Annotated in this window: 47 protein-coding genes and 2 pseudogenes (1 of these 49 running past the window's edge); 25 read left to right on the top strand and 24 right to left on the bottom strand. The window is 70.0% G+C overall.

The genetic code is table 11. The features are described 5' to 3' along the window. From ACIBAF_RS25005 to ACIBAF_RS25060, 12 genes are all read right to left on the bottom strand, one after another. Positions 1-899, bottom strand: an 899-nt coding sequence (locus tag ACIBAF_RS25005) for an alcohol dehydrogenase catalytic domain-containing protein (protein WP_399465800.1), incomplete at its 3' end; no start/stop codon positions are given. Between the two features lie 19 nt (positions 900-918). Beyond that, entirely contained in the window at positions 919-2,325 is a 1,407-nt protein-coding gene (locus ACIBAF_RS25010) for an aldehyde dehydrogenase family protein (protein ID WP_399465802.1), read from the bottom strand. A gap of 71 nt (positions 2,326-2,396) precedes the next feature. Beyond that, positions 2,397-3,974 (bottom strand): long-chain fatty acid--CoA ligase, encoded by a 1,578-nt coding sequence (locus ACIBAF_RS25015; RefSeq protein WP_399465804.1) that lies wholly within the window; start codon positions 3,972-3,974, stop codon positions 2,397-2,399. A 113-nt stretch (positions 3,975-4,087) separates the two neighbouring features. After that, positions 4,088-5,293: a VWA domain-containing protein gene (locus ACIBAF_RS25020; protein WP_399465805.1), complete on the bottom strand. Its 1,206-nt coding sequence runs from the start codon at positions 5,291-5,293 to the stop codon at positions 4,088-4,090. Next, positions 5,290-6,141, bottom strand: a complete 852-nt coding sequence (locus ACIBAF_RS25025; RefSeq protein ID WP_399465806.1) for an AAA family ATPase — start codon at positions 6,139-6,141, stop codon at positions 5,290-5,292. The genes ACIBAF_RS25020 and ACIBAF_RS25025 overlap by 4 nt, the downstream gene beginning before the upstream one ends. 34 nt (positions 6,142-6,175) lie before the next feature. Then, positions 6,176-6,823, bottom strand: coding sequence for an SRPBCC family protein (locus ACIBAF_RS25030; protein WP_399465808.1), 648 nt, complete (start codon positions 6,821-6,823; stop codon positions 6,176-6,178). Positions 6,824-6,843: 20 nt separating this feature from the next. Then, positions 6,844-7,980: an XdhC family protein gene (locus ACIBAF_RS25035; protein WP_399465809.1), complete on the bottom strand. Its 1,137-nt coding sequence runs from the start codon at positions 7,978-7,980 to the stop codon at positions 6,844-6,846. Continuing rightward, complete coding sequence (locus tag ACIBAF_RS25040; protein ID WP_399465810.1) at positions 7,980-10,406, bottom strand: xanthine dehydrogenase family protein molybdopterin-binding subunit; 2,427 nt, start codon at positions 10,404-10,406, stop codon at positions 7,980-7,982. The genes ACIBAF_RS25035 and ACIBAF_RS25040 overlap by 1 nt, the downstream gene beginning before the upstream one ends. Before the next feature lie 5 nt (positions 10,407-10,411). Next, the gene (locus ACIBAF_RS25045) at positions 10,412-10,948 is read right to left on the bottom strand and encodes a (2Fe-2S)-binding protein (RefSeq protein WP_399465812.1); all 537 of its coding nucleotides are present in this window, start codon (positions 10,946-10,948) and stop codon (positions 10,412-10,414) included. Then, entirely contained in the window at positions 10,945-11,829 is an 885-nt protein-coding gene (locus ACIBAF_RS25050; protein WP_399465813.1) for an FAD binding domain-containing protein, read from the bottom strand. The genes ACIBAF_RS25045 and ACIBAF_RS25050 overlap by 4 nt, the downstream gene beginning before the upstream one ends. 254 nt (positions 11,830-12,083) lie before the next feature. Then, a complete protein-coding gene (locus ACIBAF_RS25055; RefSeq protein ID WP_399465815.1) occupies positions 12,084-13,544 on the bottom strand; it encodes an MFS transporter in 1,461 nt (486 codons plus the stop codon). Positions 13,545-13,752: 208 nt separating this feature from the next. Further along, on the bottom strand, positions 13,753-15,204 hold the full coding sequence (locus tag ACIBAF_RS25060; protein ID WP_399465817.1) for a carotenoid oxygenase family protein: 1,452 nt from the start codon (positions 15,202-15,204) through the stop codon (positions 13,753-13,755). A gap of 80 nt (positions 15,205-15,284) precedes the next feature. On the opposite strand from ACIBAF_RS25060, the gene ACIBAF_RS25065 reads away from it, so the two are divergent. From ACIBAF_RS25065 to ACIBAF_RS25115, 11 genes and pseudogenes are all read left to right on the top strand, one after another. After that, on the top strand, positions 15,285-15,830 hold the full coding sequence (locus ACIBAF_RS25065; RefSeq protein WP_399465818.1) for a PadR family transcriptional regulator: 546 nt from the start codon (positions 15,285-15,287) through the stop codon (positions 15,828-15,830). 268 nt (positions 15,831-16,098) lie between these two features. Further along, positions 16,099-18,561 carry an MMPL family transporter gene (locus ACIBAF_RS25070; protein WP_399465820.1) on the top strand — a complete coding sequence of 821 codons (2,463 nt, stop codon included), beginning with the start codon at positions 16,099-16,101 and terminating at the stop codon, positions 18,559-18,561. A 128-nt stretch (positions 18,562-18,689) separates the two neighbouring features. Further along, complete coding sequence (locus ACIBAF_RS25075; RefSeq protein ID WP_399465822.1) at positions 18,690-20,036, top strand: sensor histidine kinase; 1,347 nt, start codon at positions 18,690-18,692, stop codon at positions 20,034-20,036. Continuing rightward, positions 20,033-20,689 carry a response regulator gene (locus ACIBAF_RS25080; RefSeq protein WP_399465823.1) on the top strand — a complete coding sequence of 219 codons (657 nt, stop codon included), beginning with the start codon at positions 20,033-20,035 and terminating at the stop codon, positions 20,687-20,689. The genes ACIBAF_RS25075 and ACIBAF_RS25080 overlap by 4 nt, the downstream gene beginning before the upstream one ends. A gap of 175 nt (positions 20,690-20,864) precedes the next feature. Further along, entirely contained in the window at positions 20,865-21,791 is a 927-nt protein-coding gene (locus ACIBAF_RS25085; protein WP_399465825.1) for an SGNH/GDSL hydrolase family protein, read from the top strand. Between the two features lie 221 nt (positions 21,792-22,012). Further along, complete coding sequence (locus ACIBAF_RS25090) at positions 22,013-22,765, top strand: LuxR C-terminal-related transcriptional regulator (RefSeq protein ID WP_399465827.1); 753 nt, start codon at positions 22,013-22,015, stop codon at positions 22,763-22,765. A 262-nt stretch (positions 22,766-23,027) separates the two neighbouring features. Next, on the top strand, positions 23,028-24,101 hold the full coding sequence (locus ACIBAF_RS25095; protein ID WP_399465829.1) for a Rieske 2Fe-2S domain-containing protein: 1,074 nt from the start codon (positions 23,028-23,030) through the stop codon (positions 24,099-24,101). After that, a complete protein-coding gene (locus tag ACIBAF_RS25100) occupies positions 24,098-24,271 on the top strand; it encodes a hypothetical protein (RefSeq protein ID WP_319671217.1) in 174 nt (57 codons plus the stop codon). The genes ACIBAF_RS25095 and ACIBAF_RS25100 overlap by 4 nt, the downstream gene beginning before the upstream one ends. Then, a complete protein-coding gene (locus tag ACIBAF_RS25105; protein WP_399465830.1) occupies positions 24,268-25,206 on the top strand; it encodes a PDR/VanB family oxidoreductase in 939 nt (312 codons plus the stop codon). Before ACIBAF_RS25100 ends, ACIBAF_RS25105 begins: the two co-directional genes overlap by 4 nt. Positions 25,207-25,229: 23 nt before the next feature. After that, a pseudogene (locus ACIBAF_RS25110) lies at positions 25,230-25,466 on the top strand (ABC transporter permease); the annotation flags it as partial. A 15-nt stretch (positions 25,467-25,481) separates the two neighbouring features. Further along, a pseudogene (locus ACIBAF_RS25115) lies at positions 25,482-25,619 on the top strand (ABC transporter ATP-binding protein); the annotation flags it as partial. A gap of 139 nt (positions 25,620-25,758) precedes the next feature. Here the strand turns inward: ACIBAF_RS25115 and ACIBAF_RS25120 are convergent. Further along, a complete protein-coding gene (locus tag ACIBAF_RS25120; RefSeq protein ID WP_399465831.1) occupies positions 25,759-26,427 on the bottom strand; it encodes a hypothetical protein in 669 nt (222 codons plus the stop codon). Positions 26,428-26,655: 228 nt separating this feature from the next. Here ACIBAF_RS25120 and ACIBAF_RS25125 point away from each other — a divergent pair, with 228 nt between their 5' ends. Then, the gene (locus ACIBAF_RS25125) at positions 26,656-27,309 is read left to right on the top strand and encodes a helix-turn-helix domain-containing protein (RefSeq protein WP_399465833.1); all 654 of its coding nucleotides are present in this window, start codon (positions 26,656-26,658) and stop codon (positions 27,307-27,309) included. A 32-nt stretch (positions 27,310-27,341) separates the two neighbouring features. Further along, positions 27,342-27,872, top strand: coding sequence for a toxin-antitoxin system, toxin component (locus ACIBAF_RS25130; protein WP_399465998.1), 531 nt, complete (start codon positions 27,342-27,344; stop codon positions 27,870-27,872). A gap of 17 nt (positions 27,873-27,889) precedes the next feature. Here the strand turns inward: ACIBAF_RS25130 and ACIBAF_RS25135 are convergent, their stop codons facing one another. After that, the gene (locus ACIBAF_RS25135; protein WP_399465834.1) at positions 27,890-28,921 is read right to left on the bottom strand and encodes an alpha/beta fold hydrolase; all 1,032 of its coding nucleotides are present in this window, start codon (positions 28,919-28,921) and stop codon (positions 27,890-27,892) included. A 242-nt stretch (positions 28,922-29,163) separates the two neighbouring features. Between ACIBAF_RS25135 and ACIBAF_RS25140 the strand changes: the two genes are divergently transcribed. Further along, a complete protein-coding gene (locus ACIBAF_RS25140; RefSeq protein ID WP_399465836.1) occupies positions 29,164-29,424 on the top strand; it encodes a hypothetical protein in 261 nt (86 codons plus the stop codon). Positions 29,425-29,456: 32 nt separating this feature from the next. Here ACIBAF_RS25140 and ACIBAF_RS25145 read toward each other — a convergent pair whose 3' ends face one another. Continuing rightward, a complete protein-coding gene (locus ACIBAF_RS25145) occupies positions 29,457-30,149 on the bottom strand; it encodes a 4'-phosphopantetheinyl transferase (RefSeq protein WP_399465838.1) in 693 nt (230 codons plus the stop codon). Next, entirely contained in the window at positions 30,146-31,006 is an 861-nt protein-coding gene (locus ACIBAF_RS25150) for a metallophosphoesterase family protein (RefSeq protein WP_399465840.1), read from the bottom strand. The genes ACIBAF_RS25145 and ACIBAF_RS25150 overlap by 4 nt, the downstream gene beginning before the upstream one ends. Before the next feature lie 352 nt (positions 31,007-31,358). Between ACIBAF_RS25150 and ACIBAF_RS25155 the strand changes: the two genes are divergently transcribed. Both ACIBAF_RS25155 and ACIBAF_RS25160 read left to right on the top strand, forming a co-directional pair. Beyond that, entirely contained in the window at positions 31,359-32,495 is a 1,137-nt protein-coding gene (locus tag ACIBAF_RS25155; RefSeq protein ID WP_399465841.1) for an ATP-grasp domain-containing protein, read from the top strand. Between the two features lie 204 nt (positions 32,496-32,699). Then, entirely contained in the window at positions 32,700-34,391 is a 1,692-nt protein-coding gene (locus ACIBAF_RS25160; protein WP_399465842.1) for a carbohydrate binding domain-containing protein, read from the top strand. Positions 34,392-34,750: 359 nt separating this feature from the next. Here the strand turns inward: ACIBAF_RS25160 and ACIBAF_RS25165 are convergent, their stop codons facing one another. The 4 genes from ACIBAF_RS25165 to ACIBAF_RS25180 all read right to left on the bottom strand — a co-directional run bounded on the left by ACIBAF_RS25165 (position 34,751) and on the right by ACIBAF_RS25180 (position 41,360). Continuing rightward, positions 34,751-36,001 carry an alpha-L-fucosidase gene (locus ACIBAF_RS25165; RefSeq protein ID WP_399465844.1) on the bottom strand — a complete coding sequence of 417 codons (1,251 nt, stop codon included), beginning with the start codon at positions 35,999-36,001 and terminating at the stop codon, positions 34,751-34,753. A 91-nt stretch (positions 36,002-36,092) separates the two neighbouring features. Continuing rightward, positions 36,093-39,158, bottom strand: a complete 3,066-nt coding sequence (locus tag ACIBAF_RS25170; protein ID WP_399465846.1) for an alpha-mannosidase — start codon at positions 39,156-39,158, stop codon at positions 36,093-36,095. 103 nt (positions 39,159-39,261) lie between these two features. Next, on the bottom strand, positions 39,262-40,599 hold the full coding sequence (locus tag ACIBAF_RS25175; RefSeq protein WP_399465847.1) for a 6-phospho-beta-glucosidase: 1,338 nt from the start codon (positions 40,597-40,599) through the stop codon (positions 39,262-39,264). Further along, on the bottom strand, positions 40,596-41,360 hold the full coding sequence (locus ACIBAF_RS25180) for a DeoR/GlpR family DNA-binding transcription regulator (protein ID WP_399466000.1): 765 nt from the start codon (positions 41,358-41,360) through the stop codon (positions 40,596-40,598). The genes ACIBAF_RS25175 and ACIBAF_RS25180 overlap by 4 nt, the downstream gene beginning before the upstream one ends. Before the next feature lie 126 nt (positions 41,361-41,486). Here ACIBAF_RS25180 and ACIBAF_RS25185 point away from each other — a divergent pair, with 126 nt between their 5' ends. From ACIBAF_RS25185 to ACIBAF_RS25215, 7 genes are all read left to right on the top strand, one after another. Further along, positions 41,487-42,503 carry a carbohydrate kinase family protein gene (locus ACIBAF_RS25185; protein WP_399465849.1) on the top strand — a complete coding sequence of 339 codons (1,017 nt, stop codon included), beginning with the start codon at positions 41,487-41,489 and terminating at the stop codon, positions 42,501-42,503. 99 nt (positions 42,504-42,602) lie between these two features. Continuing rightward, positions 42,603-43,889, top strand: coding sequence for an ABC transporter substrate-binding protein (locus ACIBAF_RS25190; RefSeq protein WP_399465850.1), 1,287 nt, complete (start codon positions 42,603-42,605; stop codon positions 43,887-43,889). After that, the gene (locus ACIBAF_RS25195) at positions 43,889-44,851 is read left to right on the top strand and encodes a carbohydrate ABC transporter permease (protein WP_399465851.1); all 963 of its coding nucleotides are present in this window, start codon (positions 43,889-43,891) and stop codon (positions 44,849-44,851) included. The genes ACIBAF_RS25190 and ACIBAF_RS25195 overlap by 1 nt, the downstream gene beginning before the upstream one ends. Before the next feature lie 14 nt (positions 44,852-44,865). Further along, the gene (locus ACIBAF_RS25200; RefSeq protein ID WP_399465853.1) at positions 44,866-45,735 is read left to right on the top strand and encodes a carbohydrate ABC transporter permease; all 870 of its coding nucleotides are present in this window, start codon (positions 44,866-44,868) and stop codon (positions 45,733-45,735) included. A gap of 8 nt (positions 45,736-45,743) precedes the next feature. Continuing rightward, positions 45,744-48,665, top strand: a complete 2,922-nt coding sequence (locus ACIBAF_RS25205) for a glycoside hydrolase family 2 TIM barrel-domain containing protein (RefSeq protein WP_399466002.1) — start codon at positions 45,744-45,746, stop codon at positions 48,663-48,665. Positions 48,666-48,704: 39 nt separating this feature from the next. After that, entirely contained in the window at positions 48,705-50,561 is a 1,857-nt protein-coding gene (locus tag ACIBAF_RS25210; RefSeq protein ID WP_399465855.1) for a LamG-like jellyroll fold domain-containing protein, read from the top strand. A 27-nt stretch (positions 50,562-50,588) separates the two neighbouring features. Further along, positions 50,589-52,256 (top strand): histidinol-phosphatase, encoded by a 1,668-nt coding sequence (locus ACIBAF_RS25215; protein WP_399465857.1) that lies wholly within the window; start codon positions 50,589-50,591, stop codon positions 52,254-52,256. A gap of 128 nt (positions 52,257-52,384) precedes the next feature. Here ACIBAF_RS25215 and ACIBAF_RS25220 read toward each other — a convergent pair whose 3' ends face one another. The 4 genes from ACIBAF_RS25220 to ACIBAF_RS25235 are packed head-to-tail and all read right to left on the bottom strand — an operon-like array spanning position 52,385 to position 56,188. Beyond that, positions 52,385-52,840, bottom strand: a complete 456-nt coding sequence (locus tag ACIBAF_RS25220; protein ID WP_399465858.1) for a MaoC family dehydratase — start codon at positions 52,838-52,840, stop codon at positions 52,385-52,387. A 25-nt stretch (positions 52,841-52,865) separates the two neighbouring features. Next, positions 52,866-54,371 (bottom strand): long-chain fatty acid--CoA ligase, encoded by a 1,506-nt coding sequence (locus ACIBAF_RS25225; protein ID WP_399465859.1) that lies wholly within the window; start codon positions 54,369-54,371, stop codon positions 52,866-52,868. A 12-nt stretch (positions 54,372-54,383) separates the two neighbouring features. Further along, complete coding sequence (locus tag ACIBAF_RS25230) at positions 54,384-55,259, bottom strand: amidohydrolase family protein (RefSeq protein ID WP_399466004.1); 876 nt, start codon at positions 55,257-55,259, stop codon at positions 54,384-54,386. An 11-nt stretch (positions 55,260-55,270) separates the two neighbouring features. Further along, positions 55,271-56,188 carry an SDR family NAD(P)-dependent oxidoreductase gene (locus ACIBAF_RS25235; RefSeq protein ID WP_399465860.1) on the bottom strand — a complete coding sequence of 306 codons (918 nt, stop codon included), beginning with the start codon at positions 56,186-56,188 and terminating at the stop codon, positions 55,271-55,273. Positions 56,189-56,447: 259 nt separating this feature from the next. Here ACIBAF_RS25235 and ACIBAF_RS25240 point away from each other — a divergent pair, with 259 nt between their 5' ends. Next, the gene (locus ACIBAF_RS25240) at positions 56,448-56,909 is read left to right on the top strand and encodes a MarR family winged helix-turn-helix transcriptional regulator (RefSeq protein WP_399465862.1); all 462 of its coding nucleotides are present in this window, start codon (positions 56,448-56,450) and stop codon (positions 56,907-56,909) included. Between the two features lie 39 nt (positions 56,910-56,948). Continuing rightward, on the top strand, positions 56,949-57,671 hold the 5' portion of the coding sequence (locus tag ACIBAF_RS25245; protein ID WP_399466006.1) for an IclR family transcriptional regulator. Its footprint extends 36 nt past the window's final position; only the first 723 of its 759 coding nucleotides appear in the window; the start codon lies at positions 56,949-56,951; its stop codon lies off the right edge, out of view.

Genomic DNA, 57,671 nt, shown 5'->3' on the forward strand with positions numbered 1-57,671 from the left:
GTCAGACTGCGGGCGAAATGGAAGACCTCCAGCGCGGAGAACGACACCATGTCATCGCGGGCGCCCATGCCCACCACCACACAGTTGCCGCCGCGCCGAGCGCTCTGCCACGCCATGCGGATCGTGGCCGCTCGGCCCACACACTCAAAGACGTGATCGGCTCCCCGACCGCCGGTCAACGACCGGATCGCCTTCGGCAGACCCTTGTCAGAGACCAGGAACTCCGTGGCGCCGCAAGCCCGTGCCAGGCCCTCCTTCTCCGGGGAGACGTCCACCGCGATGATCGGGTCCGCACCGGCCAGCCGTGCACCGGCCACGGCGGACAGACCCACCCCGCCGAGCCCGAGCACCACCACCGACTCCCCCGGACGCACCCCCGCGGTGTTGCGCACCGCGCCGACACCGGTCAGCACCGCACACCCCAGCAAGGCCGCCTCCGGCAGCGGCAGCTGGCGGGGCAGGACGATCAGCGCCCGCTCCCCGACCACGACCTCCTCCGCCAAAGCCCCCACACCCAGGGTCACATGGGCCGGCGTGCCGTCGGCCAGCCTGCCCCGGGGCCGGGAGGACACCCCCTCCGCCGTCACACACAGCCACGGCTCGCCCCGCTCACAAAACCAGCACTTCCGGCAGGCCGGCGACCAGTTGATCGCCACGTGATCGCCTACGGCGACACGCGTCACCCCCGCCCCGGCCGCGATGACCACGCCCGCGGCCTCGTGCCCGAGAACCAGCGGGAACTCCGGAGACACCGTGCCGTTGATCATCGACAGGTCCGAGTGGCAGACCCCCGCCGCCCGCACCCTCACCCGCACCTCACCCGCCGCGGGCTCGGGAAGTTCGACGTCCTCCACGGACAGTTCGGCAGTCGCCCCACGGGCTACCAGCGCCTTCACCATGTTGTCGCCACCCCGGCACTCATCGTTGGATCGCCTTGGTCTGCAAGAACTCGTCCAGGCCATAGCGCCCGAGCTCGCGCCCGGTCCCGGACTGCTTGTAGCCTCCGAACGGCGCCACCGGGTTGAAGGCCGCACCGTTGATGTCCACCGAACCGCTCTGCAGCCGGCCGGCGACGGCAAGAGCACGGCTCTCGTCGCCGGACCACACCGCCCCCGACAGCCCGTAGCGCGAGTTGTTGGCGATCGTCACCGCCTCCTCGTCATCGGAGAAGGGGATGACCGCCAGCACGGGCCCGAAGATCTCCTCCTGCGCCACCACGTCATCGGGCTTGACGTCCGCCAGCACCGTCGCCGGAACATAGTGCCCGCGCGACGGCAGATCACCGCCGCCCGCCACGAGCCGCGCCCCCTGGGACAGTCCGGTGTCGATGTGCGCGAGCACCGAAGCGCGCTGGCGCGCCGAGGACACCGGGCCCAACCGGGTCCCCGCGCACATCGGATCGCCGACCGCGTACTTGCCGGCCGCCGCAGCGGCGAGCTCCACTGCCTCCTCGTACCGGCTGTGCGGCACCAGCATCCGCGTCCACGCCGTACACGTCTGCCCGGCGTTGAGGAACGCGTTGCCCACACCCACCTTCACCGCCGTGACCAGATCCGCGTCGTCGAGAATCACGTTGGCGGACTTTCCGCCCAACTCGAGCGCAACCTTCTTCACCGTGCTCGCCGCGAGCACCGAGATCTGCTTGCCGACCTCGGTCGAGCCGGTGAACGACACCATATCGACGCCCGGATGACCCGCAAGCGCGGTGCCGATCACCGCACCCGGACCGCAGACCATGTTGAACACCCCGGCCGGCAGCTCCGCTTCGTGCACCGCGTCGGCAAGCATGTAGGCCACGAGTGGGGTGAGCTCGGCCGGCTTGAGCACCACCGTGCACCCTGCCAGCAGTGCGGGTGCCACTTTGGCGATCATCTGGTGCAGCGGGTAGTTCCACGGCGTGATCGCGGCCACCACACCGACCGGCTCTTTCAGCACGAGAGAGTGGCCGATCTCCTCGGAGAACGCGTATGCGCCGACCAGATCGACGTAACTCCGCAGCACCGTCAGCGGCAGCCCGGCCTGAATCGCCGTCGCGGTCTTCAAGGGCGTCCCGAGCTCCAGAGTGACCGTGCGCGCGATCTCCTCTCGACGACGGTCCAGGATGTGCCACAGCCGTTCCAGGCGGCTCGCTCGTTCAGCCGGAGCGAGCCCGCTCCAAGCGGGGAAGGCGCCCCTCGCGGCCTGCACGGCGGGCTCCACATCGGCTGAGGTGGCCGCGGCCACCTCACCGATGATTTCTTCGGTGGCGGGGTTCTCCACAGCGCTGGTGCCGGCATCGACGGGCTGGACCCATTCGCCGCCTATATAGAGCTTCGTGCGCTTCACTGCATTGTTCTCCGTTCATGCCAAGGGGCTCCTGAGCGTGGTGCGAGGCCCTTTGTTTTTCAGCGGCACGGTCAGAAAGTGCACATGCCGTCCAGGCCTTGGGCGAGGTAGTGCGAGCGCAGGCGCTTCTTGTCGAATTTGCCTACTGAGGTCTTGGGAATGCGCCTGACGAAGACGATGTGATCCGGGACCCAGTACCTGGCGAATCTGGTGCGCAGGTGACTGCGCAGTTCCTCGGCGGTGACCGTGCCCTGCGCTTCGACGCAGGCGAGCGGACGCTCGAGCCAGGTGTCGTCCGGGATCGCGATCACCACGGCTTCACGCACCAACGGATGCGCCATCAGCGCGTTCTCCAGATCGACAGAGGATATCCACTCGCCCCCGCTCTTGATCAGGTCCTTCGAGCGGTCTTTGAGTCGCATGCAGCCGTCCGGTGCGAACACGCTCACGTCTCCGGTGCGCAGCCAGCCGTCCCGGAAGCTGTCCACCGAACGCGGGTCGTCGAAGTACTCGCGCGCAACCCAGGGAGACCGGACTTCGAGCTCACCGACCGTTTCGCCGTCCCACGGCAGCTCGTTGCCGCCCTCGTCCGTGATGCGCATTTCCACGAGTGGCAGGGGCTTTCCCTGGGTGCGTGTGTCCTGGGCGAACGTGGCTATCGGCGATGTCTCGGTCATTCCCCAGCCGTTGACGATCTCGGTGCCTTGGCGACGCCACCAGTCGCTCAGTGCGGCCGGCGTGGCCTGTCCGCCGAGCCATAGGCGGCGCATGGAGTCGAGGCGGTATCGTCGGCCGGTCCGTTCGTGCTCCGCCTTGAGCATCGTCCCGACGGTCACAGCCGCGACCACGGTCGTGGCCCGGCGGTCCTGGACGATGCGCAGCAGTGTCTCAGGGCTCGGGTGGGTTCCGGGCAGCACCAGTGTCGCGCCCTGCAGAGTACAGGCGTAGGGAGTGCCCCATGCGTTCACGTGTGACATCGGGGTGACCACGAGGCAGGTCTCCTCCTCCGCGATCTCCGCGGACCCCTTGGCACACAAGGCCAACGCATGGAGAACCATGCTGCGGTGGCTGTACAGGACGCCCTTCGGATCGCCGGTGGTACCTGAGGTGTAGCACAGCGAGGCGGCGGTGTTCTCGCTGAACTCGGGAAGGTGCAGCGGGTTGGCGTCGGCCATGAGCTCCTCGTACGCGATCACGGGGTTCAGCATCGTGTCCGTGGGCACGTCGCCGAAGACCACATAGCAGCGCACCGACGGAAGCCGATCGGCGATGCTCTCGAGCAGCGGAACCATGTCAGGGTCGACGAACACCACACGGTCTCCCGCGTGGTCGATGGTGTAGGCGAGCTGGTCCTCGGACAGGCGGTGGTTGGCCGTATGCAGGACCGCGCCGATGCCCGGAACGGCGAAGTAGCATTCGAGGTGCCGATGGCTGTTCCAGGCCAGGGTCGCCACGCGATCACCAGGTGCGATTCCGAGGTTGCGCAGGACACCGGCCAGACGCCGGACCCGGTGGCCGAGTTCGGCATACGTGTACTCGTGATAACCGGAGTCCGTCCGGGACACCACGAGCCTGTCTCCGAATATCCGTTCACCGCGCCACAGCAGTCGCGTGGTCAACAGCGGCCGGTCCATCATCAGGCCGTCCATCGCAGGTAACCGCCCTTCTCCCCTTTGTCAACGAAAGCCACGATGCCCATGAGCCGCGGGGCAGGAGCGTCCCAATACGAAACACGGTGTCGTCGAGGGAGGTGTTCGAGGTCTCAGCCCAGCGGCGCAGGAGTCTTGGCCTTCCGCTGCACGACCCGCCGGGCCGAGATCGTCCGGCACAGGTCTTCCAGACTCGCCAGGTTGTGACCCGGCAGGAAGACATCGATGTACGGCAGCGCGGCGGCCATGCCCCTGGCGAGCGGCCGATAACGCGGGTCACCCTTCAGCGGATTGAGCCAGACGACACGGTGAGCCCGCCGCGACAAGGCGCACATGGCCTCGCCCAGCGTCGCCGGATCGTCCCGGTCCAGGCCGTCGGAACACACCACGAGCAGCGCTCCACGCAGCGATGAGTGTCCGCCGTAACGGTCCACCAGCTCACGCATCGAGGTGCCGAGCAGGGTGCCGCCGTCCCAGTCGTCGACGACCTCGCCGATGTGCCGCAGTGCCGTGTCCACCGACACCTTGCGCAGGCTGTCGGTGACACGGGTCAGGTGCATTCCGCAGGTGAACACTTCCACACGATGTCCCGCGCGCTTCAGCGTGTGTCCGAAGCGCAGCAACGCCTTCGCGTACGGCGTCATGGACCCGGACACGTCGATCACCAGGGTCAGCGGACGCTCTCGGAAGCGCTGCCGACGCCAGGGCAGACGCATTGCTTCGCCGTCGGTCGGCAGTGACTCGCGCAGCACCCCCCGGACGTGCAGATACCGGCCGGCGACGGCCGGCCGGCGGCGACGGCTGCGTCGCCGGGGCAGTTCGGGGCGCAGCCGGCGGATCAGGGCGGCGGCCCGGCGCCGCTCCTGCGGTGTCATCGCGCCGAAGGACTTCTCCTTGAGCAGGTGCACCTCGCCGGGGACCAGCCGGGCGTCGTCCGCCTGTTCGTCCTCGGCGTCGGCGGCCCACGGCGTCGGTGTGCCGGACGCGGCGTCGTCGCGTTCGACGGCGCTCATCGGGACCGCCCTGGGCTGGGGCGGCACGTCGCGCTCATCGCCCGGCAACTCCCCGAAGAAGTCGGCGAACGCGCGGTCGTACACCGTGCCGTGCTGCCGCTGGCCGACGAGTACCGCCCGTCCCGCCCAGTAGATCTGCCGCAGGCCGAGCGAACTCCCGGGAGCCGCTGCCATCAGGTGCAGTGCCTCGTAGAACGCCACGGTCTGCTCAGGGCCGGGCGGCAGCCCGCGTACCCGGAGCAGCCCGACGAACTCCACACAGGTTCGTCCGGTGACGTCGGCGAGGTAAGGCGGGGGCGCGGTCATGGTGCGGTCGGTACGACGTCGGCGATCCGTTCCCGGACCGACTGCTGGTCGTCGACGTCCTTCACCAGGGCGCTCAGGGTGGCGACGGCCGTCTCCGGCGACAGGGTGGAGACACCCAGCATGTGCAGGGCGCCCGCCCAGTCGATGCTCTCGCCCACGCCCGGAGAATGGCCGAGGCCGAGCCCGCGCACCCGCCGTACGGCCGTGGCGACCTCACGGGCGAGCGGTTCCGGAATCTCGGGGGCACGCAACCGCAGGATGCGGTACTCACGGTCGATGTCCGGGTGATCCACCCAGTAGTAGAGGCAGCGGCGGCGCAGTGCGTTGTGCAGGTCCCTGGTGCGGTTCGAGGTGAGAACGACCAGGGGGCGGGAGGTCGCCTCGATCCGGCCCACCTCGGGGATGGTGACGGTGAAGTCCGACAGCAGCTCCAGCAGGAACGCCTCGAACTCGTCGTCGGCGCGGTCGAGTTCGTCGATCAGCAGTACGGCGCGGTCGCCCGTCTCCAGGGCGTCCAGGAGCGGGCGGGTGAGCAGGTAGTCCCGGGTGAAGACATCCTCCGCGCGGGTGCCGTCGGCGCCCCGGACGGCGAGCAGTTGGCGGCCGTAGTGCCAGTCGTAGAGTGCCTGGCTGGTGTCGATGCCCTCGTAGCACTGCAGGCGGATCAGCTCGCGGTCCAGTACCTCGGACAGCGCTCGGGCGACCTCGGTCTTGCCGACGCCGTTGGCGCCTTCCAGCAGGAGCGGCCGCCCCAGCCCGAGGGCGAGGTACACGGCCGTTGCGAGCCCTTCGTCGGCGAGGTAGCGGACCTGCTCAAGACGCTTGCTGACTTCGGCGACCGAAGCCACGTCGCCTTGCCCGCCGGGCGCCGGCGGCCGTACTTCAGCCGGCACGATGCGTCCCCGCGGGCCTGCGCAGTTTTCCGAACTGGCGGAGCAGGGCGCGCCAGAGCGTGCCCGCCAACAGCCGGAACCCAGCCACAGCCTCGCCGTCCTCCGGTCGGGGCTGCGACGCTGCGGGTGCGGCCGCCGACGAGGCCGGGGCGCCCGTCTCCGGCCCGGGTTCCGGGACTTGTCGGGCCTGTTGCAGATGGGCCTGGAGCGAGGCGGCGAACTTCTTGGTCATCTGCTCGGAGACGTCCTGGATCATGCCCCGGCCGAACTGGGCGATCTGGCCGCTCACTTTGAGGTCCGTGAGCACCGACACCGACGTGGTGTCCGGCTGTGGGCCGGGCTCGGCCGTCACTCGGATGTCCGCCGTCGCGCTGCCTCGACCACGCTGGTCCTTGCCGGCGCCGCGCAGCGTCATCCGGCGCCCGACGTCGTCGCGCTCCACCATTTCGACAGTGCCCTCGAAGGCCATGGCCACGGGGCCGAACTTGATCTTCAGCCGACCTCGCCAGTTCTTGTCGTCGATGGTTTCGACGAGTTCGGCGCCCGGCATGCAAGGCACGATGTTCTCGACGTCGAGGAGGAAGCCCCAGGCTTCCCCGACGGAGGAGGAGACCACGAATGAGTTCTGCAGTTGCACCGTGTGTTCCTATCGATCGTTCAGGGGACGGTCTGCGCGACGGGCTCCGCCGCGAGGTCGAGCGCGTACGGGCGGCTGACGGACTCCTTGCCCAGACTGCCGCGACTGGCGGCCAAGACCTCGGCAACGATCGAGAGGGCGATCTCGCCCGGCCCCTGCGCACCGAGGTCCAGTCCGGCGGGGCCGTGCAGGCGCAGCCCGTCCTGGCAGGTCGGGCGAACGCCGTCGCGGCCAAGGTCGTCGAGCAGACGCTGCAGCCGTCGCCGGGGGCCGAGGACGCCGATGTACGAGGCGTCCGTGCGCAGGGCCGCACCGAGGTAGTCGCGGTCCCGCAGGAAGTTGTGGCTCATCACGACGACGTAGGTGTCACGGTCCACGGGCAGTTCACGGACCGGGCCCGACGCACTGAGGACGAGCTTGGTCCCCGGCGGGAAGCGGTCGGGGTTCAGTACCAGGCGGCGGTCGTCCACGACGATCACGTCCCAGCCGAGCTCCGCGGCACGGCGGGCCACCGGCACGGCGTCGGCGCCCGCGCCGCACACCACGAGCCGCGGCGGCGGTTGCAGGACCTCGACGAACGCGTGTTCCTCGCGCTGCGCGGAGCACAGCGACACCAAGCCTGTACGGCCTGAGGCGAGCGCGGACCGCACCGCCCTCGGCACGGACTCGACGCCGTCGACTCCGCAGACCGGCCCCGCTGAGCCGATCCGCCACCAGTGCCGGCCGATATCCGGCCCGGAGGTGACCGTCAGCAGCATGGCCTGGCGGCGGGACGACAGCGCCTCATCGAGCACGCATGCCGCGGCCCGTACGGACTCGGCCGGTTGGACGAGGATGTCGAGGACGCCGTTGCACCCCAAGCCCCAGCCGAGGACGGCCTCATCGTCGGCGGTGAGGTCGAACGTCACCATCTGGGCGGTCCCGATCCGTTCGACCTCGTCGGCTGCCTCGACGATCTCGGCGTCGAGACAGCCGCCGGTGAGGTTGCCCTCCGTGCTGCCGTCCTCGCGCACCAGCAGCCGCGCGCCCGGCCGGCGGTAGGACGAGCCGCGAACGTCGACGAGCGTGGCGAGGGCGATCGGATGGGGCCGTCCCGCGCGGTCCTCGTGCCGGAACTCGCCGAGGACCGCGCGGAGTTCCGCGGCGGTGGCTGACATCAGCCGTCCTCCGCCGGTGTGGTGCCCGCCTGTACGGCGGCCACGATGTCCGAGGGCTTGACCGGCAGCTCCCGGATCCGCATCCCGTACTCCCGCAACGCGTCGTCGATGGCCGCCGACACCACCGACGGCGTCACCATGCGGCCGCCTTCGCCGCCGCCCTTGATGCCGTACTCGGTGAACGGCGAGGGCGTCTCGACGTGCCCGATGCGGAACGCCGGGACCTCGTTGGCCGTGGGCACGAGGTAGTCCATGAACGTCGACGACTTGAACTGACCGTCCTCGTCGTAGGCCAGCTCCTCGTACAGCGTGGATCCGAGGCCCTGCGCGGAACCGCCCGTGACATGACCGTCCAGGCTCTTCGGGTTGACGATGGTGCCCGCGTCGTGGACGGCGACGTAGTCCAGGAACGTCACCATGCCGGTGTCCGAGTCCACCTCGAGGACCGCGATGTGGCAGGCGTGGCCCATGATCGGGTAGAAGACTCCCAGATCAGAGCGGTCCGCGGAGGGAAGCGTCGTGTACGGGTGGTCGTAGGTGTACGACGCCTCCAGACCGCTCGTCATGCCCTCGGGGAGGTTGAGCGCGAAGAAGTAAGCCGTCCCCGCGAGCTCGGCCAGGGTCAGCCCCCGTTCGGGGGCGCCCTTGACCTGGACGCGGGCGTCCACGAGTTCGAGGTCCTCGGCCGCCACCTCGAGGGTGTGGGCGGCGATGTCGATCAGCTTCTTCCTCAGCTTGCGGGACGCGCCCCTGATCGCGCCGGCGACCATCACGGTGAACCGGCTGCCGCCGGGGCCGGTTCCGGGCAGCGCATGCGCGGAGTCGGCGTAGCGCACGTTGACGCTCTCCGGTTCGATGCCGAACTCCTCGGCGAGGATGGTGCAGCCGACGGTCTCGGGGCTGTTGCCCCACATCGCCTGGCTGTGCAGCAGCAACTGGAACCCGCCCGCAGGGTCGATCGTCACCGTCGCGCTCTCGGGACTCGACGTGATCGGGAACGGCGGATCGTCGAACCAGAACCAGAACTCGGTCGAGGAGAACACCGAGCGTTCCTGGGTGGTTGCGATCCCGATGCCGATGTGGCGGCCTTCCTCCTCCCGCAGCCGCCGCTGTTCGGCGCGCCACTTGTCCAGGTCGATCATCGACAGCGCCTTGTCCAGCACGGCGGGATAGTTGCCGCTGTCGTAGACGTTGCCGCCGGGGATCTTGTACGGGAACACGTCGGGCTGGATGAAGTTCCGCCGCCGGATCTCCTCCGGCGCGAGGCCGAGCCGCACGGCTCCCTGCTCGACCAGCCGTTCCAGCACCCAGTTGTGCACCTCGGAGCCGAAGCCGCGGTAGGCGCCCTGCTGACACTTGTTGGTGACCACGGCGCGTACCCGGTACCGCACGTTCCGGAAGGCGTAGGGGCCGACGATCTGGGAGAACGCGTTGCCGTGCGTGCCGACGCCGAACTGCATGTAGGCGCCGTAGTCGTCCACGACGTCGATGTCGAGACCGGTGATCGTGCCGTCCTGCCGGAAGCCCATCTTGACTTCGTAGTACCGGTCCGACGCGTGGTGGTCGGAGTTCATCAAGTGGTCGATGCGATCCTCGATGTACGAGACCGGACGCCCCGTCTGCAGGGCCAGGAAGCCGGCGAGGGTGGGCACCTTGTGCGCGGTGAACTTGCTGCCGAAGCTGCCGCCCGCCGGGACCGGGTGCATCGTCAGCTTGGTGGAGGGGAGCTTCAGCGCGGCGGCGATCAGGAAGGCGAAGTAGCTGAAGTTCAGCGAGTTGCAGTAGATCTCCATGACGCCGTTGAGACCGGGACGTGCGACCGCGCCCGTGGTCTCCATCGGCATGCCCGCGGACCGTCCCCAGTGGAGCGTGTCCTCGATGACGAAGTCGGCCTCGGCGAACGAGCCACCCGCGTCGCCGAACTCGAAGGTCCGCTCGTAGCCGATATTGCTGCCGTGCTCCTCGTGCAGAAGCGCGGACCCGGGCTCCATGGCAGCCATCGGGTCGGTGACAGGCGGGAGGTCCTCGTACTCGACCTCGATGAGTTCCACGGCGTCCTCGGCGATGTAGCGGCTCTCCGCGACGACCGCTGCCACGGCTTCGCCGACGTAGCGGACCTTGTCGGCCGCGAGGGGGTACTGCGCGATGGAGGCCGGGCCAAAGTTCATGCACGGGTTCATACTGGCCTTGCAGTCCTCGCCGGTGAGCACGGCGACGACTCCGGGCAGCTTCAGTGCCTCCGTGGCGTCGATCGAGACGATCCGCGCGTGCGGCACCGGGCTGCGCAGGATCGCAGCGTGAAGCAGGCCCGGGAACTTCATGTCGGCGATGTAGCCGCCACGTCCCACAAGCAGCCTCGGGTCCTCTACCCGCTTGCGGTCCGCGCCCAGGTACTTGTATTTGGGGGTTTCCTCGGTCGTCGTCATCGGGTTCACTCCCCACGCTCGTCGGTGCCCGGGCCACCGCAGCGCAGCTTCGCGCAGGCGGACTGGACCGCGTTGACGATGTTCTGGTATCCGGTGCAGCGGCACAGGATCCCGGAGATCTCGTGGCGCACCTCGGCGTCGGTCAGCTGCCGGCCGGTCTCGACGATCTCCTTGGTGCGCAGCACCATCGCGGGCGTGCAGAAACCGCACTGCAAACCGTGCTCCTCGGCGAAGGACTCCTGGATGGGGTGCAGCTCGGCCGGGTCGGCGGACAGGCTCTCGACGGTCTCGACCGTGTGCCCGTCCGACTGGACGGCCAGCATCAGGCAGGAACGCACGGACCGGCCGTCGAAGAGGACGGTGCAGCATCCGCACACGCCGTGTTCGCATCCCAGGTGGACGCTGACCAGGTCGAGGTCGTCGCGCAGAAAGTCGGCGAGCGTGGTGCGCGTGGACACCTCTCGGGCGACGTCCCGGCCGTTGACGCGCACGGTCACGGTCCGCCGGTCGGTGCCGTACTCGGCGGTGGTGGAGGTCGTCACTTCCCGTTGCTCCTGTCGTGGACGCGGGCCACGGCCGCGGTGATTGCCCGCCGTACCACGACGGTGGCGAGGTGCCGGCGATAGGCACGTGAGGCGTGCATGTCGTCGCCCGAGGTGACCTGGGGCACGATCTCGTTGGCGGCCCTGGCGATGTTCTCCTCGGTCGGGGCCTCGCCGATCAGCGCGTTCTCGACCGCGGACGCGCGTACCGGTGTGTCGGAGATGCTGGAGACGGCGACGGAGAGGGAGGCGAAGCGGCCGTCCCTGTCCAGGACCGCCACCGCTGCGGCACCGGCGAGCGCGAAGTCGCCCGCACGCCTGGCGACTTCGACGAAGCTGTGGCCTGCGGTCCGCGGCATGACGGGGTATCGGACCGCGACGAGGACTTCCTCAGGCTCCAGCGCGGTGGTCATCCAGCCCTGGAAGAATTCCCGGGCGGCGACGGTGCGGGACCCCGACGGGCCTCGTACGACGATCTCCGCGTCGAGCGCCACCGCCGTGCAGGGCAGTTCGGCGGCGGAGTCGGCGTGCGCGATGCTGCCGCCGACCGTGCCGCGATGCCGGTTCTCGACATGGCCGATGAATCCGACGGCTTCGGGGAGCAGCGGGACCAGTTCCCTGACATCGGGATGGTCCTCCAGTTCGTACTGCCGAACCCCGGCGCCGACTTCCAGCTTGTCCGGCTGGCGCTCGATGCGCTGCAGGTCACCGATCTTGTTGATGTCGATCAGTGCCTCTGGCCGGGCGAGCCGGATGTTCAGCATGGGCAGGAGGCTCTGGCCCCCCGCCAGGACGACCGAGTCCGTGCCGTACTCGCTCTTGAGCGCGACGGCCTCGTCAATGGTTTCGGGATCACAATAGGTGAACCTGGGCGGCTTCATTGCCTCTCCCTTCGGTGCGGCTCCCGGGCGAGCAGGTGACCGGAGTCCCGGCCGAGGTCGGCTGGGGCGCGGTTGTCGACCAGGTTATGGCGCAATCTCTTCATTCAGGCTGTGTGACTCCACATGCCCTTGCGTGGATCATGTGCCCCCAGCCATGGCGCTGCTGCCTGAAACTGTGCGGCTCCTGAGTCCGCCGACGGCGACGAAACAGGCCAGTCAACTGCTCGCCCGGACTCGCGCACGGGACCCCGCTGCTAAGTCGTCGTCTCGACGGGAACTTGGGGCGATGGGGCGGCGGCCGACCGGCCTCCCGGGATGAAGGTCGCGATGGCCAGGACTACTGCGGCTGCGCCGGCGCCGACGGCCAGGACCGTCCGCAGCCCGTTCTCGGAGGGCACCTGCGCATCGGCGAAGCTGATGGTCATGTGGGCGAGGATCACGCCGGCCGCAGCGCTGGAGGACGTGGTGCCGATGGAACGCATCAGGCTGTTGAGACCGTTGGCCGCCGCCGTCTCGGACACCGGCACGGCGCCCATGATGAGCGTCGGCAGGGCGCCGAGGCAGAAGCCGACCCCGGCCGCGATGACACACGAAGCCATGATGAGCTGCCACATCCCGGACATCATCACCATGGCGAGGAGGTAGCCGGCGCCGGTGATCGCGGCGCCGATGACAAGGGTCAGTTTCGGGCTCTTGGCCTTGGTGATGCGGGCGGCCAGCGGGGAGAAGGCCATCATCGCCAGGCCTTGAGGCGCCAGAGCCAGGCCGGTGACGACGAGAGACTTGCCCAGCCCGTATCCGGTGGCCCTCGGCAGCTGGAGTACCTGCGGTATGACCAGGTTCGTCGCGAACAGCGAGAGTCCAAGTGCCACTGCCGCGAGGTTGGTGAAGAGCACCAGGGGGCGTGCCGAGCTGCGCAGATCGACCACGGGTTGCGGGGTGCGCAGCTCGTACCAACCCCACAGCGGCAGGACGACAACGGTCGCGGTGAACAGCAGAAGCGTAGTGGCGCTGCGCCAGCCCCAGTCCTCGCCCTTGGACGCCGCCAGCAGCAGGCAGACCAGGCCGACGGTCAGCCCGAGCGCCCCTGGGAAGTCGAAACTTCCGCCGGTGCGCACCTTGGACTTCGGGACGAGCAGCAGAATAAGGACAAGGGAGACGACGCTGCAGCCGGCTGCGGTCCAGAACAGGACGTGCCAGTGAAAGTTGTCGGCGATGAGCGCCGCGGTCGGCAGGCCAACGGCCCCGCCGACGCCGAGTGAGCCCGCCATCACAGCCGCAGCCACGGGTAGCCGCTCCGCGGGCACCTCGTCTCGCATGATGCTGAGGCACAGGGGGATGACGCCGTGCGCCATGCCCTGCAAAGCGCGGCCGACGAGCAGCGGGGCCAGGGTGTCGCTGAGCGCGCAAACGACGGAACCCAGTGCCAGCAGGCCGATGCCGAGCAGCAGCATGCGGCGCTTGCCGTACATGTCGGCCAGGCGCCCCATCATCGGCGTGGTGACGGCGCCGCACAACAGTGTCACCGTGAGGGCCCAGGCAGTGTCGGACACTGGGGCGTTGAGGTAGCGGGGAAGGTGCGGGATGACCGGGATGATCAACGTGTTCAGCAGCGTGGCGACGATCCCGGTGAAGGTGAGCACCACCACCAGGATGTTCACCTGCCGGGCGCTGCGATCACGGGTCGAGGCGGCTTGGCCATGCTCGGGGGACATGTCTGGGGCCTCCGTGGGGGGAGCCGACTGGCAGCGGCGGCAGTCTGGGATGGGGCCAAAGCGGCGCACGTGCAGTTCAGGACCGGGTCCTGCCGACCGCGAGGACGGGCACCGCCCCGACGGTCTGCCGCTCCAACTCGCCCTGCATGAGGGCGGCTTCTTCAAGCCGCGCGTCGTTCTGGCTCTGCGCGCGATTGCCTGTCGCGTCTCACGCCCTCATGGCCTGCTCATACAGCGGGCTGTCGACGCTGTAATAGTTGCAATGGAATCCGCTCGGGATGCGGAAGGGGATCCGCACCCGGGCCAAGGGCCCGGAAGACAGATCACGGGCGTCGAACACCGCCAGTTCGGTTTCGGCGGCTCCCTCCTTGTGCACCAAGGTCAGGGCGTAGCCGTCGAGTTCGCTGGTGCCCCCGACGCGCGGTGCGAAGATGAGTTCACCGGCCGCCGCTCCGTCGCCGAAGTGGTAGAGGTCCTCAACACCGGTGCGGGTGTCGACCCGCAGCACCGAGTCCATGCCGTCGACCCGGCCGTCGACCGAGTTCAGGTTGCTGTTGGAGAAGGCGTAGCGGCTGGGGCGTGTCATGAGCCGATCGTCCGGGCGAGGGAACTGGATGTCCCGGTCATTGATGATCTCCTCACGGACCGCTCCGGTGTCAGCCGCCAGGTCGATCGTCCAGCGGCGCAGGCTCTGCTGGGTTTCCTGGTGCGACCGACGTCGGCCATGGAGGTCCGGGAACAGCGCTGTGCCCTCGGCCGCCGCCACGTCGGCGACGATGCGGTGTCCGTCCTCCCACACGTTCGCCTGATGGAGCATGTGCCGGGGTTCCACTTCGAACCAGCGAACGTCCGAGGCCGTACCGCGACGCGGCATCACGCCGAGTTTCGTCGGGCGGTCCGGCATCCATGCGACGATCGGGCCACCGGACAGCGCACGCTTGATGCTGACGTCCAGCGGTGTCACCGGGAACACGACATGGTTCTCGGTGACGAAAAAGGTGTGCATCAAGGATTGGTGCGGAACCGGGATGACTTCGGTCCTGATCGGCCGACCGGAGAAATCGATGACTTCATAGTGAATTTCCGGAGACCTGTCTCCGTCGCGAGCGATCGTTCCGATGTTGACCAGCTCACCGTTGGCGTGATCGACGGTGGGATGCGCGGAGAACGTCGTGGTGATCACGCCGCCGTAGGACTCCTCGCCGATCGTTTCGAGGCTGCGCGGATCGAGCTCGACCGGCGGTGCGCCTTCCATCAGCGCCAGGAGTTTCCCGCCGTGCAGAATGATGTTGGTGTTCGCGGTGTTGTAGCGGGTATGCCGGGCGATCGGGTCGGTGGTCACCGGGTTTCCATGCACACCGAACAGCCGCCGCCCCTCCTTCATCTCAAGCAGCAGTTTGTCGGTGCGGACCCACCGGTTGCGCATCGACGCCCGGCCGTCCTCGATGAAGAAGGCATAGACCATGCCGTCTCCGTCGAACCAGTGGTAGTCCTCGTCGGTCGGCGGGTACAACGGCTCAGCACCGTTGCGGTAGAAAACCCCTGCCAGGTCTGCAGGCAGCTCACCCTCGACGAACAGGTCGGGTGCGTCCACCTCCATCCGGGTGGGGCGATGGTGCCCGGTGAGGTACGGACTTTCGCGATAGTTCGTGGCGGCCATGGTCTCCTCGTCGAAGTGGTGTCGCACATGCAGGTGGACGGACCGCGTCATGGCGACCTAGGTCACGGTAACCTTGCCTCATGTGGATTGAGATCCTCCTTTTGGCGGAGCTTGCCCGTGGCCCACGGCACGGCTACGAACTTCGCAGGGAGATCGAGGCGGCGACAGGCCACACGCTGTCGAACAACTCCCTCTACCCCCGACTGCGCCAGTTCGTGGAAGCGGAGGCGGTGCTGCGACGTGCCGAGGAGCACGAGGGCACGCCGCCCCGCCACGTCTACTCGATCACCGGCCTCGGCCGTGAACTCCTGCACGACATGCTCGCGGAGCTACCAGAGGACACAGCCGACAACGGACGCGAGTTCATGGCACGGCTTGTGCATTTCGGCTGGCTCACTCCCGAGGAGCAACTCCGGGTTCTGGATGCCCAGGACCGCGTCTTGGCCCGGAAGCGGGAGAGAACCGCGGCACTGGCGACGGCGCGTGCAGAGCTGTGGAGCCGTCGAGCACTTGAGCACGGGATCAACCGGATCGACGCGGAGCGGGCTTGGCTGATGGATCTCCACACCGAGATCCAGAAGAAGGCCGCAGCCGGCGAAACCGGACGAGCCGAGGAGGGCCCATGAGGGAGCCGCTGTGGTTCACCGTCGCGGAGGAGAGCGATCCGGGAAGCACCCGAGGGCCGATGACGCCTGGTCACCATCCCTCACCGACCGCGGCAACGCCGGTTGGTGAAGCTCAGGGATGACAGGTCTTAGTACTGCGGTACTAACGACGCCTCCCGGATTGAGTCCCGTCGGACGCAGGTAGCGCGGCAAACCGCCTCTAGCTTGAGATCGCGGGCCAGTCGGGCCCAGTTCACGCAATGATCTCTTCTCCTGGTGGGAGTAATCCGTGGCCACCTTCCTCTATCGGCTCGGCCGGCTGGCGTTCCGCCGACGACGGCTCGTCGTCATGATATGGATCGCACTCCTCGCTGCCATCGGTATCGGCGCCATGAGTTCGTCCGGCACCACGACAGACGGCCTGACCCTGCCCGGCACGCAGTCGCAGAAGGCTATCGACTTGCTGCAGAAGGAGTTCCCGCAGGCATCCGCCGACGGCGCGACCGCGCGGGTGGTGTTCGAAGCCCCCGGTGGACAGAAACTGACCTCCGTCGCCAACAAGGCCGAGATCGAGTCGCTGGTGGCGAAGCTGGAGAAGTCGCCGCAGGTGTCGAGCGTCTCCGACCCCTTCACCAGCGGCCTGGTCAGCAAGTCCGGCGCCATCGCCTACACGCAGGTGTCCTACAAGGTCGCCCAGGCCGACGTCAGCAGCGCCGCGCACGACGTCCAGGCGGAGGTTGTCCAGCAGGGCGAGAAGGCCGGCCTGACGGTGAGCCTGGGCGGCAACGCCGTCAAGGACCAGGCGAAAAGCAAGATCGCCGAGCTGCTTGGCCTCGCGGTCGCCGCCGTCGCCCTGGTCATCACCTTCGGATCGCTGATCGCAGCAGGGCTGCCCCTGCTCACTGCGATCCTCGGCGTGGGGGCGGCTGTCCTGTCGATCACGATCGCCACCCAGTTCTTCGACATGGGCTCCCAGGCCTCAACGCTGGCGCTGATGCTCGGCCTGGCGGTGGCCATCGACTACGCCCTGTTCATCGTTTCCCGGTACCGCAACGAGCTCCGCCACGGTCACGAACCGGAGGAAGCCGCAGGACGTGCGCTCGGCACTGCCGGCTCGGCGGTCGTCTTCGCCGGCCTGACCGTCATCGTCGCCCTGAGCGGCCTGAGCGTCATCGGCATCGCCTCGCTCACCTCCATGGGTCTGGCCTCCGCATTCGCCGTCGCCGTCGCCGTCGTCATCGCGCTGACCCTGCTGCCCGCCCTCCTCGGCTTCGCCGGGATGCGGATCATGAAGGGCAAGCTGCTGACCCGCCGAATGAAGGCGCTGGAGCGCGGCGAGGGCGATGCGATGGGCGTGCGCTGGGCACGGTTCGTCACCCGCAACCCGGTCAAGGTCCTCGCCGTCTCGGTGCTCGGTCTGGCCCTGCTGGCCCTCCCCGCCATGTCGCTGCGTATGGCCCTGCCCGACGACTCCATGAAGCCCCCGCACAGCACCCAGCGTGTCGCCTACGACACTCTCAGCAAGGGCTTCGGGGCCGGCTTCAACGGGCCCCTGACCGTGGTCGTCGACGCCCGCGACAGCAAGGACCCCAAAGCCGCCGCCGCGGACGCCGGAACGCGGCTGGCGAAGCTGACCGACATCGCCTCTGTCCGTCCTGCCGCCTTCAACGAGGCCGGGGACGTCGCCCTGATCGGTGCAATCCCCAAGAGCGCACCGACCAGTCAGGCGACCAAGGATCTGGTCACCGCCATCCGCGACCAGAGCGCCGCCCTGCACAAAGACACCGGCGCCGATCTGATGGTCACCGGCCTGACCGCCGTCAACATCGACGTCTCCGCCAAGCTCTCGGCGGCCCTCATCCCCTACCTGGCCATCGTCGTCGGCCTGGCCCTGGTCCTGCTGATGCTCGTCTTCCGCTCGATCCTGATCCCGGTCAAGGCTGCCCTCGGCTTCCTCCTCAGCGTGGTCGCCACCCTGGGCCTGCTGGTCGCCGTCTTCCAGTGGGGCTGGCTCAAGGACCTCTTCGGCATCGACCAGACCGGCCCGCTCGTCAGCCTCCTGCCCATCCTGCTGATCGGCGTCGTCTTCGGACTCGCCATGGACTACGAGGTCTTCCTCGTCACCCGCATGCGCGAGGAGTACGTCCACGGAGCCGAACCCACCCACGCGATCGTGCAGGGCTTCAGGCACAGCGCCCGCGTGGTCACCGCCGCCGCGATCATCATGATCTCCGTGTTCGCCGGGTTCCTCCTCGACGACGCGGCACTGATCAAGTCCATCGGCCTCGGCCTCGCCTCCGCCGTGTTCTTCGACGCCTTCGTGGTCCGCATGACCATCGTCCCGGCGGTCATGGCCCTGCTCGGCCATCGTTCCTGGGCGCTGCCCGCGTGGCTCGACCGCATCATGCCGAACGTGGACGTCGAGGGTGAGAAGCTGCACCACGCACTCGCCGCCGAGCAGGCGAACACCGCGGCCGAACCCGTACTGGCCAACGTCGCCGCCGGCGCCCTGTCGGACTCGGAGAGCCACACCGTTGCGCCCGCCTTCATCAGCACCAACGGCTCCGGTTCAGCTGCGAGTGACACCGACACGGCCACGACCGCGTCGGCGCTCCCCCAGCATCACCGCGGCAGGACCAGGAGGCTGCCCGGACTCAAGCAGCGCCGCTCACGCGGCGGCGACACCGCCGCCACGGAGCCGAATTCATCGCCGGTGCGGAAGCCGCGTATGAAACTGCCCTGGAAGAAGTGAGACCACAGCCGCAGGACGCTCACCCGCACGGCGGCCGACTCCCGCCGGCCGCCGTACCCCAGCCCCGCCCGCCGGTCCAATTCCCCCGGGACCGGCGGGCGGTCCCGCCACCGTGAAGGACCCGCCCCGTGACCGAACCGAGCGCCGCTCCTGACCCTCGTCGAGACGAGCGGCGGACCCTGGAGACGCTGACCAGCGATCCCGAGCAGCGCGTGATCGTCTCGGTCATCTCCCGGCTGGCCTCGTGGCGACGGGCCGACCGGGCCCACCCCCGCGTCCGGCGCTGGGGCGTCCCGGCCCTCTGTGCCGCGGGCGGCATCGACGCCTTCCTCAACCCCTACAACGTCGGCGACCCCAAACTGCCGCTCATCCTCGCCTTCTGCGTCCCACTGCTGTGGCGCGAACGCCGCCCCCTGCTGGTCTTCGCCCTCACCACCGCCGCGTCCGTGGTCTCCCTCCCCATGGGCGTGCTGACCGGCTCCGAGTCCGCACGGCTCGTGGCCCTGTTCAACGTCGGCCGCTACTGCACCCCACGCCAGGTGGCCATCGCCGTCGGAGTCAGCCTCGTGCAGCTCGCTGCTTGGGCCTACTTCTTCTGGCGGGGCCGCCAGTTGGACTACGCCACCCGGCCTGAGATCATCACGCTGCTGGCGATGATCGCCACGGCGACGTTCGCCGTTCTGGGCCTGCTCGTCCGGCTGACCCACGCCTACACCGACGTCCTGAAGAAACAACGCGACCAGCAGGCCCACCTCGCCACCGCGCAGGAGCGCGCCCGGGTCTCCCGCGAGATGCACGACATCCTCGGCCACACGCTCGCCGTCATCGTCGGCCTCGCCGACGGCGCCGCCGCCCTCGCCGAGGCCAAACCCGAACGCGGCGCCCAGACGCTGCGCATCATCAGCGCCAGCGGCCGCGACGCCCTGTCCGAACTTCGCCGCCTGCTCGCCGTCATCGGTAACGACGGCAACGGCAACGGCCAGGACCATGCGCGTGACGCACCGCTCGCCCCGCAGCCGGGCCTCGCCGACCTCGACGCGTTGCTGGAGCGCATCCGCGCCGCCGGCCCCACCGTCACTCTGCACGCACACGGCAACCTGACCGGCCTGTCCCCAGGCATCCAGCTCTCCGTCTACCGCATCGTCCAGGAGGCTCTGACCAACACCGTCAAATACGCCGCTTCCGACACCTCGGTGCACGTCTCCGTCGCCGCGGACCCCGACGTCGTACGGCTCACCGTCGAGGACACCGGCCCACGGCGCGCTCCGAAGGCCGGCCGGCCGCCCACCAGTGGCGGTCGCGGCCTGGTGGGCATGCGCGAACGCGCCGCCCTCTATCAGGGCAACGTCACCGCCGGACCCAACGCTCAGGGCGGCTGGACCGTCCACGCCCTCCTCCCCACCCCGCCCTCCCCCACTCTCGACTCAGCTCGAGCGGGGGGACCTCCATCCTCCCCGGAGAAGAACCCCGCATGACCACCGTCCTCATCGTCGATGACCAGGCGCTCCAGCGCATGGGCTTCAGCATGCTCCTGGAAGCCCAGGCCGACATCACCGTCGTGGGCGAAGCCGCCAACGGCAGCGAGGCCGTCCGCATGACCGCGGAACTGCGCCCCGACGTCGTACTCATGGATGTCCGCATGCCCGGCATGGACGGCATCGAGGCCACCCGCCGCATCATCCAGTCCGGCGGCCGCTCCCACATCCTCGTCCTGACCACCTTCGACCTCGACGAGTACGCCTACGACGCTCTGCGCGCCGGAGCCAGCGGCTTCCTCCTGAAGGACGCCCAGCCCGAAGAACTCGTCGCCGGCGTTCGCGCGGTGGCCGCCGGCGACTCCGTCATCTCCCCTGGACTCACCCGCAAACTCATCGACGCCTTCAGCGACCGCTTCCCGGGCCACACCCCCGATCAGCAACATCGGCTGGCCGACCTCAGCCAACGGGAGCGCGAAGTCCTCACCGCCATCGCCACCGGCTGGACCAACGCCGAGATCGCCGAACGCCTCCACCTAGCCGAATCCACCGTCAAATCCCACATCAGCCGCATCCTCGCCAAGATCGACGCCCGCGACCGCGTCCAGGCCGTCATCTTCGCCTACGACACCGGACTCGTCCGGCCGGCATGACCCGGTCCGCTCCGGCCCGCTCGCCCCGCTCTTCAGGGCCGGGCCGTCTCCCCGCCTCCCGACCGTGTTCACCGCTACGTCCCCGACGCCGACCCGCCTCGGCACCGGCGCACCGACTCGCACATGGTGCCCGCACCGCAGTTGAGCATCCACGACGAAGGAAGAGGACACAGCAATGGGACCGTTGGCACGAACCGGCATAGGCGTAGCCCTGGCGTGTGGCGTACTGGTCACCGCCGTCACCGTCGGGAAGAACTCTGACGGCGGCAGCGACGCGGTATCCCTCAAGGGGCCGTACGTCGCCCTCGGCGACTCGTACACGTCAGGCCCCAAGATCCCTCCCCAGACCGGCAATCCCGTCGGCTGCGCCCGCTCCAGCCGCAACTACCCCTCTCTCGTGGCAAAGGAACTCGGCATCAAGGCAGCCGACTTCCGCGACGTCAGCTGCAGCGGCGCCACCACCGCCGACCTCACCGCACCCCAGTCGACCAACAACGGAACCAACCCCGCGCAGCTTTCGGCACTGTCCCGAAACACTCGACTCGTCACCCTCGGCATCGGCGGCAACGACATCGGCTTCAGCTCGATGATCACCACGTGTGTCACCACCGGAGTGCTCTTCAAGGTGGCAGACCACTTCTCCGACATATCCCAAAAGGCGCCCTGCAAGGAGAAGTACTCCTCCGGCAGCACCGACCAAGTAGCCCAGAAGATACGCACAGCGGGCAACCGGCTGGCCCGCACACTGGCCGAGATCAAGCGCGCTGCGCCGGAGGCCCAGGTCTACGTCGTCGGATACCCGAATCTCTTGCCCGCTCATGGCACGGACTGCGGCAGCGACATGCCGTTCGCACCCGACGACGTGCTGTTCCTTCGCCAGAAGGAACAGCAACTGAACACCATGCTCTACGAACAGGCAAAGGCCGCGGGAGCGACGTATGTAGACACCTTCACCCCGTCTCTCGGTCGCGACGCATGCTCCAAGGCAGCCACCCGCTGGATCGAACCCCTCCGCCCCAGCAGCCCGGCAGCCGCCGTCCACCCCAATGAACGCGGCGAACGCGGCATGGCCACCGCCGTTCTGCGTGCCTTGAATGACTGAGGAGTTCCGCGGCCCGGGACCGAGGAATCGTCAGCAGCCGTCCATCCGGTCCCGGCTCGCTCGCCGCAGCGCCGGGGCGCGCTTGAGCGACATCCATGCCCAGCGCGAGCCGTCGCTCAGCACCACGCTTCCCGTCCTGAAGCCCCTCCCCCCCCAACAGGTTCCGCGACACGGCGCCTTGCGAAGCATCGCCAGTCTCCGCCCCACTTGGAGAAGCCCGCATGATCACCGCGCTCATCGTCAGCGACCAAGCGCTGCAACGTCTCTGCCTCAGGCTGGTTCTGGAGGCCGAGCCCGACCTCGCCGCAGTCGGCGAGGCCACCGACAGCGCCGACGCGGCGCGAGCCGCCACCCGGTTCCACCCCGACGTCGTCCTCATGGATGTGGGCCTACTCGACGCGGACGATATTCAATCCATACGCCACATCGCCAGGCCGCCCGACTTCGATCACTCCCCAACGCCGAGCACCGGTCGAACAAGGGAGCACCCTCCTCGCGTACTGGTACTCACCCCCTCCGACACCGACGAGTACGCTTACGCCGCCCTGCATGCCGGCGCCCGCGGGTTCCTGCTCAAGGATTCCCTGCCGGATCAGTTGACAGCGGCCATCCGCATCCTGGCCCGTGGGGGTTCCGTCCTCTCCCCCCGCCTGACCCGCCAACTCATCGATGCGGTACGCGAACACGACACCGCTACCAGCCCCGAACGGAAACGCATACTCTCTCTCCTCACTGAGCGCGAAAGGGAAGTGCTCGGCGCGCTCGCCACCGGCTGGAGCAATACGGAGATCGCCGAACGCCTCACCATCGCCCCGACCACGGTCAAGACGCATGTCAGCAGCGTGCTCGCCAAGATCGGTGTCCGCACCCGCGCACAGGCCGTCGTGTTCGCCTACGAAACGGGCCTGGTGCGCCCTCCATGGCACCGACCACTCCCGCAGGCCACGTACATGCCCCACGTCTCCCGCTCCTAGTAGCGCCGGGGACTGGCACGGGGGTTTCCGCTCCGTTTCCAGTCCCCGCCGCTTCAAACCGTTCCCGCAGTTCTCCCGCACACGGCTTTCTCTGCAGGAATGCGCCCACGGCATGGCCGGCGGCCAGCGGCACGACGCCTTGCATATCCGCTCTCACCAGGGACTTTCCAAGCATTCTTCCGTGACACGGAAGCCGTATTGCGCCCCCGTGCGGCCCTTCCCGACGATGTCGCCACGACCCAAAGACGGGAGCCGAAACGCCATGCCTCACATGACCGCCTTCGCCAGGAACCAGTGGTACGTCGCCGCCTACAGCCACGAGGTCGGGCGCGAGGAGTTGCTCGGCCGGACGATCCTCGGTGAGCCGCTCGTCTTCTACCGGACCGAGGAGGAGGGCGCCCCGGTCGCGCTGGCCGACCGCTGTGTGCACCGCCGGTTCCCGCTGCACGAGAAGCCGAGCCGGCTGGACGGCGACCGCCTCGTGTGCGGCTATCACGGCTTCACGTACGACACGAGCGGTACCTGCGTGTACGTGCCCGGTCAGAAGCGCGTGCCGCGCACCGCCCGGGTCGCGTCCTACCCGGTCGTCGAGCAGGACTCCCTGGTGTGGGTCTGGATCGGCGACCCGGCGCTCGCCGACCCGCAGACCATCCCGCGCGCCCGCCACCTCGCCGCCCCCGGCTGGACGACCGTGCGCGGCATGGAGCCCATCGACGCGGACTACGGGCTCCTCGTCGACAACCTCCTCGACCTGTCCCACGAGACGTATCTGCACGGCGGCTACATCGGCACCCCCGAGGTCGCCGAGACGCCGATCACCACCGAGGTCGACGAGGGGGCGGGCATCGTACGGGTCAGCCGGCACATGGACGACGCCGAGTGCCCGCCGTTCTACGCCAAGTCGACCGGCATCGAGGGCCGCATCACCCGCTGGCAGGACATCGAGTACCACGCCCCCTGCCTGTACCTGCTGCACAGCCGCATCGCGCCGGTGGGCGTCCTGCCCGAGGCGGACGGCAGCGACCCGAACGGCTTCCACACCGAGATCACGTACGCGATCACGCCGTCCGCCGACGGCAAGGTGTACGACTTCTGGATGGTCTCGCGGGACTGGGCGACGGACGACGACGAGGTCACCGAGTTCCTGCGCGGCAACAACCACACGGTGGTCATGCAGGACGTCGACGCGCTCAACCTCCTGCAGCGGACGCTCGGTTCGGAGCGGGCCGGGTACCAGGAGCTGAGCATCAACATCGACACCGGCGGCCTCGCCGCCCGCCGTATCCTCGCCCGCTTGGTGGAGGAGGGCGACAAGCCCGTGGAGAAGGTCCTGTGAGCACCGGCGCCACCGGCGAGATCTACCGCATCGACTGGCTGCCGGGCACCGACGTCCTGCACGGCACCTGTCACTGCGGAGCGGAGCACGCCTCGCAGGACCCGATCGAGATGTGGGAGTGGATGCTCGCCCACCCCGAAGGACACGAGCCACAAGGAAAAGCGTCATGAGCGACGTGTACGAAGCCGAACTCGTCGTCGGCCACCGGGAGTTCGCGGCCGACGGCGTGCTCGCCCTCACCCTGCTCCACCCGCTGGGCGAGGCGCTCCCGGCCTGGGAGCCGGGCGCCCACGTCGACGTGGTGCTCGGGCCGGGGCTTGAGCGGCAGTACTCGCTGTGCGGCGATCCGGGCGACCGTCACGCCTGGCGGATCGCGGTGCTGCGGGAGCCGGACGGGCGGGGTGGATCCGCCTATGTGCACGAGCAGTTGGGGCCGGGCGACAAGGTGCGGGTGCGCGGCCCCCGCAACCACTTCGCCCTGCGCACGGCCGCGCGGTACCGCTTCATCGCGGGCGGGATCGGCATCACGCCGGTCCTGCCGATGCTGGCGGCGGCCGAGGCGGCGGGCGCCGAGTGGACGCTCCTGTACGGCGGACGCTCCCGCAACTCCATGGCGTTCACCGAGGAGTTGGCGCGGTACGGCGACCGGGTCACCGTCGCCCCGCAGGACGAGACCGGGCTGCTGGACCTCGGTTCGGTGCTGGACGCGCTGCCCGCGGACGCCCTGGTCTACTGCTGCGGCCCCGGTCCGCTGCTCGACGCGGTGGAGGAGCGCTGCCCGTCCGGCGCGCTGCACGTCGAGAGGTTCCAGGCGAAGGAGCAACCGGCGGGCCAGGACGGCGAGTTCGAGGTCGAGCTTGCGCAGAGCGGCCGCACGCTGACCGTCGCGCCGGGCGTCTCCGTCCTGGACACCGTGCGCGCCGCAGGCGTCGAGGTGCTCTTCTCCTGCACGGAGGGCACCTGTGGCACCTGCGAGACGGACGTGCTGGACGGCACGCCGGAGCACCGCGACTCCGTCCTCACGGCCGAGGAGCGGGAGGCCGGGGAGACGATGATGATCTGCGTGTCGCGGTGCAGGGGGAAGAGGCTCGTTCTCGATCTCTGACCGCGTCGGCCGCGAGAAGCAGCCCGCCCACGAGCCGCATCGCCGGCGCGCTCGGCGACGAACTGGCCGACCCTGCCTTCTGGACGGCGCTCGGCGACACCCTCACCGGCTGGGCCCTGGGCCTGGCGGTCGCGGTGGGCGCCGGCGTCGTCGCGGGCGTGCTCCTGTCGGTCGTCCGTCATCTCCGCCATCTCCGCGAGGCGACGGCGTCGAGGATCGAGTTCCTGCGCCCGATGCCGTCGTCGGTCGCTCTGATCCCTTCGCCGTGCTGTTGGGACCTCGTGCGGGGGTTGTGGCGGGAGCGCGGGATCACGATCCCGTTCGTCACCCATGACATCGACGAGGCCGTCTGCCTCGGCGAGCGGGTCGTCGTCCTGTCCGCGCCCCCCACGGTCGTCCAGGAGCAGCTGAAGGCACCAGCAGATCCAGGCGGCGAAGCGGGGGCGTGACGGTCGCCCGGCCGGCCCCGGCCGGGCCGACCAGGGCGCCGTCGGCGACCTGAACGCCGACGGTGCCCGGTCAGCCTCGGGGTCGCTCGGGCCTCGGAGGCGCTCAGGCCTCGGGGGGCGGGACCACGCTGAGATGGCTCGCGGTGCGGCGCGCGGGGCGCTTCCTGCGCGGCGCGAACGCCGGGCGGGTGTCGCGCAGCACCATCGTCAGCCGGGTGTACCCCATGTCCTGCAGGGTTCTGGGGGTGTCGCCGATGATGCGGCACTCCGTGGCGCCCCAGCGCGGGTCGGGGTGCAGGAGGGGGCGGACGGCCCCGTCGTGCTCGACGGCCTCCTCGCCGACCGCGCGGATCCAGTGCGGCAGGCCCTGCCGGTAGGCGGCCTCCATGATCGGGTCCGCGGCGATCTCGCGGCGGATCGCCTGCAGCACGTGGTCGTGGCCCTGCCGCTCCACCGCCGCCGCGAAGCGGGCGAGCATCGGCAGGCACCAGCGGGCCTCGTGGTCGCCGAGGACCGAGGGCGCGTCCGGATGGAAGAGGACGAACCGCATGAAGTTGTCGCCCGGCAGGGCCGTCGGATGCGGGCTCACGTCCCGGAAAAGTGACGCGAAAGCGGTGTTGGACAGCAGCACGTCCCAGCGGTGGTCGAGGACGACGGACGGGAAGGGGACGGCCTCCAGGTATGCGGCGTAGTCCTGCAGATACGCCCGGGCCTCGGGACTCTCGGGGACGGGCCGCGGCACGGACCGCTGCTCTCCTGCCTGATGTGCCATCGGGAGGTCACCCCTCTTGCCTATGCGGCCTTCACGCGGCGCCACGATCCTGCTGCCCCGACGCGAGGCATGTCAACTATCGTGGCATTCCATGCTCGTTGACGGCTGAAATAGGCCACAGTTGTGGCGAGACCTGGATGTGAGTTCGAAAGACCGGTTACTCTCCACGCAGTTCAGGCGACCGTCCATGCCTGTGTGAGGGACGTGAGAGACCTAGGAGACCTGTCGGTGTCGGAGGATGGCTTCGAGGTTCCGGGCGCCACGGCGACGGTGCTGCTGTCGGCCGTCGTCGCCCGTGTCGCCGCGCTCGCCGACCGGCTCGGCGTGCCGCACGCGGAGGTCTTCGGCACCGGGCGGCTGTCCGTCGCCTCCGGTGTCCCGGAGTCCGTGGTCAAGGCCCTGCTGAGCGGTTGGCCCGCCGGTGAGCCCGATGTGCAGGCCCGCTTCCTGCAGCGGCTGGACCTGCTGCGCCGTACGCGGCTCAAGCCGAACGGCCGCAAGTACACCCAGCAGGAGATCGCCGACGGCGCCGGCATGTCGCGCCAGCAGGCGGGCGCCCTCATCAACGGCGACCGGCGCCCCACGATGGAGCACTGCGACGCCCTCCAGCGCTTTTTCCGCGTGCACGCCGGCTTCCTCACCGCCGAGGACCCGGAGGCGCTCGCGGGGGCCCTGCAGCACACCGAGCAGGAGCTGCTGCAGAAGCTCGCCGCGCGGGAGGCGGCCGCGGCCGTCGCCGATCCGCTGGAGCGGCTGTTGCAGGACCACGGCGTGCGCGGGATCGCGTGGCGGGCCGCCCAGCTGCCCACCGACCAGCACCGCGACAAGGTCGCCGAGTGGCTGGACATGCTCCTGGAGAGCGTGAAGCGGCCCGAGTCGTGATCCGGGGGAGAACTGTGAGCATCGCCAAGGAAATGCGCCGCCTCAGCGGCGAACTGGTCGCGGAACTGACGCTCCCGGCTCCGGCCGCGCCGGCCGCGCTGTACACGGCCCTGTGCGACGGGATGAGCAGACGGCGTGGCCGTCCCGTCCACTTCCGCATGGCGGCCTTCCCCGCCGACACGGCCAGCGGGCTGTGGCTCGACATGGCCGACCAGGACCTCGTCGTCATCGAGGAACGCACCGCGCCCGAGCACCAGTTGGTGATCCTGGGCCACGAGCTGTGGCACATGAAGGCGGGCCACAGCAGTCACCACGTCGAGGGCGCCGCGGTCGCGGCCCGTTCACTCACGGACGGGGCGGACCTCCAGGCGACGGTCCGCAGTGTCGCCGCCCGCACCCGCTTCGACCTGGCGGACGAAAAGCAGGCGGAGAGCTTCGGCCTGCTGCTGGCGAGCAAGTGCCGTACGTGGCTGGCCGGTTCGTCGCCTCGCGGTCGCGGCCGGCGGGACCACCTCGCGGGTCGGATCGAGGCGTCGCTGGGGTATCGGGGCCCGCAGAGCTGAGACCCTGGCCGGCGCGCTCAGGTCGCGCTGCGCTCGCCGGCCTCCCGCACGGCGCGTGCCGTGCCGTCCGGCCGGCCCGTCGCCCCCGTCCCGGGGCGGCCCTCACGCAGGAGTGCCCGCCAGTGTTCGCGGCTCCAGTCGGCCGGGGCCGTGGTGCGGATGAACTCCTCGACGAGCGCCCGGAATCGGGCGGGGTCGCTGTGGAACGGGAAGTGACCGGCCCCTTCGAAGATCTCCAGTCGGCTGCCCGGCATCGCCTCGTGCGCGCGGTACGCGTGCCGCACCGGCACCACGCTGTCCCGGTCTCCCCACAGCAGCATCGTCGGCATCCCCGCCGTCAGATAGCAGCGGTCGAGCATGGTCACGACCTGACCGCGCCAGTCGACGACCGCGCGCAGGGTGCGGATGAAGGCGCTCCGCGAGGTCTCGTCCGGAAGCGCGTCGACGAGGTGAAGCAAGTCGGGTGCGTCCTGACCGAGATCGGTGTCCAGCAGCTTCATCAGCCGTATGACGAGGCCGACTTGGAGCGTCGCACCCGGCAACCGCAGTGCGGACAGCGCCAGCTGGGCGCCCGGCAGGGAGACCAGCCGCAGCGCGGGGTTGACCTCCCGGCCGACACCGCCCGCGCTGACGAGGACCAGCCGTTCGGTGCGCTCGGGGAACTGGTAGGCGAACTGCATCGCCACTCCCCCGCCGAACGAGTGCCCGACCAGGGTCGCCGACTCGACGCCGAGCGTGGTGAGCAGATCGCGCAGACCGTTGGCGTACGCGGCCACCGAGTAGTCGGCGCGCGGTTTGTCGGAGGCTCCGTGACCGAGGAGGTCGGGGGCGATGACGGTGTGACTGCGGGCGAGGTCGGGGATCAGCCCGGCCCAGGTCGCCGAGGAGTCGCCGATGCCGTGGATGAGGACCAGTGCCGGACCCTCGCCGGCCATCCGGAAGGCGCGCCGGTAGCCGTGCACGACCCGGTACTGCAGCTCCAGCTCTCGATCGCCCACGGGGCGCAGTCGGGCGGCGCGCGCCGGGCGCAGCTGGGGGACGTCGACCACCCGCTCGCCTCCCTCGGTCCCTGGCCGTCGGCGGTCCGCCGAAAGCCCTTCACCCCAGCGTACGACCGCTTTCCGTCAGGGGATTTCGAGGAGGTTTCGCCTCCGCTAAGCGGGCGAACCGTGGTCGGGCGAGGCCGGATTGTCAGTGGTGGGCGGCAAGCTGGAAGGTGCGCCGCCGCACGGGGGCGTACGCGCCGTCAGGGGCGCGGGGGAGACGACGCCGACACGGGGAGAGCCGACCGATGCCCACAGCTGTACTGACCGACCGCGAGCGCACCGCCGTACAGGCCTACCTGCGGCTGCTGCACACCGTCCGCGCCGCCTTCGGCGACGAGGGGAGCGGCGAGGGCGTCGGCGCCGTCGGCCCGGCCCACGACCGGCTGCCGCCGATGGTGCCGCCCGCCGTCCTGGCCGAGGCGGAGCAGGCCCTGGCAGACGCGGGTCTGGCGGGCAACGAGGAGGAGTTCTTCCGGCTGCTGCACAGCTGGTGCCCCGGCCCGTGACCGCCCGCGCGTGAGCTCGCGCGGGCGGCGCCTCAGGTGTGCCGGACCGTGATCGCCGTGGCCACCAGCCCCCGCTGCACGGTCCAGCGGCCGTCGAAGTGCCCGAGCCGGTGGCCGCCGACCAGCGGTCCCGGCACCAGCAGCCGGGCCCGGAAGGCCCCGTACGAGCGATTCGCGGGGCCGACGGGGGTGAGGTCGATGTCGGCCTCGCTGAAGTCCAGCCACTTACGGGTGAGGGGGAACCACGCCTTGTAGACGGACTCCTTGGCGCTGAACAGCAGCCGGTCCCAGTGCACCTCGGGCCGGTCCACGGCGAGCCGGCCGAGCCGCTCCGCCTCCGCGGGCAGGGCGACGGCGGACAGGACGCCCTCGGGAAGGGGCGCGTGGGGTTCGGCGTCGATGCCGACGGAGGCCAGGTCGCCGGCGCGGACCAGGGCGGCGGCGCAGTAGCCCTCGCAGTGGGTCATGCTGCCCCGCAGACCCTGCGGCCACTGCGGGGCGCCGCGCTCGCCCGGCAGCAGGGGCTGCGGGGGCACGCCGAGCTTCTCCATGGCACGCCGCGCACAGGAGCGTACGACGGTGAACTCGCGGCGGCGCTTGTCGACCGCCCGCGCCATCAGTGCCTCCTCCTGCGGGTACAGCGGCGCGTCCCCGAACTCGCGGACGCCCTCGTCGCCGAAGGCCTCCACCGCCACCGCCGACGCGGGCAACAGTTCGTCGATCATTCGGCCTCGGCCTCCCGGGGCAGGATGCGCCGCAGCCGGCCCGGGGGCTGCGACCGCTTGCGCCACTCGCGGGGGTAGCCCACCGACACCTCCTCGAAGCGGACGCCCTCGTGCCAGGTGGTCCGCGGGATGTGGAGGTGGCCGTAGACCATGGTCTCGATCCGGAACCGGCGGTGCCAGTCGGCGGTCAGCCCCGTGCCGCACCACATGGCGAACTCGGGGTACCACAGGACGTCCATCGGGTGCCTGTGCAGGGGGTAGTGGTTGACGGGGACGACGGGCAGGTCGTCGGGGATCTCGGCGAGCCGCCGTTCGGTCTCGGCGACGCGGGCCCGGCACCAGGCCTCACGGCTCGGGTAGGGGTCGGGGTGCAGCAGGTACTCGTCGTTGCAGACGATGCCGGTGCTGTGCGCGTAGGCCAGCCCCTCCTCCTTGGTCGTACAGCCGGCCGGGAGGAACGAGTAGTCGTACAGCAGGAACAACGGTGCGACGACCACCGGGCCGCCCGGGCCCTCCCACACCGGGTAGGGGTCCTCGGGCGTCGTCACCCCCAGGTCGCGGCAGACCTCGACGAGATGTTCGTAGCGGGCGACCCCGCGCAGGGTCACCGGGTCGCTGGGGTGGGTCCACAGTTCGTGGTTGCCGGGGACCCAGACGACCTTGCGGAAGCGGCTCGCGAGGGTCTTCAGCGTCCAGCGGATGTCGGCCACGTTCTCCGAGACGTCGCCGGCGACGAGTAACCAGTCCTTTTCCGACTCCGGGGCCATGGCCTCGACCAGGGCCCGGTTCTCCGGATATCCGATGTGCAGATCGCTGATGGCCAGCAGTTGTCCGGCGCCACCGGCCGTCGACGTCACCTTCCGCCCCCGCTCACAAGTCCACGCTCCGTATGCTCACGAACACACCAGTGCCACCACGAGAACACATTCACGCATGCCGTACAAGGTCGAATCGGGTCGCCCGCGGCGCCGGCACCCGGCTCCACCTGCGCCGGAGCGCGCCACTACACCGAACGAGCGCCACACGTGAACAAGATCGGAAAATCCGTAACACGCGTGTTGCACGCCGCACCCCTCGGAAGCCGTATGATCGCCCCAACACCACCGCCATGGACGTCCCTTCACGCAGGGCGGTTTGGTGACCCACCATTCCCCCTGCCCGGGCCGGGCTTGCTTCGCCCTGTCCGCGAACCGTGAAAGGCGGCCTCGCATGGTCTCTCGCGTACGCGTCTGGCTCAACCGCACGTACGCGGAGAACGTGTTCTTCACAGATCAGCTGCGACGAAATCCCAGCGACCGCGCCGTCGAGATCCACGCCACGCACGGTGACGCCGACTCCCCCGTCCTGGCCGCCGCCGACACCGCCGAGCTGGAGCCGGAGGGCCTCTCGCCCGCCGCGTACGTCGAGTACGCGCTCGCCCAGTGCAAGCGCCGGAGCATCGACGTGTTCGTGCCCCGGCTGCACCAGGAGGCGATCGTCGCACACCGCGTCGACTTCGAGGCGGCCGGCACCGCGCTGCTCGCGCCGCCGCCGGAGGCCGTCGCCGTCTTCCACGACAAGGTGATCGCCTACGAGGCCGTACAGGCCATCGGGGTGCCCGTGCCGCCGTGGTTCCGGGTCCGGACGGCCGACGAACTCGTCTCCGCCGTCGAGGAGTTGGAGGAGGCCGGACACAAGGCGTGCTTCAAGCCCGCGTCCGGCGCGGGCGGAGTGGGCTTCCGGGTGATCACGCACGCCCCCTTCTCGCTCACACACCTCAGCGGGTTCCCGAGCCCGTACGTCCAACTGGACATGGTGGTCGAGGCGTTGAAGCGGGCTGAGGAGCCGGTCGACTGGCTGGTCATGCCGCGCCTGGAGCAGCCGGAGGTGTCGGTGGACTGCCTCACGGGCCCCGACAACGTCCTGCGGATGGCCATCGGCCGGACGAAGAACGGCCGCCGCCGGGGCTTCACGCTGCACGAGCAGTGGCTGGAGCCGGCGCGGCTCATCGCCGAGGGCTTCGGGCTGCACTACCTGTCCAACATCCAGTTCCGGATGTTCGGCGACCGGCCGGTCCTGATGGACGTCAACACCCGTCCGGCCGGCGGGCTGCACCAGCTGTCCCTGTGCGGCGTCAACGCGCCTTGGGCGGCAGTGCAGTTGGCGCTCGGCGAGGACCCGGGCGAGATCGTGCCGCCGTTCCTGGGGCAGGACTACACGGTGGTGTCGGGTCCGCGGCAGCTGCGCGCGGTGTCGCTGCCGCATCAGCGGGTCGAGGACACCGAGCCGCTGCTGCCGGCCGCGCCGGCGCCCGCCGACTCCGTCGAGGTTGCGCCCGCGAGCGCAGCGCAGGTACTGCCGCTCTAGGCAGTCGACCGGGTGCGGCGCGGTCGTGATTGATCGCGCCGTTCCTCGCGCCCCTCACAAGCTGGACAGCTCACCGGTATGGACCAATCCTGCCCGTCACCTTGACAGGCTGATTGGTCCATACCAACTTTGTTGCGCACCGCCTTGCACTCCCCCTGCACTCCTCTGCACTCCCGAACACCCCCATTCCTTCAGGGAGATCGCGTGCGCACGACACCGCTCGGACGCCCATGGCGTCGATTCCTCGCCCTGCTCGGCACCGCCGGACTCGCCCTCGCCGGGGCCGTGGCCCTGCCGGGTACCGCCCAGGCGGCCAACGTCCTCACCAATCCCGGTTTCGAGTCGGGCGCCCTCTCGCCCTGGTCCTGTACCGGCAACCTCGGCTCGGTCGTCTCCTCTCCCGTGCACCAAGGCTCCAAGGCCCTTACGGGGGCGGTGAGTTCCAGCGACAACGCCCAGTGCAGCCAGACCGTCTCCGTCCAGCCGAACACCACGTACGCGCTGACCGGCTGGGTGCGCGGCTCCTACGTCTACCTCGGCGTCGACGGCGGAGCCTCCACCTGGACGTCGTCGCCGTCGGCGTACAGCCAGTTGTCGGTGTCCTTCACCACCGGGGCCTCGCAGACCAGCGCCACGATCTACGTCCACGGCTGGTACGCGCAGGGCGCCTACTACGCCGACGACATCAGCCTGGACGGGCCCGGCGGCGGAGGCGGCGGCTCGGACACCCAGGCCCCGACCGCGCCCGGCGGGCTGACCTCGACCGGCAAGACGTCCTCCAGCGTGTCCCTGTCGTGGAACGCCTCGACCGACAACGTCGGCGTCACGGCGTACGACGTCTACAGCGGGTCCGCGCGGGTGCTCACCGTCTCGGGGACGTCCGCGACGGTCGGCGGACTGTCCGCGAGCACCGGTTACCGCTTCACGGTGAAGGCCCGCGACGCGGCCGGGAACGTCTCCACGGCCTCCAACTCGGTGTCCGTGACGACGAACGCGGGCAGCGGCGGCGGGACCGGGTTCAAGCAGGCCGCGCCGTATCTGTTCGAGGGCTGGGGAGACCCGCCGAACGTGTCGACGGTGATGAGCTCGACCGGCGTCAAGTGGTTCACGATGGCGTTCGTGCTGGACGGCGGCGGCTGCAACCCGATGTGGGACGGCAACCGTCCGCTGACCGGCGGGGTCGACCAGAGCGTCATCAACCAGGTCCGCTCGGCGGGCGGGGACGTCGTGCCCTCGTTCGGCGGCTGGCAGGGCAGCAAGCTCGGCGCCAACTGCTCCTCGGCGAGCGCGCTCGCGGCCGCGCTGCAGAAGGTGATCGACGCCTACTCCCTCAAGGCGATCGACATGGACATCGAGAACACCGACGAGTTCGAGAACGAGGCCGTGCAGGCGCGGATCCTCACCGCCCTGAAGACGGTCAAGGCCAACAACCCGGGCCTGAAGACGATCGTCACGTTCGGGACCTCGACCACCGGGCCGACGTACTACGGCAACCGCCTCATCGAGCAGGCCAAGTCGCTGGGCGCCGACATCGACGTCTTCACCATCATGCCGTTCGACTTCGGCGGCGGTGCGGACATGTACGGCAACACCGTGAACGCGACGGAGGGGTTGAAGGCCAAGTTGAAGTCCACCTTCGGGTGGGACGACGCGACGGCCTACGCCCACATCGGCATCTCCGGCATGAACGGTCTGTCCGACCAGCAGGAGAACACGACTCCGGCGATCTGGACGCAGATCCGTGACTGGAGCAACAGCCACCACATCGCGCGGCTCGCCTACTGGGCGGTCAACCGCGACCGGCCGTGCCCGGGCGGGGGCGTGGTGAGCAACTGCTCCGGCATCAGCCAGAGCACCTGGCAGTTCACCTCCATCACGGCCGGCTTCACGGGCTGATCGGCTTCACGGGCTGAGCTCCTCGAAACCGAAGGAAAGTCCCCCGGATTCCGGTCCGGGGGACTTTCTTTCGCGGAAGGTGTATCAGGGCCCGGGGTGGCTGCTCTTAAGGGTGAAGGGCCCTACGGGGGGGAGCTTGGGGGAAGCGCCGGGGTCCTGTGGGGGAAGCACAGGGATCGACGGGGGAAGAACGGGAATCGACGGGGGATTCCCGGGGGAATGGGGGATCGGGTCGGTCGGCCGCTGTCACGGGGAGCGACCGACCGACCCGAACACATGCCCCCTCTCCCCCGGTTCGCCTCCGTCCCGGTTCGCCTCCGTCCCGGTTCGCCTCCGTCCCGGTTCTCATCGCGGACGTCTCAGAAGCGTCCCGAGCCCCGGTACAGCTCCAGTTCGCCCTCCAGTTCCACCGCGAGCACCGTGGCGTGCGGGTCGAGGTCGGACCCGGCCGGGGGGTCGATCCACAGCACGCCGACGGCCTCGTGCAGCCCGCCGACCACACGGTGGGCCAGTTCCGTTCCGGTGCCGAGCACCGTGACCCTGCCGACCGGCGTGACCAGACCCCGCACACCGATCTCGGAGCGCGGGATGTCGAACAGCGTGAGGTAGAGCGTGCGGCGGTCGGCGGACAGGGTGCTCGGCCCGTAGTGGTGCCCGGCCGGGAGCCCCCGCACCGTCCCGTACACGGCCTGCGCATGCTTGCGGATCCACTCGCCCAGCCCTTCGAGGCGCTCGACCTGCGGCTGCGGGATGGTGCCGTCCTCCATCGGGCCGACGTCGAGCAGCAGATTGCCGCCGCCCCCGATGGTCTCCGTGAAGTAGCGGACCAGCTGGGTGAGCGACTTGTGGTTCTGGTCGTGGTGCCGGTACCCCCACGAGTCGTTGATGGTGAGGCACAACTCCCAGGGCCCGGCCGGGGGTTCGATGGGCGCGCCCTGTTCGGGGGTGGCGTAGTCGCCCTCGCTGAGCATGCGCGCGTTGAAGACGACGTCCGGGGAGTACGAGCGGATCAGCGCGGCGAGTTCCTTGATGCGCCACTGCTCCTCGCTGCGGTCCCACTCGCCGTCGAACCACATGAGGTCGGGCTGGTAGCGGGAGGCCAACTCGGTGATCTGGCCGTCCCGGTAGGCGATGAACCGCTCCCAGGCCACCAGGTCCTCGTCCTCGGCCGAGCACTCGGAGTAGCGGTTGTCCTCCATCTCCGGTGGGCGGCCCGGCTTGCGGGTGGTGGCGTAGTCGGGGTGGTTCCAGTCGGAGTGGGAGTAGTAGAAGCCGACCTTGAGACCCTGCTCGCGCAGGGCGTCGGCGTAGCCGGTGAGGTAGTCGCGGCCCAGGTTGAGGTTCCCGTACGCGGTGTCCCACAGGGCGACGCCGTCGTGGTGGCGGCTGGTGAGGACGGCGTACCTGGCGCCCGCCCGGGCGAACAGGTCGGCCCAGGCGCGCGGGTCGTAGTGGGCGCCGGTGAAGCGGTCGAGCTGGGACATGTACTGGTCGTGTGGCACGATGTCGTCGTAGAACGACCAGGACTCCTGGACGCCGTCGACGGCATAGATCCCCCAGTGGACGAAGATCCCCAACTTGGCGTCGGTGAACCAGGGTTGCATGGGCACGGCTGAACTCCTCCGCAGAGCAGGGCACTTCGGGCCGGAAGCGGGCCCGCGCGGTGTGGCGTGGCGCGGGCCCGCCCCCGAGGGGCCGTTGCTAACGGCCGGTGGCGGCGCGTTCCAGACGGAGCGTCAGGATCTGGAAGGGACGCAGGACGACGTCGACGGCGCCGTCGGCGCCGAGGGTCGCCGGCTCCAGGGGCCGCTCCAGCAGGTCGGTGATCTGCGCGCCCGCGAGCGGGAAGCCCGTGCGCAGGGCGCCGGCGGCCCGGCCGCCGCGGGACTCGTAGAGCCGGACGACGACGTCACCGGACTCGTCGTCGGCGAGCTTCACCGCCTCGACGGTGATGCCGTCGCCGGCCACCGAGACGACCGGCTCGGGCGCGCCCGCCGCGTCCGTCACGCGCAGCGGAAGGTTGAGGGCGTAGCCCTCGGCGACCGCGTCCTCGATGCTCGCGCCGGGGAGCAGCGCGTAGGTGAAGCGGTGCCGGCCCTGGTCGGCCTCGGGGTCGGGCACGCGCGGGGCGCGGACCAGGCTCAGGGCGACCGTGGTCGTCGTACCGCCGTCCTCGCGGACCGTGCGCGAGACGTCGTGGCCGTAGGTCGAGTCGTTGATGACCGCGACGCCGTAGCCGGGCTCGCCGATGTGCACCCAGCGGTGGCCGGAGACCTCGAAGCGGGCCGCCTCCCAGCTGGTGTTGGTGTGGGTGGGGCGCTGGATGTGACCGAACTGGATCTCGGCGGAGGAGTGCGGCGCCCGGACGTCGACCGGGAAGGCAGCCTTGAGGATCTTCTCCGCCTCGTGCCAGTCGATGTCGGTCTCGAAGTCGATGCGGGGGCTGCCGGCCCGGAGGGTGATCGTCTGGGTGACGGTCGAGCCCTTGCCGAAGGAGCGGGTGACCCGGATCGCGCCGACGAGCGGGTCCTCCTCCACGACCGTCACTGCGTCCGGCTCCAGCAGGTCGGTGTAGCGGTTCTTGTAATGCTTGTCGATGTCCCAGGCGTCCCAGTAGTTCGGGAGGTCGGTGTGCAGGCGCAGCAGGTTGCCCGGGTCGGCGAGGACTTCGCGGTTCGCCCGCAGATCGTAGACGGAGGACAGGGTGCCGTCTTCCGCGACCTGTACCCGGACCAGGCCGTTGTCGAGGATGCGTCCGGCGACCGTCACCGGCTGCGGGCCCTCGGCGGCGGCCGGGCCGGCCAGCGGGGCGCTGCCGCTCGCGGGCACCTCGACGTACGCCGGGGCGCCCTCGGGCGTGCGGACCACCTCGGCGCGGGCGTACGGGCTGGTGTTGAAGACGCGGGCGTCGCCGCCGCCCAACGCAGCCACCGCCTCCGCGGTCAGCGCCTCCAACTCCTCGGCGACGCGGGCGTATTCGGCCTCCGCCTCGCGGTGCACCCAGGCGATGGAGGAGCCGGGCAGGATGTCGTGGAACTGGTGCAGCAGGACCGTCTTCCACAGCCGGTCGAGCTTGTCGTACGGGTAGGCGTAGCCCGGCGCGTGCAGTGCGGCCGTCGTCGCCCACAGCTCCGCCTCGCGCAGCTTGTGTTCACTGCGCCGGTTGCCCTGCTTGGTGCGGGCCTGGGTGGTGTAGGTGGCGCGGTGCAGCTCCAGGTAGAGCTCGCCGACCCAGACCGGGGCGTCCGGGTACTCGGCGCGGGCCTTGGCGAAGAACGCGTCGGGGTGCTCGACGACGACCTTCGGCGACCCTTCCAGGTCGGCCAGCCTGCGTGCCCGTTCCATGATCTCGCGGGTGGGGCCGCCACCGCCGTCGCCCCAGCCGAAGGGGGCCAGGGAGCGTGAACCGCCGCCCTTCTCCGCGTAGTTGCGGACGGCGCGGTCCATCTCCTCGCCGCTGAACCGGGCGTTGTAGGTGTCGACGGGCGGGAAGTGCGTGAAGATGCGGGTGCCGTCGATGCCCTCCCACCAGAAGGTGTGGTGGGGGAACTTGTTGGTCTGGTTCCAGGAGATCTTCTGGGTGAGGAACCACTCGTTGCCGGCGAGCTTGGCGAGCTGCGGGTAGGCGGCGTTGTAGCCGAAGGAGTCCGGCAGCCAGACGCCCTTGGTCTCGATGCCGAAGTGCTCGATGAAGAACCGCTTGCCGTGCACGAGTTGGCGGGCGATGGCCTCGCCGCCGGGCAGGTTGCCGTCGGACTCGACCCACATGCCGCCGACCGGCGCCCACTGGCCCTTCTTCACCGATTCCTGGATCCGCGCCCACACCTGCGGGTAGTTGTCGCGCACCCACTCGTACTGCTGGGCCTGCGAGCAGGCGAAGATGAAGTCGTCGTACTCCTCGGCGAGCGAGGTGACGTTGGAGAAGGTGCGGGAGGTCTTGCGCTTCGTCTCCCGGATCGGCCACAGCCAGGCGGAGTCGATGTGCGCGTGGCCGACGCCGGAGATGGTGTGGGCGCTGGCGTGCGCGGGGCGGGCGAGGACGGGCGCGAGGACCTCGCGGACGGCGGCGGCGCTGCCGGAGATGTCGTCCAGGTCGAGGGCGTCCATGGCGCGGTCCAGGGCGTGCATGATCTCGTGGCGGCGCGGCTCGTGCTCGCCGAGGTGGACCATGAGCTCGCGCAGCACCTGGAGGTCGAGGTCGAGGTGCCAGACCTGCTCGTCGAGGACGGCGATGTCGGCGCGGCGGAAGGTGTACAGGGGACGGTCGCCCGCCGTCAGCACATCGCCCAGCGGGGTCGGGCCCGCGAAGTCGTTCGCCAGGATGTCCGGGTTGGAGGCCGCCTCCACCAGGTAGTCGACGGTCTCCCCGCCCGTCGCCGGGTTGCCGATCGGCACGTACTGGTTGAGCGGGTTGACCGCCTTCAGCGGGGTCCCGTCGGTGCGGTGGACGAGGGCCTCGGCCTGGTTGCCGGGCCAGTCGCCCACGAAGCCGAGGTCGATGACGGCCTCGACGCGCTTTCCGGCCCACTCGGCGGGCACCTGGCCGCGCATCCGGAACCAGGTGGTGCCCCAGGGCGGGCCCCAGGGGGTGTCCATCGCGAAGGGCTCGTAGGCGGCGGCCGCGGCCTCGGCGAAGGGGACCGGCTCCCCCGGCGCCTGCCAGGCCTCGACCTCGAAGGGCACGGTGGCCGCGTAGATCGCGGGCTTGACGCGCTGGTTGTGGACGCGCTCGACGCGCTCCTCGATGCGGCGGCGTTCGTCATGCATGGGGAATCTCCAGAGAGGGACCACAAAGGGCGGGGAAGGCGGTGGGGCCCGGGGCCTGGGGCTGGGCGGAGCAGAAGATTGGAAAGCGCTTTCCGTCGGGCGCCTACTTAAGGTACGCCAGCCCGGGGTGGACGTCGGTGTAGCCCTCGACCAGCCGGCGGGCCACGTTCACCGAGTCCACCAGCGGGTGCAGCGCGAATGCCTTCACGGCCGTCGTGCGGGAGCCGGACTCGGCGGCCGCGAGCACCTCGCGCTCGACGCCCTTCACCGCGCAGACCAGCCCGGTGGCGTGTTCGGGCAGCGGGGCCACGGCGACCGGGTGCGCGCCGTTGGCGTCGACGAGGCAGGGCACCTCGATGACGGCGTCGGTGTCGAGCACCGAGAGGGTGCCCTGGTTGCGGACGTTGAGGATCAGGGTCGTGCGCTCGTCCCGGGCGATGGCCCGCATCAGGGCGAGGGCGACCTTCTCGTAGCCGCCGGAGAGGTCGTCGGCGTCGCGTTCGCCGGCGCCGGCCGTCTCCCGGTTCTCGGCCATGTAGGTGGCCTCGCGCTCGGCGCGGGTGCGGTCCCAGGCGGTCAGGGCCGCCGCGTCGGGGCGCTTCATCTCCTCGTAGAAGCGGGCCTGCTGGTCGGCGAGGAAGGCGCCGCGGGTCTTCTCGGCCTGCTGGTAGGCGCGGACGGCTTCCCGGTTGAAGTAGTAGTAGTGCAGGTACTCGTTGGGGATCGCGCCGAGGGACTGCAGCCAGTCGACGCCGAAGAGCTTGCCCTCCTCGAAGGAGCCGAGCAGGTCGGGGTCCGCGAGCAGCCGCGGGAGTTCGTCGCGTCCGGCGACGCGCAGACCGCGGACCCAGCCGAGGTGGTTGAGACCGACGTAGTCGATCCACGCCTCCTTCGGGTCCGCGCCGAGGACGCGGGCGATCCGGCGACCGAGGCCGACCGGCGAGTCGCAGATGCCGATGACGCGGTCGCCGAGGTGGCGGGACATGGCCTCGGTGACCAGGCCGGCCGGGTTGGTGAAGTTGATGACCCAGGCGTCGGGGGCCAGCCGGGCCACCCGCCGGGCGATGTCGACGGCGACGGGGACCGTGCGCAGGCCGTAGGCGATGCCGCCGGCGCCGACCGTCTCCTGGCCGAGGACGCCCTCCGCGAGAGCCACCCGCTCGTCGTGGGCGCGGCCTTCGAGGCCGCCGACGCGGATCGCGGAGAAGATGAAGTCGGCGCCGCGCAGGGCCTCGTCGAGGTCGGTGGTGGCGGTCACCTTCGGGGCGTCGGGGACGCGGGCCGCCTGCTCCTCCAGCACACGGGCGACCGCATACAGCCGGCTGTCGTCCAGATCGTGCAGAACGACTTCCGTGACCCGCCCCTCGGCGCGGTCCGTCAGCAGCGCCCCGTAGACGAGCGGCACCCGGAACCCGCCGCCGCCCAGAATCGTCAGTTTCACGCTCGCACCTTTCCTGCCACGACCACCTCGACGCCCGCCTCCTCGAAGGAGGACCGGGTCACCGGGTCGACCGGCGTGTCCGTCACCACCACGTCCAGGTCCTCGGGACCGCAGACCTTCGCCATGCCCGTACCCGGGAACTTCGCCGAGTCGGCGAGCAGGACGACCTTGTCACCGGCCTTGATCATGGCCCGTTTCACCGGCACCTCGACGACCGTCGTGTCCATCACCTGCCCGGCCGGGCGCACTCCACTGGTGCCGAGGAAGAGCCAGTCGGCGTGCAGCTGGCGCAGATTGTCCTCGGTGAGGAAGCCGACCAGGGAGCGGTACTCGCGGCGGACCATGCCGCCGAGCAGCACCAGCTCGATGCCCTCGTCGTCGGCGAGCTCCTCGTAGACCACCAGGTTGGAGGTGATCACCGTCAGTCGGCGGCCGTGCAGCTGGCGGGCCAGGCGGTAGGCGGTGGTGCCGATGTCGAGGAGCACCGACTGGCCGTCCGCGACCATCGCCGCGGCGTGCGCGGCTATGGCGTCCTTCTCGGCCACGCGCACCTCGGCGACCTCGGCGAAGGGCTGGTCGCCCTCCTCCGCGACGGCGCCGCCGTGCACCCGGGTGAGCAGGCCGTCCTCCTCGAGTTTGACCAGGTCACGCCTGATCGTGGCGGGGCTCACACCCAGCTGCTCGGAGAGATCGGTCACGGCCGCGGGACCACCGGAGCGCAGGGCCCGCAGGATGAGTTGATGTCGTCGTTCTGCCAGCACAGCGTGAACACTACTCGTCATCTTCAATCAAATCCATGCTCACTTCTGCTGAGGTATTGACCAATGTCCCGGAGGGGCGCACGATTCCGGTCACCGAATTGAAGAGTTTTGACGAGAGGATGCGCGGTGGACGACGACCGGCCCGAGGTGCTGCTCACCGGGCTGCTCTTCTACGACCTCGTCCTCACGGGGCTCGGCAGGCCGCCGACGCCCGGCGAGGAGATCTGGACGGCGGGCATGGGCTGCGGCCCCGGCGGCATCGCCAACCTCGCGGTGGCCGCGTCCCGCTTCGGCCTGCGCACCTCGCTGGCCACGGTCTTCGGCGACGACTTCTACGGCGCCCACTGCCAGGAGGTCCTGGCCGGGCAGGAGGGCGTCGACCTCGCCCTGTCCCGCGTGGCGGACGGCTGGCACACCCCCGTGACCGTCGCCCTCGCCTACGGCCACGACCGGGCCCTGGTCACCCACGGCCAGGAGCCGCCGTACTCGCAGGACCAGCTGATGGGCGACCCGCCCGAGGCGCGCACGGCTCTCGTGCACCTGGAGGCCGAACCGCGCGCCTGGCTCGCCAAGGCGGCCGCGGGAGGCACGCAGATCTACGCCGACGTCGGCTGGGACCCCACCCAGCAGTGGTCCACCGACCTCCTCGACCAGCTCGCCCTGTGCCACGCCTTCCTCCCCAACGAGACCGAGGCTATGGCGTACACCCGCACCGACAGCGCGGTCGCCGCGCTCGGCACGCTCGCGGAGCTGGTGCCCGTCGCCGTGGTCACCCGGGGCGCCGAGGGCGCCCTCGCGGTCGACCAGATGACCGGGGAGTACGCCGGAGTCCCCGCCCTCGCCGTCGACGTCCTGGACGCGACGGGCGCCGGGGACGTGTTCGGCGCGAGCTTCGTCGCGGCCTCCCTGGGCGGCTGGCCGCTGGAGGAGCGGCTGCTGTTCGCCGTCCTGTCCGCCGGGCTCTCGGTGCGGCGCCACGGCGGGGCCCTCGCCGCCCCCGGCTGGTACGGCATCGACCGCTGGTGGCGCTCGGTGACCGACCCCGAGCTGAAGCGGACGTACGGCTTCCTCGCCGACCGCATCCCGGCGGACGTGGGCCCGGCCGTGCACTACGCGCCGGTCACCCCGCCCGTCCGGCTCTGACCCCGCCCGCCCCCGAACACGACACCCCCCTCAACGCGTGCCCTTCCCATGGCACATCGTCTGCGAAGACGCGAACAGATCCGAAAGGCGGTGGGAGCTGTGCGGCTCTCCCGTAGAGGCCTGCTGCGAGCGAGCCTGGCCGGTTCGGCCGTCACGGCGCTCGGCGGCCTGGCGTCCGGCTGCGCCGTTCCGACCGGTTCGACCGGCCGGAACATGGTCCTGTGGTACTGGGACGGCGGCCTCGGCGACACGGTCGTCAAGAACGCCAGGGCCCGATACGACACCTCGGTCGACCTCCAGGCCATCAAGATCGGCGGTTACTACCGGTCGAAGCTGATCACGACGATGGCCGGCCGCGCCCACATCCCCGACATCGCGGGCCTGAAGGGCGAGGACATGGCGTCCTACCTGCCCAACGCCGACCAGTTCGTGGACCTGCGCACGCTCGGCGCGGACAAGTACAGATCCCAGTACCTGCCCTGGAAGTGGGAGCAGGGCATCGCCGACGACGGCACGATGATCGGCTTCCCGATCGACTGCGGGCCGGTCGGGCACTTCTACCAGTACGCCGTCTTCCAGAAGGCGGGGCTGCCCTACGAGCCCGCCGACGTGTCGAGGGAGCTCAACACCTGGGAGAAGTTCTTCGCGGCGGGCGAGCAGCTCAGGAAGCGGATCCCGGGGACCTCGCTGCTCACCGACGTCAACAGCGTCTACGACAACGTGGTGAACCAGGGCAGCAAGCGTTACGTCGACAAGGACCGCCACTTCATCGGCGACCAGGAACACGTGCGCGACGCCTGGGCGCTCGCCGTCGAGGCGAAACGGCGCAAGATCGTGTCGAACCTCGTCACCGGCACCCCGGACCAGCTGTCGGCGGTGGAGGACGGCAAGCTGCCGAGCCAGCTGGGCGCCTCCTGGGCCACCAGCGACCTCAAGAACGGCGTGCCGAAGACGAAGGGCCGGTGGCGGGTGGCCGACATGCCCGTGCGGCCCGCCAACAACGGCGGCTCGTTCCTGTCGATCACCAAGGCGTGCCGGGAGCCCGAGCAGGCCTTCCAGATCATCAGCTGGATGCTCGACGCGGGCAACCAGGCGCAGGGCTTCGTCGACGCGGGCCTCTTCCCCTCCACCCCCGCCTCGTACGGCGCGGCGCAACTGCGCGAGCCCGACCCGTTCTTCGGCGGCCAGGTCACGATGGACGTCTTCGGGCCCGCCGCGCAGAAGATCGTCGTCGCCTACAACAGCCCGTTCGACATCGCGCTCGGGCAGCCCATCAAGGACGAGATCAAGAACGTCGGCGTCCTCGGCAAGGACCCGAAGCAGGCCTGGAGTGACGCCATGAGCAAATGCCGGCGGATCGCGAAGCACCTGGGGGTGAGCTACTGATGGCCACCCTCCCCGCGCTGGAGAAGCCCCCGGCGGTCGTCGCGGAGACCCCCGTGACACAGCCCCGGAAAGGTTTCCGCAAGCACTGGCACCTCTATGCCGCGATCTCCCCTTTCTACCTGCTGTTCCTCTGTTTCGGCCTGATCCCCGTCGGCTTCTCGCTCTACCTGTCCTTCCACCGCTGGGACGGCCTCGGCTCGATGGAGTGGGCGGGTCTGTCGCAGTACCAGTACCTGCTGAGCGACTCCGAGTTCTGGAGCTCGATCGGGACCACGATCGTGATCTGGGCGCTGGCCACCTTCCCCATGATCTTCCTGGCGATGGTGACGGCCGTGATGCTCAACTCGGCAGTCCGGTTCAAGAACCTCTACCGCGTTGCCTACTTCCTGCCGAACGTCACCTCGGTCGTGGCGATCGCGATCATCTTCGGTTCGGTCTTCTCCACCAACTTCGGTCTCGTCAACGCGTTCCTGCAGGCCATCGGTTTCGACCAGATCGCCTGGCTGAACACCCCCTGGGGCATCAAGATCGCCATCGCGACGCTGATGACCTGGCAGTGGACCGGTTACAACGCGATCATCTTCCTCGCCGGGCTCCAGACCATCCCGGGCGAGCTGTACGAGGCGGCGCGGATGGACGGCGCGGGCCCCGTGCAGACGTTCTTCCGGATCACGCTGCCGATGATGCGTCCGGTGCTGCTGTTCGTGCTCGTCGTGTCGACGGTCACCGGTCTGCAGAGCTTCTCCGAACCCCAGGTCCTGCTGCAGAACACCTCGAACGACTCGACGTTCTCGGGCGGTCCGGGCCACGCCGGCCGGACCATGGTCCTCTACTTCTTCCAGCAGACCTTCGACAACAACGACTTCGGCTACGGCGCCGCCGTGGCGTGGGGCATCTTCCTCGTCGTCGTCCTCTTCTCGATCATCAACTGGCGTCTGGTGCAGCGCCGGGGCGAAGACTAGGAGGCCCGCTCACCATGACATCCATCGAAGAAACCCGGCCCCGGCGTACCCAGCGGATCGACGGGTCGCTGCGCAGAGGGCTGGCGCTGCACACGAGCCTCGTCCTCGGCGTCCTGCTCTCGGCCTTCCCGTTCTACTGGGCCGTGATCATGTCGACGCACACGTCGTCGGAGATCTTCTCCTACCCGCCCAAGCTGCTGCCGGGCACGCACTTCCTGGAAAACGTCCGCAACCTCTTCGACAACATCGACTTCTTCGGCTCGATGTTCAACTCGCTGCTGGTCGCGGGTTCGGTGACGTTCCTGGTCCTGTTCTTCGACTCGCTGGCGGCCTTCGTCTTCGCCAAGTTCGAGTTCCCGGGCAAGCGGCTGCTGTTCGTGCTGCTCATGTTCATCTTCATGGTCCCGGCACAGCTCCAGGCGATCCCCCAGTTCGTGATCATGGCGAAGCTCGGCTGGATCGGCTCGATGACGGCGCTGATCGTGCCGGCGGCCGCCAACGCGTTCGGCATCTTCTGGATGCGCCAGTACATGACGGGCGCGATCCACGACGAACTCCTCGACGCCTCCCGCATCGACGGCGCGAACTTCCTGCGCCAGTACTGGCACGTGGCCCTCCCGGTGGTCCGGCCGGGCCTGGCGTTCCTCGGCATCTTCACCTTCATGGGCCAGTGGAACGACTACGCCTGGCCCCTGATCGCCCTCACCAACCCGGACAACGTGACCCTCCAGGTCGCCCTGTCCCAGCTCAACGGCACCCACGGCACCACGGACTACGGAATGGTCATGACCGGCGCACTGCTCGCCCTCGTCCCGCTGCTGATCGTGTTCGCGATCGGCGCCCGCCAGATGATCGGGGACCTCGCCAAGGGAGCGATCAAGTGAGCGACCACGTGACGGACCCGCTGCTGGCGCTGCGCCCGTGGGAGGCGCCCGAGGTGACCTCCTGGCAGCGGCTGCCCATGAACGCCGTCGACCGGCGCACCGGAGCACACTCCCTGGACGGCGACTGGCGCTTTCGGTTGCTGCCCGCTCCGGACGCGCCGGTCGACGGTCCCTGGTCGACGGCGACCGTGCCCGGCGTATGGACCATGCAGGGCACGGACGACCTTCCGCAGTACCTGAACATCCGTATGCCGTACGCGGAATTCCCTCCGCTGTCGCCGGCCGACAATCCCACCGGGGTGTACGAACGGGAGATCGACGTCCCCGCGGAGTGGGCCGGACGCCGGATCGTGCTCCAGGTCGGGGCCGCCGAGAGCGTGCTGCTGGTGCACGTGGACGGGCGGCCCGTCGGCGTCTCCAAGGACTCCCATCTGGCGGCCGAGTTCGACCTGTCGGGCGTCGTGCGCCCCGGCGGGCGGTCCGTGCTGCGGCTGACGGTCGTCAAATGGTCGGACGCCTCGCACATCGAGGACCAGGACCACTGGTGGCACGGCGGGATCACCCGCTCGGTGCTGCTGTACGCCACCGACCCGCTGCACCTGGCCGACGTGACCGTGCGGGCGGCGCAGGACGGTGCGCTGCGCGTCGACTGCCAGGTGCGGGACGCCGGCGGCGGGGCGCTGCCCGAGGGCTGGTACGTCAGCGGGGACCTGGACGGGCTGCCGGTGGCGCAGGACGCCGCGTTCGACCTGGCCAACGCCGAGGACGAGCGCGTCTCCGACTTCCTCGGCGAGACACGCCTCACCGCACGCGTGCCCGAGGTGCGCACCTGGACGGCCGAGACGCCCGAGCTGTACGGCCTGACGGTCCGGCTGCACCGCGCCGACGGCACGGTCGCCGACACCTCCCGGCACCGCGTCGGCTTCCGGGATGTCGAGATCGTCGGCCGGGACCTGCTGGTCAACGGCGAGCGGATCTTCGTCCGGGGCGTCAACCGGCACGACTTCCACCCGCTGACGGGGCGGACGGCGTCGTACGACGACATGCGCGCGGACCTGGTCCTGCTCAAGCGTTTCGGCTTCAACGCGATCCGCACCGCGCACTATCCCAACGACCCGACGCTGTACGACCTCGCCGACGAAATCGGTTTCTACGTCGTCGACGAGGCGGACATCGAGTCGCACGACCACGCCCACGAGATCGCCGACGACCCGCGCTATCTGAACGCCTTCGTCGACCGGGTCTCCCGCATGGTGCTGCGGGACAAGAACCATCCGTCGGTCATCATCTGGTCGCTGGGCAACGAGTCCGACTACGGCGCGAACCACGACGCGGCCGCGGGCTGGGTGCGCCGGCACGATCCGACCCGGCCGCTGCAGTACGAGGGGGCCGCCAAGCGCGGCTGGGCGGATCCGGAGCTCGCCTCCGACATCGCCTGCCCGATGTACGCGCCGCTGGAGGACTGCGTGGCGCACGCGCTGTCCGGGCAGCAGACCAAGCCGCTCATCCAGTGCGAGTACTCCCACGCGATGGGCAACAGCAACGGCACGCTGGCCGACCACTGGGCCGCCATCGAGGCAACCCCGGGTCTTCAGGGCGGGTTCATCTGGGAGTTCTGGGACCACGGAATCCTTCAGTCCGTGAACGACGGAAGACCGGTCGGGCGTGGGGGCGCCGGGCTCTACGACAACGGTGTCGCCGCGCCCGGGTACCGCTGGGCGTACGGCGGCGACTTCGGCGAGAAGGACCACGACGGCGCGTTCATCGCCGACGGCGTCGTCTTCCCGGACCGCACTCCGAAGCCGGTGATGTACGAACACCGTGAGCTCGCCGCGCCCCTGCGGCTCCAGGGCTTCCGGCACGAGGGCCTGGTCCTCTCCAACCACCAGCACTTCCGCGGCCTGGAGTGGCTCGCCGGCGAGTGGGAGCTGTCGCTCGCCCACGGCGGGACGCTCACCGCGACGGCCGAACTGCCCGACCTGCGGCCGGGCGAGACGGCCGTGGTGCCGCTGCCGTTCGCGCTGCCCGAGGACGGCGGCGAGGCGTGGCTGACGCTGCGGGTGACGACGGCGGAGGACCTGCCGTGGGCGCCGCGCGGCACGCAGGTGTGCGCACCGCAGGTGCAGCTCCGAGCGGCCGCGCCGGCCGAGGAACCGGTGGGATCCGGTCGGGTCGAGATCGACGCCGACGGACTCCTCGTCCACCCTCTGCTGACCGCCGCGCCCACGCTGTCGCTGTGGCGGGCGCCCACCGACAACGACGAGCTGGGCGGGATGGCGCTGCGCTGGCGGACGTGGGGCCTGGACTCCCTCGTGCGCAAGCTGCTCTCGGTCCACCAGGAGGGCGACGGGGTGACCGTGCTCTCCGAGTACGCCGGGACCACCGGCGTCGTCCGGCACCGGCAGGTGTTCACGCCGATGGAGGGCGGGGTGCGGATCGACGAACAGGCCGAGCTGCCCGAGGAGTTCGACGACGTGGCGCGGGTCGGCTCGGTCTTCGAGACAGTCGCGGGGCTGGAGCTGCTGGAGTGGTTCGGGCAGGGCCCGTGGGAGTCGTACCCGGACCGCAGCGGTGGCGCGCCGGTGGGCCATCACTCCGTCCCCGTCGACGAGTTGTTCACGCCCTACCTGCGTCCGCAGGAGAGCGGGGGCCGGCACGGGGTGCGGCGCTTCACGCTCTCGGCGGCGGACGCCACGGGCCTCGCCGTCACGTTGGACGAGCCGCGCCAGGTCTCCGTCACGCGGTACCGCGCCGAGGACCTGACCGCCGTCTCCCACCATGACGAACTCGTCCCGCGCGCCGGCTGCGTGGTGCACCTCGACGCGGCGCACCGCGGCCTCGGCACGGCGTCGTGCGGCCCCGACACCTTGCCCTCCTACCTCGTCGCACCGGGCGTCCACCGCTGGAGCTGGACCCTGCGCGTTCTCTGAACTCCCTCTCCCAGCAACGGACTTCCCTACGGAGCACACATGTGTACTTCGCATGCCCACGATTGCGGCGAGGCCGCGCAGGCCGGCGCCGGAAGACGCGGCTTCCTCCGCGCCACGGCGCTGCTCGGCGCCGCCGCCACGGCCGGCATCGCCCTGCCGGCCACCGCCGAGGCCGCCTCCGTCGAGGCGGCCTCCGCCGAGACCTGGCGTCCCGACCCCGACAGCCGCCGCTTCACGCTCGCCGTCATGCCCGACACGCAGTACCTCTTCGACGGCCCGAGCATCGACAAGGCGCCGGTCGAGGCGTCGCTGCGCTACCTGCTGGAGCACGGCAAGGACGAGAACATCGTGTTCCTGTCCCACCTGGGCGACCTCACCCAGAACGGGACGAAGGACGAAGTCACCGCGATCAGCGAGGCGTTCGGGCTGCTCGACCGGCGCGGGGTCGGCTACAGCGTGCTGGCCGGCAACCACGACGTGAAGTCGTCGACGACCGACCAGCGCGGCGCGACCGCCTACCTGGACGCCTTCGGTCCCCAGCGCTTCCGGGGGAAGTCCACGTTCGGCGGGGCCTCCCCCGACGGCTACAACACGTACCACCTGTTCCGGGCGGCGGGCCGGGAGTGGATGGTGCTGGCGCTGGACTGGCGGCTGTCGGACCAGGGCTACGCCTGGGCCGCCGACGTGCTCGCCAAGCACCCGAAGACTCCGGTCGTCCTGACCACGCACGAACTGGTGGTCGAGGACGACTCCCTCTCGGCGTACGGGCAGCAGCTGTGGGACCGGCTGATCGAGGACCACGACCAGATCTTCCTCACCCTCAACGGGCACTACTGGCCGGCCGGCCGGGCGACGCGCAAGAACGCGGCGGGACATGACGTCCACCTGCACCTGACGAACTATCAGAACCGTTACTTCGGCGGTGCGGCGATGATCCGCCTCTACCGCTTCGACCTCGACCGCAACGTCATCGACGTGGAGACCGTCTCCCCGTGGATCCTGGGCCGGGCCGCGAAGGGGCTCAACGAGCTGGAGCGGCAGGAGATCGAACTGAGCGGCGACGCCGACCGGTTCTCCGTCGACATCGACTTCACCGAGCGCTTCTCCGGCTTCGCCCCCGTGCCGGCCCGGGCCGCGCGTCCCGCCTCCAAGGTCGTCGTCCCGGGCACGGTCGCCTACTGGCGCTTCGACGGGCACGCCGACGCCACGACCGTGTCCGGCGCGGTCCGTGACCTGTCCGGCCGCGGCAACGACCTCACCGTCGTCGCGGTCGGCGGCGGCACGCTCGGCTGGTCGTCCGACCACCACCCCGACCAACCCGGGCACGGCAGCCTGGAGTTCCAGGGATTCAAGTCCCCGCTGAAGGGGGCGTACCTGCGCACGGTCGACGGCGCGCCGCTCAACTCGGCCACGTTCAAGTCCGGTTACACCATCGAGGCGTTCTACCGCCTTCCGGCCGACTGGGACCCTTCGCACCACGCATGGTCGGGACTGGTCAGCCGGACGGGGACGGGCGGGGCGGCGGGCAAGACCGGCGACGACCCCGACGAGCCGCTGGCCACCCTCTCCCTCTCCAACGACCGGGAACCGCAGTGGGCGATGCGCCCGCTGAACCAGGAGGGCATCGCCACCAACTGGGGGCAGGAGACGCCGCTGGAGACCTGGTGGCACCTCGCGGTCGTCAACGACGGCCGGCACACCACGCTGTACGTCGAGGGCTGCCCGGTCGTGCGCAACCCGAAGGCGACGTCCGTCGGCATCGCCTCCGTCGGGCTGCCCTGGCTGCTCGGCGGCTACGAGTACGGAGGCAGGATCGACCAGATCCTGCACGGCCGCCTGGGCGACGTGCGCATCGTCGATCGGGCGCTGCCCGTGACCTCCTTCATGAACCACTGACGCCCTCGAAGAGGACACCGAAGAATCATGACCGAGCAGCAACTGCCCGTCTGGGCCGACCCCTCCGTCTCCCCCACAGCTCTCGACGCCCAAGGCGTGTCGAGACGTCAACTCCTTCGCCGCGCCGGACTGTTCGGCGCAGCGTTCGCCCTGGGCGGGGCGGCTGCCCCGGCCGCCGCCGCCGCCGGCCAGGGCTACGGCGGCGAGGACCCGCGTCTCGCCTACCTCGTCGGCGACCACCACGTGCACTCCGTGTACAGCCACGACGCGAAGTACACCTTCTCCCAGCAGGCACGGGCCGCCGCCCGGTACGGGCTCGACTGGATGGTCTTCAACGAGCACTCCAACTTCGGGCACGCCCACTACGGCGCCGCCATGGAGCACCAGGAGATCCTCAAGGCCCGCGCCGAGAACCCGCGGCAGCTGATCTTCCAGGGCCTGGAGTGGTACATCCCGGCCGCCGAGCACTGCACGGTGTTCGCCGCGCCCGGCCCGCACGAGGTCGACCTGCTCACGCAGTTCGAGCTCGCCTACGACGGCAAGCTGCTCGGGTACACCGAGGGCTCCGCCGGCGCGGCCGACACCGCCCGCAACGAGGCGCACGCCGTCAAGGCGATCAAGTGGCTGGCCGAGCAGCGCCGTTCGGGCTACGTCGACGACGTCCTCGTCCTGGCCAACCACCCGCTGCGTCTCGGCATCGACTCCCCGCACGAGATGCGGGGCTGGCGCGACGCGGCGCCCGAGATCATGATCGGCATGGAGGGCGCGCCCGGCGCTCAGGGCGCGGCACTCCCCGGCTGGCGCGGCAGCACGTCCATCCGCGGCGAGTACGAGAACAAGCCGTCCGCGCAGTCCTGGGCGGGCTACCCGGCGGACGCCTACCTCACGTACGGCGGCTTCGACTGGGCGACGGCGACCGTCGGCGGTCTGTGGGACTCGATGCTGGCCGAAGGCCGGCTGTTCTCGATCACCACCAACTCCGACAACCACCGCACCGTCTTCGACACCTGGAAGAACGGCGACTGGCCGGCCGGGCAGAACTTCGACAACACCGGCAGGCTGCCCGACCCGGTGAACACCGACACCCCCCAGCCGGGCAGCGACTTCTGGCCGGGCCAGTTCAGCCGCACCCACGTGGGCGTCACCCGGTACGGCTACCGGGCGGTGATGACGGGGCTGCGCGAGGGCCGCGTCTGGCTCGACCACGGGCATCTGCTCGACGGGCTCGAGGTCCGGCTGCGCCGGGAGCACAGCAGCGGCCGGGGCGTCACGCTCGGCGGCCGGCTGCGGGTCCGCAGGGGCGAGAAGCTGACCCTGAACATCACCGTCACCACCGCTTCCCGGCCCAACCCCCAGGGAATCCTGCCGGAGTTGGCGCACCTGGACGTGGTCCGGGGCGCGGTGCGCGGCACGGTGTCCGACCGCGACACGTGGCAGGCGCCCGACACGAAGGTCGCCCACACGACGGAGGTGAGCGGCCGCAAGGGCACGTACACCCTGCGCGTCCCGCTCACCGTGGGCGAGGAGTCCTTCTACGTCCGCCTGCGCGGCAGCGACGGCAACCGGAACGGAACCGGTTACCTGGGTGCTTCCGTGGACCCCCACGGCCCGATCCCCCACGAGCCGGGCAACGGCGACCCGTGGGCCGACACCTGGTTCTACGCCAACCCGATCTTCGTCGACGTCGTCAGCTGAAGCGCCCCAAAAGGGGCGCGGGGAGCTGTTTTAAGGGGCGCGGGGAACTGCGCGACCAGCCACAACCGGTCCGCAGTCTCCCCACGGCACAAGCCCCTACGGCGCTGAACGGCTGAAGCGGCGCAGCCTCACGCGTAGAAACGCGACAGACTCTGCAGCACCGCCGCAGGCTTCGCGCCGCCCTCGATCTCGATCGCCCCGTCGACGGTGATCTGCACCCCGCCCGGCACGTCCTCGACCTCGGTCAGCTTCCCGACCAGCCGAATCCGCGAGCCGACCTTCACCGGCGAGGGGAAGCGGACCTTGTTCAGCCCGTAGTTGACCTTGGTCGTGACGCCCTGGACGTCCAGCAGCTCGGTGAACAGCGGGATGAAGAGAGAAAGAGTCAGGTAACCGTGGGCGATCGGCGCCCCGAAGGGTCCGGCGGCGGCCCGCTCGGGGTCCACGTGGATCCACTGGTGGTCCCCGGTCGCGTCGGCGAACGTGTCGATGCGCTCCTGGGTGACCTCGATCCACTCACTGGTGCCCAGGTCGCTGCCGGCCAGCTTCTTCAGCTCGTCCAGGCCGTTGACGGTGATGCTCATATGCTGTTCCTCACAAGGGAGTTGTTCAGGAGGTGGAGCCGTAGCGCGTGCGCACCCGGGCTTTGAGGAGCTTGCCGGAGGCCGTGCGCGGAAGTTCGTCCGCGATCACCACCGACTTGGGGACCTTGTACTTGGCGAGCCGCCCCGCCAGAGACGCGAGCACCTCGTCGGGATCCAGCGAAGCGCCCTCGCGGGGCACGACGACCGCGCGCGGCACCTCGCCCCACTTGTCGTCGGACACGCCGATGACCGCGCACTCGACGATGTCGGGGTGGGCGAGGAGCAGGTCCTCGATCTCGGCGGGGTAGATGTTCTCCCCACCCGAGATGATCATGTCCTTGATGCGGTCGACGATGTGCACATAGCCGTCTTCGTCGACCCGGGCCGCGTCCCCGCTGCGGAACCAGCCGTCGGCGAAGGAGGCGGCCGTCTCCTCGGGCAGTCCCCAGTAGCCGGGCATGACGTGCGGCCCGCGGACGACGACCTCGCCGGTCTCGCCGACGTCGACCGGGCTGAGGTCGGGGCGCAGGACGCGTACGTCGCTGAAGAAGTGCGGGACGCCGGCCGAGCCCGCCTTGCTGATCGAGTGCTCGGCGTCCAGGAACAGCGTCCCGGGTGAGGCCTCGGTCATGCCGTAGCCCTGCAGGAAGGTGAGTCCGCGTTCCTGGTAGGCGGCGATCAGCGGCGTCGACACCGGGGAGCCGCCGCAGGTCAGGATCCGCAGGGAGGACAGATCGGCGTCCGCCCAGCGCGGGTGCCGGGCCACCTGTTCGAACATCGTCGGCACCCCGAACATGAAGGTGATCCGGTGCCGTGCGATCAGGTCGAAGGTGGCGTCCGGGTCGAAGGCCTCGACCAGGACGCAGCAGCCGCCCTTGAGGAGCACCGGCAGGGTCAGCATGTTCAGGCCGGCCGTGTGGAACAACGGCGCGGAGACCAGGGCGCGTTCGTCGGCGATCAGGTCGCTGTCGACGAGGACGTTGATCGCGTTCCAGGTGAGGTTGCCGTGGGTGAGCATGGCGCCCTTGGGGCGGCCGGTCGTGCCCGAGGTGTACATGATGATGCAGGTGTCGTCGGGGGTGACCGGTGTGTCGATCGGCTCGTCGGAGGCGGCGGCGAGCGCCTCCTCGTATTCGGCGCCGACCTCGACGTAGGTCCGCACGTCCGTGTTCCCGGGCAGTCCGGCGACCAGGCCGGCGTGCGTGGGGCCGTAGACGAGGGCCTTGGCGCCGGAGTCGGCGAGCTGGTAGGCGATCTCGGGGCCGGCGAGGCGGGTGTTCAGGGGGACGAACACCGCGCCGAGGGTTCCGGCGGCGAACAGGGTCTCCAGGTAGGAGGGGTGGTTCGGGCCGAGGTAGGCGATGCGGTCGCCGCGCCGCACGCCCCGGGCGCGCAGGGCGTGGGCCAGGCGCCTGGTGCGTGCGTACAGCGTGCGATAGTCCGTCGACTCCTCACCGTGGACCAGGGCGGTGCGGTGCGGGGTCTTACGGGCCCGGCGTGCGGGCCACGACCCCAGTCCCTCGTTGCGCATCTTCCACGCCCCTTACGGTGTGGTCAGCCCGAGGAGCCGGGCGGCGTTCTCCTTGAGGATCTTCGGCTTCACCTCGTCCTTGATCGTCAGCTTGTCGAAGTCGGCGAGCCAGCGGTCGGGGGTGAGGACGGGGAAGTCGGAGCCGAAGAGGACCTTGTCCTTCAGCAGCGTGTTGGCGTACTGCACGAGCTGCGGCGGGAAGTACTTCGGCGACCAGCCGGACAGGTCGATGTGCACGCCCGGCTTGTGGGTGGCGACGGCCAGGGCCTCGTCCTGCCAGGGGAAGGACGGATGCGCCAGGATGATCTTGAGATGCGGGAAGTCGGCGGCGACGTCGTCCACGTGCAGCGGGTTGGAGTACTTCAGCCGGATCCCGCCGCCGCCCGGCACGCCGGCCCCGATGCCGGTCTGGCCGGTGTGGAACAGCGCGATGGTCCCGGTCTCCTCGATCACCTCGTAGAGGTCGTACGCGACCGAGCGGTCGTTGGGGAAGAAGCCCTGGATGCTGGGGTGGAACTTGAAGCCCTTCACCCCGTACTCCTCGACCAGGCGGCGGGCCTGCCGCACGCCCGCCTTGCCGCGGAAGGGGTCGATGGAGGCGAACGGGATGAGGACGTCCGCGTTGGCGGCGGCGGCCTCGGCGACCTCCTCGTTCGGGACGGGCGCGGTGCCGGTCGCGGACTCGGCGTCCACCGTGAAGATCACGGCGGCCATCTTCCGCTCCCGGTAGTAGGCGGCCGTCTCCTCCAGGGTCGGCTTCCGCTTGCCCTCCACCTTGAAGTAGGCGGAGGAGGCGTCGTGCAGATCGTCGTCGAGCGAGGAGTGGCCCTTGGAGGACACCTCCGCGTGGGTGTGGACGTCGATCGCGACGAGTTCCTCGACGTCGATGGTCGCCATGGTCAGGCCTCCGGGAACTTCGGGGCGGGGATGCCGACGCTCTGCAGCTCGGCGCCGACCGAGGCGGGGAAGACGTCGGCCAGGGTCTCGGGGGTCCAGCCGCCGTCGGCGTAGGCCGCGCGGATCTCCTGCGGATGCGACCAGAGTGCCACCTTGTCGCCGCCGATGCCGATGGCCTGGCCGGTGATGGACCGGGCGGCCTCGGAGGCCAGGAAGGGCACGAGGGCCGCGCAGTCCTCGGGGGTGCCGAAGCCCTCGCCCTTGCGCAGGAAGTCCGGGAACGGCTCGCCGTTCTTCAGCGCCTCGACGTAGGGGGCGAAGGCGGGGATGGTCTCGGTCATCGCGGTGGCGGCGACCGGCACGATCGCGTTGACGGTGATGCTCGCGCGGCCCAGTTCCATGGACCAGGTGCGGGCGAACGCGGCGATGCCGGCCTTGGCGGCGGCGTAGTTCGTCTGACCGAAGTTGCCGCGCTGGCCGGCCGGGGAGCCGACCAGGATCAGCGTGCCGCCCTCGCCCTGCTCGCGCATCCGCACGGCGGCGGCGCGGGCGCAGGTGAACGTGCCCTTGAGGTGGGTGGCGATCACCGCGTCGAAGTCATCGTCGGTCATCTTCCACAGCACCTTGTCGCGCAGGATGCCCGCGTTGGTGACCAGGACGTCGAGCCGCCCGAACTCCTCCACGGCCCGGTTCACCAGCCGCTCGGCGGCCTCGGTCGTGCCGACCGGGACGACCTCGGCGACGGCCCTGCCGCCGGCCTCGACGATGGACTTCACGGCCTGCTCTGCGACCGCCTCGTCGACGTCGTTGACGACCACGGCGGCGCCGTGGGCGGCGAGGGCGTGCGCATAGGCGAGGCCGAGGCCCCGGCCGCTGCCGGTGACGACGGCGACCTTGCCGGTGAGATCGATGCTGGGCACGACGGTGTCCCTTCACATGGGTGCACATGCGTGCACATGGGTTCGCGTGGGGTGCGGCTTCGCGTCGCATGGAGTGCGACTTCGAGATCGAAGCTAAGAGCAATAATTGTTGTCGTCAATAGTTGTTGTCGACCTATGGGGTGCGTCATGCTGGAATCAGTACGACGAACCACCCCCGGAACACCCCCGGAACACGACGAACCGCCCCCGGAAGGGGACCGAGCCCAGGGAGCCCGCCATCGCCCGCCAGGACAACGCAGTGAACGCCGCCCCGATCGACGCGGACGAGCCGTGGATGCGCGAGCTGCACGCGGACACCGGCTATCTGCTCTACCGCCTGGGGCTGCGCTCGGGTCAGTTGTTCAACACGTTCCTCCAGGAGTCGGGGCTGCGCCTGCGCCACTACGCGGTGCTGCGCTTCCTCGCCACCGCCGAGGGCGCCCTCCAGCGCGAGCTCAGCACCCGGCTCGGCTACGACCCCAGCGCGATCGTCGGCCTGGTCGACGACCTGGAGCGGCTGGGCTTCGCCGAGCGCCGCCCGGCCCCGGACGACCGCCGCAGCCGGATCGTCGTCCTCACCGAGGACGGCCGCGCCTTCCTGCGCGGCACCGACGAGGCGGGCCTGCGGGTGACGAACGAACTGCTGGACCCCCTCGACCCCGCCGACCGCGACGCCCTGCACACGCTGCTGCTGCGGATCGCCGGGGACGGACTCGCCTGACGCAGTGAGGAGGAGCTGATGGACCGGGGCGCCCTCGCCATGACCTCCCGTTCCGCGCCGGACCGGCTGCTGGCCGTGCTCGCCGCCTTCGACCACACGCATGCCGCGCTGTCGCTGACCGACATCAGCCGCCGCGCCGGACTCACCCTCACCACCGCGCACCGACTGGTGGGCGCGCTGACGGAATGGGGCGCCCTGGAGCGGGACGCGTCCGGCGTGTACCACGTGGGGCTGCGGCTGTGGGAGATCGCGGCGCTGGCCCCGCGCGGTCTGGTGCTGCGTCAGGTCGCGCTGCCCTACCTGGAGGACCTGTACGAAGCCACGCACGAGAACGTGCAGTTGGCGGTGCGGGACGGGTCCGAGGTCGTCTACACCGAGTGGCTGTCGGGGCGTTCGGCGGTCGGCGTGCACATCCGGGTGGGCGCCCGCTGGCCGCTGCACGTCACCGGCGTCGGGCTCGCGCTGCTCGCGCACGCCGATCTGGAACTCCAAGAGGCCTACTGCGCCCGGCCATTGGCGTCCTACACGGCACACACCGTCACAGATCCGGGCCAGTTGCGCCGGATGCTGGCCGAAGTACGGCGCACGGGCGTTGCGGTGAGCAGCCGTCAGGTCACCGAGGACGCCCTGTCGGTGGCCGCTCCGGTACGCGGTCCGGGCGGCGCGGTGGTGGCGGCCGTGTCGGTCGTCGTGCCGCACGCAGACGCGGCCGTCCCGGTGCTGGCGCCTGCGGTGCGGCTCGCGGCGCGCGGGATCTCGCGG

The sequence above is a fragment of the Streptomyces sp. NPDC051677 genome (assembly GCF_044453465.1).
Classification (GTDB): Bacteria; Actinomycetota; Actinomycetes; order Streptomycetales; family Streptomycetaceae; genus Streptomyces.

Coding starts and splice junctions, on each gene's coding strand:
- ACIBAF_RS25015 (WP_399465804.1), bottom strand. CDS start 3,974: ATGGACGGCCTGATGATGGACCGGCCGCTGTTGACCACGCGACTGCTG.
- ACIBAF_RS25020 (WP_399465805.1), bottom strand. CDS start 5,293: ATGACCGCGCCCCCGCCTTACCTCGCCGACGTCACCGGACGAACCTGT.
- ACIBAF_RS25035 (WP_399465809.1), bottom strand. CDS start 7,980: ATGTCAGCCACCGCCGCGGAACTCCGCGCGGTCCTCGGCGAGTTCCGG.
- ACIBAF_RS25040 (WP_399465810.1), bottom strand. CDS start 10,406: ATGACGACGACCGAGGAAACCCCCAAATACAAGTACCTGGGCGCGGAC.
- ACIBAF_RS25050 (WP_399465813.1), bottom strand. CDS start 11,829: ATGAAGCCGCCCAGGTTCACCTATTGTGATCCCGAAACCATTGACGAG.
- ACIBAF_RS25055 (WP_399465815.1), bottom strand. CDS start 13,544: ATGTCCCCCGAGCATGGCCAAGCCGCCTCGACCCGTGATCGCAGCGCC.
- ACIBAF_RS25060 (WP_399465817.1), bottom strand. CDS start 15,204: ATGGCCGCCACGAACTATCGCGAAAGTCCGTACCTCACCGGGCACCAT.
- ACIBAF_RS25065 (WP_399465818.1), top strand. CDS start 15,285: ATGTGGATTGAGATCCTCCTTTTGGCGGAGCTTGCCCGTGGCCCACGG.
- ACIBAF_RS25080 (WP_399465823.1), top strand. CDS start 20,033: ATGACCACCGTCCTCATCGTCGATGACCAGGCGCTCCAGCGCATGGGC.
- ACIBAF_RS25085 (WP_399465825.1), top strand. CDS start 20,865: ATGGGACCGTTGGCACGAACCGGCATAGGCGTAGCCCTGGCGTGTGGC.
- ACIBAF_RS25090 (WP_399465827.1), top strand. CDS start 22,013: ATGATCACCGCGCTCATCGTCAGCGACCAAGCGCTGCAACGTCTCTGC.
- ACIBAF_RS25095 (WP_399465829.1), top strand. CDS start 23,028: ATGCCTCACATGACCGCCTTCGCCAGGAACCAGTGGTACGTCGCCGCC.
- ACIBAF_RS25105 (WP_399465830.1), top strand. CDS start 24,268: ATGAGCGACGTGTACGAAGCCGAACTCGTCGTCGGCCACCGGGAGTTC.
- ACIBAF_RS25120 (WP_399465831.1), bottom strand. CDS start 26,427: ATGGCACATCAGGCAGGAGAGCAGCGGTCCGTGCCGCGGCCCGTCCCC.
- ACIBAF_RS25130 (WP_399465998.1), top strand. CDS start 27,342: ATGCGCCGCCTCAGCGGCGAACTGGTCGCGGAACTGACGCTCCCGGCT.
- ACIBAF_RS25140 (WP_399465836.1), top strand. CDS start 29,164: ATGCCCACAGCTGTACTGACCGACCGCGAGCGCACCGCCGTACAGGCC.
- ACIBAF_RS25145 (WP_399465838.1), bottom strand. CDS start 30,149: ATGATCGACGAACTGTTGCCCGCGTCGGCGGTGGCGGTGGAGGCCTTC.
- ACIBAF_RS25155 (WP_399465841.1), top strand. CDS start 31,359: ATGGTCTCTCGCGTACGCGTCTGGCTCAACCGCACGTACGCGGAGAAC.
- ACIBAF_RS25170 (WP_399465846.1), bottom strand. CDS start 39,158: ATGCATGACGAACGCCGCCGCATCGAGGAGCGCGTCGAGCGCGTCCAC.
- ACIBAF_RS25195 (WP_399465851.1), top strand. CDS start 43,889: ATGGCCACCCTCCCCGCGCTGGAGAAGCCCCCGGCGGTCGTCGCGGAG.
- ACIBAF_RS25200 (WP_399465853.1), top strand. CDS start 44,866: ATGACATCCATCGAAGAAACCCGGCCCCGGCGTACCCAGCGGATCGAC.
- ACIBAF_RS25210 (WP_399465855.1), top strand. CDS start 48,705: ATGTGTACTTCGCATGCCCACGATTGCGGCGAGGCCGCGCAGGCCGGC.
- ACIBAF_RS25215 (WP_399465857.1), top strand. CDS start 50,589: ATGACCGAGCAGCAACTGCCCGTCTGGGCCGACCCCTCCGTCTCCCCC.
- ACIBAF_RS25220 (WP_399465858.1), bottom strand. CDS start 52,840: ATGAGCATCACCGTCAACGGCCTGGACGAGCTGAAGAAGCTGGCCGGC.
- ACIBAF_RS25225 (WP_399465859.1), bottom strand. CDS start 54,371: ATGCGCAACGAGGGACTGGGGTCGTGGCCCGCACGCCGGGCCCGTAAG.